At 71.4% G+C, this 40725-nt stretch carries 39 protein-coding genes; 22 read left to right on the forward strand and 17 right to left on the reverse strand.

Annotated elements, in window-relative coordinates:
* Nucleotides 1-242: 242 nt before the first annotated feature.
* Nucleotides 243-1454 (reverse strand): S8 family peptidase, encoded by a 1212-nt coding sequence (locus ACTWQC_RS33975; RefSeq protein WP_443319713.1) that lies wholly within the window; start codon nucleotides 1452-1454, stop codon nucleotides 243-245.
* A 288-nt stretch (nucleotides 1455-1742) separates the two neighbouring features.
* On the opposite strand from ACTWQC_RS33975, the gene ACTWQC_RS33980 reads away from it, so the two are divergent.
* Complete coding sequence (locus ACTWQC_RS33980) at nucleotides 1743-2549, forward strand: SGNH/GDSL hydrolase family protein (RefSeq protein WP_443319714.1); 807 nt, start codon at nucleotides 1743-1745, stop codon at nucleotides 2547-2549.
* A 14-nt stretch (nucleotides 2550-2563) separates the two neighbouring features.
* On the opposite strand, the gene ACTWQC_RS33985 is transcribed toward ACTWQC_RS33980, so the two are convergent.
* Nucleotides 2564-2752: a hypothetical protein gene (locus ACTWQC_RS33985; protein WP_443319715.1), complete on the reverse strand. Its 189-nt coding sequence runs from the start codon at nucleotides 2750-2752 to the stop codon at nucleotides 2564-2566.
* 341 nt (nucleotides 2753-3093) lie between these two features.
* On the opposite strand from ACTWQC_RS33985, the gene ACTWQC_RS33990 reads away from it, so the two are divergent.
* Entirely contained in the window at nucleotides 3094-3357 is a 264-nt protein-coding gene (locus ACTWQC_RS33990) for a hypothetical protein (RefSeq protein WP_443319716.1), read from the forward strand.
* 131 nt (nucleotides 3358-3488) lie between these two features.
* Here ACTWQC_RS33990 and ACTWQC_RS33995 read toward each other — a convergent pair whose 3' ends face one another.
* The 3 genes from ACTWQC_RS33995 to ACTWQC_RS34005 form a co-directional block, all read right to left on the reverse strand.
* On the reverse strand, nucleotides 3489-4673 hold the full coding sequence (locus ACTWQC_RS33995; protein WP_443319717.1) for a CaiB/BaiF CoA transferase family protein: 1185 nt from the start codon (nucleotides 4671-4673) through the stop codon (nucleotides 3489-3491).
* A 96-nt stretch (nucleotides 4674-4769) separates the two neighbouring features.
* Nucleotides 4770-5570 carry an ABC transporter permease gene (locus ACTWQC_RS34000; RefSeq protein WP_443319718.1) on the reverse strand — a complete coding sequence of 267 codons (801 nt, stop codon included), beginning with the start codon at nucleotides 5568-5570 and terminating at the stop codon, nucleotides 4770-4772.
* Nucleotides 5567-6577, reverse strand: coding sequence for an ATP-binding cassette domain-containing protein (locus tag ACTWQC_RS34005; RefSeq protein ID WP_443319719.1), 1011 nt, complete (start codon nucleotides 6575-6577; stop codon nucleotides 5567-5569). Before ACTWQC_RS34005 ends, ACTWQC_RS34000 begins: the two co-directional genes overlap by 4 nt.
* 103 nt (nucleotides 6578-6680) lie before the next feature.
* Here ACTWQC_RS34005 and ACTWQC_RS34010 point away from each other — a divergent pair, with 103 nt between their 5' ends.
* Nucleotides 6681-7412, forward strand: a complete 732-nt coding sequence (locus tag ACTWQC_RS34010; RefSeq protein WP_443319720.1) for a TetR/AcrR family transcriptional regulator — start codon at nucleotides 6681-6683, stop codon at nucleotides 7410-7412.
* Between the two features lie 216 nt (nucleotides 7413-7628).
* Here the strand turns inward: ACTWQC_RS34010 and ACTWQC_RS34015 are convergent, their stop codons facing one another.
* The 4 genes from ACTWQC_RS34015 to ACTWQC_RS34030 form a co-directional block, all read right to left on the reverse strand.
* Entirely contained in the window at nucleotides 7629-8447 is an 819-nt protein-coding gene (locus tag ACTWQC_RS34015) for an NAD(P)H-binding protein (protein WP_443319721.1), read from the reverse strand.
* Nucleotides 8448-8569: 122 nt separating this feature from the next.
* Nucleotides 8570-9850: a type ISP restriction/modification enzyme gene (locus ACTWQC_RS34020; protein ID WP_443319722.1), complete on the reverse strand. Its 1281-nt coding sequence runs from the start codon at nucleotides 9848-9850 to the stop codon at nucleotides 8570-8572.
* Between the two features lie 166 nt (nucleotides 9851-10016).
* Nucleotides 10017-12278: a molybdopterin oxidoreductase family protein gene (locus tag ACTWQC_RS34025; RefSeq protein ID WP_443319723.1), complete on the reverse strand. Its 2262-nt coding sequence runs from the start codon at nucleotides 12276-12278 to the stop codon at nucleotides 10017-10019.
* A gap of 134 nt (nucleotides 12279-12412) precedes the next feature.
* On the reverse strand, nucleotides 12413-12994 hold the full coding sequence (locus tag ACTWQC_RS34030; RefSeq protein WP_443319745.1) for a TetR/AcrR family transcriptional regulator: 582 nt from the start codon (nucleotides 12992-12994) through the stop codon (nucleotides 12413-12415).
* 147 nt (nucleotides 12995-13141) lie between these two features.
* Here ACTWQC_RS34030 and hmgA point away from each other — a divergent pair, with 147 nt between their 5' ends.
* From hmgA to ACTWQC_RS34050, 4 genes are all read left to right on the forward strand, one after another.
* The gene (gene hmgA, locus ACTWQC_RS34035) at nucleotides 13142-14527 is read left to right on the forward strand and encodes a homogentisate 1,2-dioxygenase (RefSeq protein WP_443319724.1); all 1386 of its coding nucleotides are present in this window, start codon (nucleotides 13142-13144) and stop codon (nucleotides 14525-14527) included.
* A gap of 23 nt (nucleotides 14528-14550) precedes the next feature.
* Nucleotides 14551-15297, forward strand: coding sequence for a GntR family transcriptional regulator (locus tag ACTWQC_RS34040; protein ID WP_443319725.1), 747 nt, complete (start codon nucleotides 14551-14553; stop codon nucleotides 15295-15297).
* A gap of 174 nt (nucleotides 15298-15471) precedes the next feature.
* Entirely contained in the window at nucleotides 15472-16929 is a 1458-nt protein-coding gene (locus tag ACTWQC_RS34045) for a CitMHS family transporter (protein ID WP_443319726.1), read from the forward strand.
* A 64-nt stretch (nucleotides 16930-16993) separates the two neighbouring features.
* Nucleotides 16994-18319 (forward strand): MFS transporter, encoded by a 1326-nt coding sequence (locus tag ACTWQC_RS34050; RefSeq protein WP_443319727.1) that lies wholly within the window; start codon nucleotides 16994-16996, stop codon nucleotides 18317-18319.
* A gap of 124 nt (nucleotides 18320-18443) precedes the next feature.
* On the opposite strand, the gene ACTWQC_RS34055 is transcribed toward ACTWQC_RS34050, so the two are convergent.
* Together ACTWQC_RS34055 and ACTWQC_RS34060 are read right to left on the reverse strand one after the other, a co-directional pair.
* Nucleotides 18444-18986, reverse strand: coding sequence for a GNAT family N-acetyltransferase (locus tag ACTWQC_RS34055; protein ID WP_443319728.1), 543 nt, complete (start codon nucleotides 18984-18986; stop codon nucleotides 18444-18446).
* A 16-nt stretch (nucleotides 18987-19002) separates the two neighbouring features.
* A complete protein-coding gene (locus ACTWQC_RS34060) occupies nucleotides 19003-19128 on the reverse strand; it encodes a hypothetical protein (RefSeq protein WP_443319729.1) in 126 nt (41 codons plus the stop codon).
* 155 nt (nucleotides 19129-19283) lie between these two features.
* Between ACTWQC_RS34060 and ACTWQC_RS34065 the strand changes: the two genes are divergently transcribed.
* The 5 genes from ACTWQC_RS34065 (at nucleotide 19284) to tgmC (ending at nucleotide 24254) form a co-directional block, all read left to right on the forward strand.
* On the forward strand, nucleotides 19284-20522 hold the full coding sequence (locus ACTWQC_RS34065) for a helix-turn-helix domain-containing protein (protein ID WP_443319730.1): 1239 nt from the start codon (nucleotides 19284-19286) through the stop codon (nucleotides 20520-20522).
* Nucleotides 20523-21019: 497 nt separating this feature from the next.
* A complete protein-coding gene (locus tag ACTWQC_RS34070) occupies nucleotides 21020-21196 on the forward strand; it encodes a hypothetical protein (RefSeq protein WP_443319731.1) in 177 nt (58 codons plus the stop codon).
* A 749-nt stretch (nucleotides 21197-21945) separates the two neighbouring features.
* Nucleotides 21946-22167 (forward strand): putative ATP-grasp-modified RiPP, encoded by a 222-nt coding sequence (locus ACTWQC_RS34075; protein ID WP_443319746.1) that lies wholly within the window; start codon nucleotides 21946-21948, stop codon nucleotides 22165-22167.
* A 220-nt stretch (nucleotides 22168-22387) separates the two neighbouring features.
* On the forward strand, nucleotides 22388-23137 hold the full coding sequence (locus ACTWQC_RS34080) for an ATP-grasp ribosomal peptide maturase (protein WP_443319732.1): 750 nt from the start codon (nucleotides 22388-22390) through the stop codon (nucleotides 23135-23137).
* On the forward strand, nucleotides 23130-24254 hold the full coding sequence (gene tgmC / locus ACTWQC_RS34085) for an ATP-grasp peptide maturase system methyltransferase (RefSeq protein ID WP_443319733.1): 1125 nt from the start codon (nucleotides 23130-23132) through the stop codon (nucleotides 24252-24254). Before ACTWQC_RS34080 ends, tgmC begins: the two co-directional genes overlap by 8 nt.
* Here tgmC and ACTWQC_RS34090 read toward each other — a convergent pair.
* Nucleotides 24233-24652, reverse strand: a complete 420-nt coding sequence (locus ACTWQC_RS34090; RefSeq protein ID WP_443319747.1) for a GntR family transcriptional regulator — start codon at nucleotides 24650-24652, stop codon at nucleotides 24233-24235. The genes tgmC and ACTWQC_RS34090 overlap by 22 nt on opposite strands.
* Before the next feature lie 235 nt (nucleotides 24653-24887).
* Between ACTWQC_RS34090 and ACTWQC_RS34095 the strand changes: the two genes are divergently transcribed.
* Together ACTWQC_RS34095 and ACTWQC_RS34100 are read left to right on the forward strand one after the other, a co-directional pair.
* Nucleotides 24888-25664, forward strand: a complete 777-nt coding sequence (locus ACTWQC_RS34095; RefSeq protein ID WP_443319734.1) for a protein kinase domain-containing protein — start codon at nucleotides 24888-24890, stop codon at nucleotides 25662-25664.
* A 56-nt stretch (nucleotides 25665-25720) separates the two neighbouring features.
* Entirely contained in the window at nucleotides 25721-26161 is a 441-nt protein-coding gene (locus ACTWQC_RS34100; RefSeq protein WP_443319748.1) for a GNAT family N-acetyltransferase, read from the forward strand.
* Here ACTWQC_RS34100 and ACTWQC_RS34105 read toward each other — a convergent pair.
* Nucleotides 26139-27101 carry a cyclase family protein gene (locus ACTWQC_RS34105; RefSeq protein ID WP_443319735.1) on the reverse strand — a complete coding sequence of 321 codons (963 nt, stop codon included), beginning with the start codon at nucleotides 27099-27101 and terminating at the stop codon, nucleotides 26139-26141. The genes ACTWQC_RS34100 and ACTWQC_RS34105 overlap by 23 nt on opposite strands.
* A 234-nt stretch (nucleotides 27102-27335) precedes the next feature.
* Here ACTWQC_RS34105 and ACTWQC_RS34110 point away from each other — a divergent pair, with 234 nt between their 5' ends.
* The 4 genes from ACTWQC_RS34110 (at nucleotide 27336) to ACTWQC_RS34125 (ending at nucleotide 31334) form a co-directional block, all read left to right on the forward strand.
* Nucleotides 27336-27557 (forward strand): hypothetical protein, encoded by a 222-nt coding sequence (locus ACTWQC_RS34110; protein WP_443319736.1) that lies wholly within the window; start codon nucleotides 27336-27338, stop codon nucleotides 27555-27557.
* Nucleotides 27558-27664: 107 nt separating this feature from the next.
* Nucleotides 27665-28627 (forward strand): prolyl aminopeptidase, encoded by a 963-nt coding sequence (gene pip, locus ACTWQC_RS34115; RefSeq protein WP_443319749.1) that lies wholly within the window; start codon nucleotides 27665-27667, stop codon nucleotides 28625-28627.
* A gap of 122 nt (nucleotides 28628-28749) precedes the next feature.
* On the forward strand, nucleotides 28750-30168 hold the full coding sequence (locus ACTWQC_RS34120; protein ID WP_443319737.1) for an aldehyde dehydrogenase family protein: 1419 nt from the start codon (nucleotides 28750-28752) through the stop codon (nucleotides 30166-30168).
* Nucleotides 30169-30254: 86 nt separating this feature from the next.
* Nucleotides 30255-31334, forward strand: coding sequence for a Zn-dependent alcohol dehydrogenase (locus ACTWQC_RS34125; RefSeq protein WP_443319750.1), 1080 nt, complete (start codon nucleotides 30255-30257; stop codon nucleotides 31332-31334).
* A 7-nt stretch (nucleotides 31335-31341) separates the two neighbouring features.
* Here the strand turns inward: ACTWQC_RS34125 and ACTWQC_RS34130 are convergent, their stop codons facing one another.
* The gene (locus tag ACTWQC_RS34130; RefSeq protein ID WP_443319738.1) at nucleotides 31342-32052 is read right to left on the reverse strand and encodes a TetR/AcrR family transcriptional regulator; all 711 of its coding nucleotides are present in this window, start codon (nucleotides 32050-32052) and stop codon (nucleotides 31342-31344) included.
* Between the two features lie 129 nt (nucleotides 32053-32181).
* Between ACTWQC_RS34130 and ACTWQC_RS34135 the strand changes: the two genes are divergently transcribed.
* Together ACTWQC_RS34135 and ACTWQC_RS34140 are read left to right on the forward strand one after the other, a co-directional pair.
* Nucleotides 32182-33333 (forward strand): acyl-CoA dehydrogenase family protein, encoded by a 1152-nt coding sequence (locus tag ACTWQC_RS34135; protein ID WP_443319739.1) that lies wholly within the window; start codon nucleotides 32182-32184, stop codon nucleotides 33331-33333.
* A 164-nt stretch (nucleotides 33334-33497) separates the two neighbouring features.
* The gene (locus ACTWQC_RS34140; RefSeq protein WP_443319751.1) at nucleotides 33498-34100 is read left to right on the forward strand and encodes a TetR/AcrR family transcriptional regulator; all 603 of its coding nucleotides are present in this window, start codon (nucleotides 33498-33500) and stop codon (nucleotides 34098-34100) included.
* Nucleotides 34101-34126: 26 nt separating this feature from the next.
* Here the strand turns inward: ACTWQC_RS34140 and ACTWQC_RS34145 are convergent, their stop codons facing one another.
* Nucleotides 34127-34588, reverse strand: a complete 462-nt coding sequence (locus ACTWQC_RS34145) for a MaoC family dehydratase (protein WP_443319740.1) — start codon at nucleotides 34586-34588, stop codon at nucleotides 34127-34129.
* A gap of 130 nt (nucleotides 34589-34718) precedes the next feature.
* Here ACTWQC_RS34145 and soxR point away from each other — a divergent pair, with 130 nt between their 5' ends.
* Complete coding sequence (soxR, locus tag ACTWQC_RS34150; RefSeq protein ID WP_443319741.1) at nucleotides 34719-35180, forward strand: redox-sensitive transcriptional activator SoxR; 462 nt, start codon at nucleotides 34719-34721, stop codon at nucleotides 35178-35180.
* Nucleotides 35181-35259: 79 nt separating this feature from the next.
* Here the strand turns inward: soxR and ACTWQC_RS34155 are convergent, their stop codons facing one another.
* Entirely contained in the window at nucleotides 35260-36705 is a 1446-nt protein-coding gene (locus ACTWQC_RS34155) for an amidase (RefSeq protein ID WP_443319742.1), read from the reverse strand.
* A 308-nt stretch (nucleotides 36706-37013) separates the two neighbouring features.
* Nucleotides 37014-37619: a hypothetical protein gene (locus ACTWQC_RS34160; RefSeq protein ID WP_443319743.1), complete on the reverse strand. Its 606-nt coding sequence runs from the start codon at nucleotides 37617-37619 to the stop codon at nucleotides 37014-37016.
* Between the two features lie 274 nt (nucleotides 37620-37893).
* Here ACTWQC_RS34160 and ACTWQC_RS34165 point away from each other — a divergent pair, with 274 nt between their 5' ends.
* Entirely contained in the window at nucleotides 37894-40704 is a 2811-nt protein-coding gene (locus tag ACTWQC_RS34165) for a penicillin acylase family protein (RefSeq protein WP_443319744.1), read from the forward strand.
* Nucleotides 40705-40725 lie beyond the last annotated feature (21 nt).

Raw genomic sequence — 40725 nt, forward strand, 5'->3', positions numbered from 1 at the left:
TCGCTACCGAACTCAACGGCCGCCCACGCAAGACGCTCGGCTGGGAAACCCCAGCCGAGCGCCTGTCTAAACTGCTCACCACCACACGTCAGTGATCACGTGTTGCGACGATCCCTTGAATCCAAGCCTCGGCTTCAGGTCCGCGGCGGGGCTTGACCGCCTTGGCGGGTGCGACGCCGACCGGTTCTACGGGGTCGCTACGGGGGTGCTACGGGATGTGGCCGCTGGTGCAGAAGAAGGTCTCACTCCACGATCTTCAGCAGCTTGTTCGGCGACCCGGTGCCGGGGCTGCCCACGGCCCCGGAGGTCGCGCCGTCCGTCAGCGCCTGCGCGGTCTGCGCCGGAGTGGCGTCGGCGTGCCCCGCGAGATACACCGCCGCCGCACCCGTGACGTGCGGAGTCGCCATCGACGTACCCGAGATGGTGTTGGTCGCGGTGTCCGAGGTGTTCCATGCCCCCGTGATGCCGGAGCCGGGCGCGAAGAGGTCCAGCCGCGAGCCGTAGTTGGAGAAGCTGGACCGGGCGTCGGTGTTCGTGGTCGAGCCGACCGTGATCGCCTCGGGCACCCGGGCCGGGGAGAAGCCCCCGGCGTCGGCGTTCGAATTGCCCGCCGCCACCGCGTAGGTGACACCGCCGGCAATGGAGCGCTGCACGGCCGCGTCCAGGACCGCGTCCGCGCCGCCGCCGAGCGACATGTTCGCCACCGAAGGGCCGCTGTGGTTCTGCGTCACCCAGTCGATGCCCGCGACGACGCCCGCGGTGGTGCCGGAGCCCTGGTCGTTCAGCACCCGGACCGCCACGATCTTCGCGTTCTTGGCCACGCCGTGGGCGGTGCCCGCCGCCGTGGAGGCGACGTGCGTCCCGTGCCCGTGGCCGTCCTGGGCGGTGTTGTCGCCGTCCACCGCGTCGTAGCCGTCGGCCGCCCGGCCCCCGAAGTCCGAGTGGCTGATGCGGACGCCGGTGTCGATGATGTAGACGGTCGTGCCGCTGCCCGCGCTGTCGGGGTACGTGTACTTCTGGTCGAGCGGCAGTTGCGCCTGGTCGATCCGGTCGAGGCCCCAGGACGGCGGGTTGGTCTGGGTCGCCTCGACGCTCACTCTCCTGTCCTGGTAGACCTCGTCGACCGCCGGGTCGGCGGCGAGCCGCCGCGCCTCGGCCGCGTCGAGCTTCGCCGCGTAGCCGTTGAGCGCGGCCCGGTAGGTGCGCTGCACGGTGCCGCCGTACCCGGCTATGAGCTCCTTGCCCTCCGTGGACGCGGACGTGAGGCCGCGGCCCTGCTCCAGGGTGACGATGTAGCTGCCCTTGACCGCGTCGGGAGCCCCGGCGCCGACGACCGTGCCTTCGGCGGGGGCGGCGTCGGCGGGGAGCGCGGTGACCGCGCCGAGCAGCGCGGCGGCGGTCGCAGCCGTGACCGCCGTGGTGATCCTGCTCCTGGTGGTACGCATCACTGCCATCGCGAGGGAGTCCTCCTCATCGGTGGCGCGCGGTGGTGCTGCGCGCATGTGGGGGGGCGCACAGGGTTCGTACGCGGGGCCGGAGCGGTGGTGTCCGCTCGCGCCCTGCGAACGAGAGTCCACCGGGTGACGTGCGGGGAACAAGAGTTCTGACGTGATGTCATATGCGCGTCATGGTGCGGCAATCACACTTATGGATGGAAGGGGCAATGTTTGGCATGAACACTTCCCGTGTCGTATGTGCGCTGCTACGACAGATATGGCAGAGATCCTGCTAAGGGAGGTTCCATGAAACTGTCCCGATTTGCGGCAGTGATGTCCGCAACCCTCCTCACCGCGGCGCTCGCCTTCACCGGGACGGGCGCCGCACACTCGGCAGAACTGGCCGCCGCACCCAACTACGTAGCCCTCGGCGACTCGTACTCCTCCGGCGTGGGAGCCGGGAGTTACGACAGCGGGAGCGGTGCCTGCAAGCGCAGCACCAAGTCCTACCCCGCACTCTGGGCAGCCGCCCACGCACCCGCGTCATTCAGCTTCACCGCCTGCTCGGGCGCCCGTACGGGTGACGTCGTCGCAGGCCAGCTCAGTCCCCTCAACTCCGCGACAAGCCTGGTCAGCATCAGCATCGGCGGCAACGACGCCGGCTTCGCCGACGTCATGACCACTTGCGTGTTCCACTCCGAGAGCACGTGCCTGCAGCGCGTCGAGCAGGCGCGCGCCTACGTCGCCACGACCCTGCCCGGCAAGCTCGACGAGGTCTACTCGGCCATCGCGAGCAAAGCCCCCGCCGCCCACGTCGTCGTCCTCGGCTACCCCCGCCTCTACAAGCTCAACGGCAGCTGCATCGCCGGGCTGAGCGAGAGAGAGCGGGCCGCCCTGAACGCCGCCTCCGACGACCTCAACACCACGATCGCCAAGCGCGCCGCCGACCACGGCTTCACCTTCGGCGACGTCACCACCACCTTCGCCGGCCACGAAATCTGCTCGAACGACTCGTGGATCCACAGCGTCACCTGGCCGGTCGAGAACTCCTACCACCCGAAGGCCGCCGGACAGTCCGGCGGTTACCTCCCCGTCTTCGCGTCAGCGGCCTGACTCAGCGTCCCGGCTCAGTCCTGGCTCAGCGTCCTGACTGCGGCGTCCTGACTGCGGCGTCCTGACTGCGGTGGCCCGACCTCGCGGTCCTGCCGCAGGGCCGCAGCGGCCGCTGCGTAGGAGGAGGCCCCGTCCCCCGGGGCCTCCTCGCATGTCACCGAGAACGACACCCGGCCCGACTCGGCGGGGTGCGGGCGGCGCATCTCGACCGCTGCTCCACCGTCTTCGAGGTGCCGGCGTCCACTGCATCAGGCGATTCGTAAGAAAAGTACCTCAACCGAGCGTCCCTGCCGCCCCCCTGGACACCAATCCACAGCCGGGTCGAGGGCACGAACCAGGCCTGCCCGCGAGTGGTCTTCATGGGAGTTCCGCCGGGGGTCAGGGCGTGCGGGCAACTCGTGTACGGCGCAACCCGGTTCGTTTCCCAGGCGTCAACCCCCTTGCCGGGAAGGTGAATCCGTGCGCCGTGGATGCGCGGGTGACTCGGCGGGGCGGTAGGGTTAACCTGCCCGGGCCGGGTGCCCTCGTATGGGTGGGGAGACTCATGGAACAGATAGCAACGCACAGCAGGGCTCGCGTGCCTGCCGTCAACTGCGGGAGCAGCGCGTCCAGTACGCGCCTCGACCGCCATCTCGCCGTGCTGGCAGGCCCTGCCGTGCCGCAGCGCGAGGCGGAGGAGGCCACGCTGCTGATGCGCGAGATCGCTTCGCACGATGCGCAGCGGTCCCGGTCGAGCAAGGGCGCGCGGGTCTCCCTCTTCGCGCCGCTGCGCCGGCTGCGCCGCTCGCTGTTCGGCAACCGCGGCTGACGCCTTCCGGTTCCGGCCGAGCGCCGAGCCCGTCCGCCCCGGCCGTCCGCCCGTCCGGCCGTCTGCCCGTCCGGTCCGGCCCGGGCTCGTCCGGCCCGCCCGGCTGGCGTCTTCCGGCCGACGCCTTCGGCTCAGGCGACCACACCGTCCCGGCGCAACGCGGTGATCTGCGCGTCCGTCATCCCCAGGGCGCGCAGCAGCGCGTCGGTGTGCTCGCCGAGCCCGGGCACCCCGCCCATCGACGCCTCGCTCCCGGGCAGGGTGATGGGCGGCAGCAGCGTACGCAGCGGTCCGGCCGGTGACGTGACCTCCCGCCACCGGTCCCGGGCCGAGAGCTGCGGGTGCGCGGCCAGCTCGGCGACCCCGTTGAGCCGCGCACACGCGATCCCCGCCCGCTCCAGCCGCCCGATCGCCTCGTCCGCCGTCAGCCCGGCCAGCGCCTCAGCGACGGCCGCGTCCGTCTTCGCGCGATTCCCGGTGCGCGCCACGTTGGTGGCGAAATCCGGGTCCCGGCCCAGCTCCGGCCGCTCCAGCACCTGCTCCGCGAGCCGCCGCCACTCCCGGTCGTTCTGCACCGACAGCAGCACCAGCGGCCCGTCGGCGGTCGGATAGGCGTCGTACGGTGCGATGACGGCGTGGGCGAGCGCCGTACGTGCCGGGGGCTCGCCCCCGTACATCCCGAAGTACAGCGGATGCCCCATCCACTCGGCGAGCGCGTCGAACATCGAGACCTCGACCGGGCCGCCGCGGCCCGTGATCCCGCGTCGCAGCAGCGCCGCGAGCACCCCGGAGAAGGCGTACATCGCGGCGGCGATGTCGGCGGCGGGGACGCCCGCCTTGACCGGCTGCTCCGGGGTGCCGGTCACCGAGACGAGCCCGGCCTCGCACTGCACCAGCATGTCGTACGCCCGCTTGTGCGCGTACGGGCCTTCGGGGCCGTAGCCGGAGACGTCGACGGCGACCAGCCGCGGGTGGCGGGCGCACAGCGCGGCTGCGTCCAGGCCGAGCCGGGCCGCCGCCCCCTGAGCGAGGTTCTGTACGAAGACATCGGCGCCGGCGACGAGCTGTTCGAGGATCTCCCGGCCGCGCTCGTCCTTGAGGTCGAGCGCGATCGACTCCTTGCCGCGATTCGCCCACACGAAGTGCGAGGCGAGACCGTGCACCGAGGTGTCGTAGGCCCGCGCGAAGTCACCGCCCTCCGGCCGCTCCACCTTGACCACCCGGGCTCCCAGGTCGGCGAGCTGCCGGGTGGCGAAGGGCGCGGAGACGGCCTGCTCGACGGCGACCACGGTGATCCCGTCGAGAGGCAGGGGCATGGGCGGAGGCAGGGGGCGGGGGAGGGGCTGCGGCGGCGGATCGGTGCTCATGGTCCACCGTCCTACCTCCTCGGCCCCCCGACCCGCCAGAGGAGATCAACTGCGCGCGTACCGCCGTACGGCGAGCGGTACGAAGACCGCGAGCAGCAGAAGCGACCAGCCGAGGGAGGCGGCCACCGGGTGCGTCACCGGCCAGGCCGCGCCCGGCGCGTCGTCCACACCCGCGACCGCGTTGCCGAACAACTCGCGGCAGGCGGCGACGACCGCGCTGAGCGGGTTCCACTCGGCGACCGTGCGCAGCCAGTCGGTCATCCCGGCGGTCGGGATGTACGCGCTGGAGATCAGTGACAGCATGAAGGTCGCGCTGCCGAGCTGGCCCGCCGCCTCCTCGTTCCGCAAGAGCAGTCCGAGGTAGATCCCGATCCAGGCGGTCGCGCAGCGGAAGAGGAGCAGGAGCCCGAACGCGCCGAGCGCCGGGCCGAGTCCGCCCTCGACGCGCCAGCCCACCGCGTAGCCGACGAGCGCCAGCGGCACCAGGCCGGTCGCGGCCAGCAGTACTTCCGACGCGGCCTGGCCCGCGGGCACGGCCGAGCGGCTCATGGGCAGCGTACGGAAGCGGTCCATCACGCCGCGCTGGGCGTCCTGCGCGGCCTGGATCATGCCGGTCATGATGCCGTTCGCCGCTGTGGCGACGAACAGGCCGGGGACGAGATACGCCCGGTAGTCGGCGCCGCCGGGCAGCGACACCGCGCTGCCGAAGACGTAGCCGAAGAAGAGCAGCATGGTGACCGGCATGGTCTGGGTCAGCACGAACAGGCCGGGCGCGCGCCGCAGCCGCTGCAGATGGCGGACGAGCATCGCCCACCCGTCGTACGTGACATGCGCGATCGTGGTCATGCGGCGATCTCCTCGGTTCCCTCGGTCCGCGGGGACTGCCGGGACTGCTGCGGCTGGGCGCCGGTCAGGCGCAGGAACACCTCGTCGAGGCTCGGCGGGCGCAGGCTCGCGTCCACGACCGGCACGCCCTCGGCGTCGAGTTCGCGCACGAGGCGGGGGAGCGTGAGCGCGGGGTCGGTGGTGACCGCGGCGACCGTCCGGCGCTCGTGGTCGAGGACGGGCACGGATCCGGTGAGCCGGTCCAGTACGGCGGCGGCCGCGAGGACACCCGCCTCCGCCGCTTCCCCGGCAGCCTCCCCGGCGACGACCACCTCCGCGTACGAGCCGATCCGCGCCTTCAGCTCGGCCGGGGTGCCGCGGACGCTGGTCGTGCCGTGGTCCACCAGCACGATCCGGTCGGCCAGTTGGTCGGCCTCCTCCAGGTACTGCGTGGTCAGGAGCACGGTCGTGCCCGCGCGGGCGAGCTCCCTGACCGTGTCCCAGATCCGGCCGCGGCTCTGCGGGTCGAGTCCGGTGGTGGGCTCGTCGAGGAAGAGCACGGCGGGGCGGGTGAGCAGGCTCGCGGCGAGGTCGAGGCGGCGGCGCATGCCCCCGGAGTAGGTGCGGACCGGGCGGTCCGCGGCCTCCTCGAGGCCGAACCGGCCGAGGAGCTCGGAGGTCCGCGAGCGTGCGGCCGCGCTCCGCATCCCGTTCAGCCGCGCGAACAGCCGGAGGTTCTCGGCCCCGGTCAAGTCGGCGTCCACGGACGCGTACTGACCGGTGACGCCGATGCTGCGGCGGACGGCAGCGGGGTTCCGTGCGACGTCATGGCCTGCGACGCGCGCCGTGCCGGAGTCGGGGGCGGTGAGGGTGGCCAGGATCCGTACGGCGGTGGTCTTGCCCGCACCGTTCGGCCCGAGCAGACCGCAGACCGTGCCCTCGGGCACGTCCAAGTCGAGGCCGCGCAGGGCGTGGACCGGGCCGAAGCGTTTGTGCAGCCCTTCCGTGAGGACGGCAGGCGTGGGCATCGGGCATCCCCCTTCACTAGGTACAGCGTACGTAGTTGCGAGTCCGAGGCTACCGCACTCCGTACGCTGTACGTAACTAGGATGGAAGGCGAGGTGATGATCAATGGCAGCCAGCGGCCGCTCGGCCGGACCCGAGGTGATCTGGGCGCGCCCGGAACGCACGGGCCGCGGCCCCCGCCCCGCGCACAGCCGCGCGGAAGTCGCCGCGGCCGCGGTGCGGATCGCCGACGCGGAGGGCATCGACGCGGTGTCCATGCGGCGCGTGGCGGCCGAGGTCGGCTGCGGGACGATGTCGCTCTACAACTACGTGCCGCGCAAGGAGGACCTCTACGAGCTGATGGTCGACGCGGTGAGCGGGGAGTACGAGCTGCCCGAGCGGCCGCCCGGCGACTGGCGCGCCGCAATGCTCGCACTCGCCCGCCAGACACGCGCGATCATGCACCGCCACCCGTGGCTGCCCCGGCTGATGTCACCGGTCTACGGGATCACGCCCAACGTGCTGCGGTACCTGGAGTACTGCCTGACCGCGCTGGAAGGCCTGGACACGGACGCGGGCACGAAGTTGGAGCTGGTGGCGATGATCAACGGCGTCACCACGCAGTACGTGGCCAGCGAGCTGTCGATGGCCGAGCGGGACCGGACGTCCCCCTATCGGCCCGGCGAGGAACAGGCCGCCCGACACGCCTACTTGGCGCGGGTGCTGAGCGGCGGCGAGTATCCGCGGGTGGCCGCGGCGTTCGCGCGGGACCCGGGACCCCTCGACATGGACGCGGCCTTCGAGCGCATGCTGGGGCGGGTGCTGGACGCCTTCGAGTACGAGAGCGAGCGGGACTAGGGTCCAGCGGTGGACGACCGAACCGTGCTCAACGGGCCCGCGTGGAAGGGGGCATGGGGAGAACGCGTCCCCCCGTGGTGGCCGGGTTGGCTTCCGGCCTGACCTCCGCTCAGCGGCCGTACGCATGCGAGAGGCCCCTGCCCGGGACCGGTCCGGGGCAGGGGCCCCTCGCGGCGTCGGCTTCGCCGGCTGTTCCGGCTGTTCGGCTGCGTCGGCTCAGCGGAAGTCCGCCGCGTGTTCGGCCGCCCACTCCGCGAACGTCCGGGCCGGCCGGCCCAGCACCTTCTCCACCGTCGGCACCACGGTGTAGCCCTCCTCAGGCGGGTCGCCGTGCACCCAGACGAAGAAGTCGATGGTCTCCGGCGCGTACCCTTCGGCGGCCCACCTCTCGCGCGCCTGCTGCTCGGTGAGTTCCACGTACCGCAAGTCGCGGCCGATCGCCTCACCGAGGATCCGCACCTTGTCCGGTTTGGTCAGCGCCTCGGGGCCGGTGAGCAGGTACGTCCGGCCGTGGTGACCGTCCTGAGTCAGCGCGGCCGCGATCACGGCGCCGATGTCGCCCTCGTGCACCATGGCGCTCAGCGCCTCCGGGAACGGCTCGCGCACCTCGCCTCCGCTGCGGATGGCCCCGGCCCAGTCCAGCGCATTGGACATGAACTCCACCGGTTGTACGAAGGTCCACTCCAGGTCGGTCGCCTGCAGGGCCTCCTCCACGGGCTCACCCTGGACGCCCTTGAGGACCGTGGCCCGCCGGACGCCCGCCCGCGCGACCCTCTCCACCACCTCGGCCGCGGTCTCCAGCGGAGCGTAGTCGTCACCGGAGAAGCCGATCAGGTGCACGCCGCTCACCCCGTCCAGGGCGTCGGTGAGGGTCTCCGGGCGGGTGAGGTCTCCCCGCACGACCTCCACGTCCTCCGGCAGCCGTGCCGAGGCCGGATCGCGCGTCAGGGCCCGCACCGAGTGGCCGTCCCGGCGCAGCTGTTCGACCACCTGCCGACCGACGTTTCCGGTCGCACCAGTCACGAGATACGTCATGGGGGCTCCTCCATCAAGTCATCAAGTCCGGTGAATGCCTGTTCACGACCGAAGCTAAGGAGGGTTGCGGTCACCTTCGGTCCTCAAGGGCAGGCGGTGGGCCCCGGATCGGACGGTGACTGTCAGAGCAGGGCGAACTGGCCGTTGGGGCCCTCTTCGTGGTGGTCCAGTACGGACGCGGGGCGGCGGGCCGCGGCCGGTGCGGGGAGTACGCCGGCGCGGCGCAGGTCGTACGCCGTCAGGCACGGTCCCTCCGCCGCGCGCGCAGACAACTCCTGCCGCTCCGGCCCCAGTTCGGCCAGCAGCGCGAGCACCGTGATCAGTTCCAGCAGCTCCGAGGTCCACTCCTGGGGCCAGGTGGCGGTTCGTACGGCGTCCAGCGTCCCGGGCGTGGCCGGGGCCGTACGCCGCTCGAACCAGCGGTCGACGACCCGCACCCCGCCGGTGTGGAAGTCCCAAGCCGCCGCGGGCACAGGGGAGATGCGGCCCGCGGCGAGGTGGAGGGTCTCCTCCTCCGGGTCGTAGTGCAGCTGTCCGGTGAGGGCGCGGAGGTCGGCCGGGATGGCCGCCCGGACGTACGGACGCCGGCCGCCGGGGAGTTTGGGACGGTCGTCCGGCGAGGCGGCGCAGCGCGCGCCGTGCGTGTGCAGCCACAGCATCCGGCGGCCGAGGGCGATGCCGGTCCGCCACGCGTCGGGGGAGGCGGTCAGCGGCACGGCGACGCCTTCAGGGCGGTGCCCGGCGGTGGCGGCCACCCAGGCGAGGACGTCCTCAGCGGCGACGGGGAGGCCGAGCCGGTCGGCGAGGTGGGGGAGCAGCCCCGGGGCCAGGTTGGGCTCGCGGCCGCCGGGTCGCCGGTACAACGGGCGGATCCGGCCGGGACGTCCGGCGGGTGACCGGCCGTCGGGCAGCAGCGCGGAGAACACCAGCGCGGGACCGGGACCAGGACCGGGACCAGGACCGGGAATCGTGTCCTGAGACACGTGTCCCTGCTCGACGGCGAAGATCTGGTACGGGTCCGCGACCCGCCACAGCTCCGGCCGCGCCGCGTCGATCAGCCGCTGATCGGGGATCAGCCACTGCCGGTCGAACGGGCCGTGCAGGACCCGCACCGGTTCCGGGCAGGGGCCGCCGCCGCTCTCCGCGGTGAGCGGGGCGGTGGGGGAGGCGTGGCCGGGAAGTTGGGGCACGGCGATGTGCGGCCTACGGGCGCGGGAGGGCTGGAACAGCGCCTCACGCGCGGCCGCGCCTTCCGCCCGCACCAGGGCGTCCCAACGGGCTCTGAGCGAGGCGGCGTCCGGCGCGAGCGGCCAGGTCCGCCCGATCCGCAGTGGCGCGACGGACCAGGGCATGAGATCCGCGAGCAGCGGTGCGCCGTGACGCCCACCGTCCCGTTCCGCCATCACGCGGCAGCCCTCCCCGCCGGCGGCCGGCAACCCCGCCACCGCCTCACCAGTCGCATCGCCCGGCATCGTACCTATGCCCTCCGACACGAGCCGCCCGCCGTCCGGACCCGGCGCTCCGCGCCGGGCCTGGGCCGCAGGCGCGGGGTAGCGCTCGGTGCGAGCGCTATCCCGCGGGGGCCACCTGCACCGGGAAGCCGTTGAGGACCGCCGTGCCGGACAGAGGGTCGAGACGGGTTCCGTCGAGCAACTGGTTCACGTTCGCCCCAGCGTCCTCCGACGCGACCGAAAGGCGGGTCCCCGGCCGGTCGTGGCCCCAGCCGTGCGGCAGGCTGACGACCCCGGCCCGTACGGCATCGGTCACCTCCACCGGCACCAGCAGCTCCCCGCCGTCCCCCTTCACCCGGGCCTTCCCGCCGTCCACGACCCCCAGCCGGGCCGCGTCCTCCGGGTGCACCTGGAGGGTGCAGCGGTTGCTGCCGCCCCTGAGGGCGGGCACGTTGTGCATCCAGCTGTTGTTGGACCGCAGATGGCGGCGGCCGACGAGCACGAGCTCCTCGGGACGCCCGTCCAGCGCGCCGCGCAGCCTGGGCATGTCGTCCGCGATGGGCGCGGGGCACAGTTCGACCTTGCCGCTGGGGGTCTTGAGGATCTGCGGGATCCGTGATGCCAGGGGGCCGAGGTCGATGCCGTGCGGGTGGGCGAGCAGCTTCTCCAGGCTCAGCCCTTCGCGGTCGGCGCCGAACCCGTCCCCGTACGGCCCGAGGCGCAGCATGAGGTCGAGCCGCCGCTCGGCGCCGGTGCGGCCGGTGAGCTGTCCGGCCAGCTCCTGCGCGCTGCGGCCGTGCACGGGCGAGTGCGGATCGGCCACCGCCTTCGCGAGTGTCATGTCGATCGCCATCGCATCGACGTCGGCCGGCCCCGCGACGCCGTGCATGCCGTTCACGCACAGCACGAGCCGGGCGAGGATCTCGCACTCGTCGGGCCGGTCCTCCGGCAGCGGCACGACCTCGCGCGTGAAGCGGGCCTGGTTACGGATGGCGAAACCGTTGAACGCGAAGTCGTGGTGCGGCACCTGCGAGGGTCGGGGCGGGGGCAGCACCACGTGCGCGTGGCGCGAGGTCTCGTTGAGGTACGGGTCGACGCTGACCATGAAGTCGACGCCCTCCAGGGCCCGGTCGAGCCGGTCGCCGTCGGGTGCGGAGAGGACCGGGTTGGCCGCGAGTGCGATCACGGCCCGCACCCGTCCATCGCCCGGCGTGTCGATCTCCTCGGCGAGCGCGGCCACCGGGAACTCGCCCTTGGCCTCCGGGTGGCCACTGACCCGGCTGCGCCAGCGGCCGAGCGCGAAACCCTTGCCGGGCGCGGCAGAGCGGGGCGCCCGGGCGGTGGCGGCGAGCGGGAACATCGCCCCACCGGGCCGGTCGAGGTTGCCGGTGAGCGTGTTGAGCACGTCGACCAGCCAGTTGGCGAGCGTGCCGAACTCGACGGTCGAGCTGCCGACCCGGCCGTAGACCGCGGCCGTCGGAGCGGCCGCCAGCTCGCGGGCGATCGTACGGATCTCCTCCGCCGGCACGTCGCACGCCTCGGCCACGGCCTCGGGCGTGAAGTCGGCGGTCTGGGCGCGCACGTCGGCCACCCCCTCCACATGGCCGTCGAGCCCGCCGAGGTCCACCAGGTCCTCGGCGAAGAGGACCTGCACGAGGGCGGCGAGCAGCAGGGCGTCCGTGCCGGGGCGTACGGCCACGTGCCGGTCGGCGAGCCTGGCCGTACGGGTGCGGCGCGGGTCGATGACGGTGAGCGTGCCGCCGCGGCGGCGCAGCGCCTTGAGCCGCCCGGGGAAGTCGGGAGCGGTGCACAGGCTGCCGTTGGACTCGAGTGGGTTGGCGCCGATGAGCAGCAGGTGGTCGGTGCGGTCGAGGTCCGGTACGGGGATGGCGAAGGCGTCTCCGAACAGCAGGCCGCTGGAGACGTGCTTGGGCATCTGGTCGACCGTGCTGGCTGAGTAGATGTTGCGGGTGCGCAGGGCGCCGAGCAGCAGCGGCGGGTAGAGCGCCCCGGCCATGGTGTGCACGTTCGGGTTGCCCAGGACGACGGCCACCGCGTCGGAACCGTGCTCCTCGATCAGCGGCCGCAGCCCGGCGGCCACCGCGTCGAACGCCTCCGCCCAGCTCGCCTCCTCGAGCTGCCCGCCGCGGCGTACGAGGGGCCGGGTGAGCCGGTCGGGGTCGCCGTCGAGCTCGCCGAACGCGGCGCCCTTGGGACAGATGAACCCCGCGCTGAAAACGTCGTCCCGGTCACCGCGGGCGCCGGTGACCCGGTCCGCACCGTCGATCGTCAGGGTGAGGCCGCAGGTGGCCTCGCAGAGCGGGCAGATACGCAGGGCGGTACGAGTCGTGCGGTCGGCGGCGGCAGCAGTGCGGGGCATGGTCCCTCCCGGTGGGACGGCGGCGGCGGTGGCGCGCGGCATTGCCCCCGACCATACCGACCGGTACGCATCCTGTCAGTGGGGATGCCGGTCGAGGCCCTTCCGGCCAGCCGGCCGAGCGCTCGTCCGACCCGTCAGTCGAGGATGCGCGCGAGGTAGGCGCGCAGCAGCTCCTTGGTCTCGGCGATGATCAGCGGATCGCCGGACGGCACGGTGCGGAACGCCAGTTGGAGCAGCGCGTCTGCCGCCTCGACCCCGACCAGGAACGTGCGCTGCAGATCCGCGTCGGCGGCGCGGCCGAGCGGCTCCGCGAGCAGCCCGCAGAGCCGCTCGGCGACCAGGTGGTTGGCGCCGCCGCCCCGCCGGCCGCCGGGTGCGGGCACGCTGAAGTCGAGCAGCGCGAAGCCCGGCATATCCCGTTTCATGTCGATATAGACGTCCAGCACGACATCCATCGCGCGCCGCCAGCCGACGGGCTGCGCGGCGTCCAGCCCGTCCGCCACGCGCGCGATGTAGACGTCGAGGTTGCGGTGCGCGAGTGCGTCGGCCATGTCGCGCTTGTTGCTGAAGAAGCGGTAGACGGAGCCGATCGGCACGCCCGCGCGGGCGGCGACGGCCCGGGTACTGAGGTCCTCGTAGCCGGTCTCGTCCAGAACTTCGGCACAGGCGTCGAGGATGCGGGCGAGGCGGTCGGCGCTGCGCCGCTGCACGGGCATGCGCCGCAGGGGCGGGCGTGGCTGCTGCTCTGTGGGCGTCTGCACGGCCCCATCATGCCGCGAGGCCTCGTTGACGCGCCCTCCCCGTGATTCCTATGGTCTGACATAGGAATCGTTGAGCGGCGGGTCGACCGGCGGGAGCGCGCGATGAGCGGTACGGGCGGTACAAGCGGCACGGGCAGTACGGGAAGTACGGACAGCGAGCAGGCGAGGAAGTCGGCCGAGGGGCTGGTCCACCTCTCGGGGTTCGGCAACGAGCACAGCTCCGAGGCGATCCCCGGGGCCTTGCCCACCGGCCGCAACTCGCCGCAGCGCGCGCCGCTCGGGCTGTACGCGGAGCAGCTCAGCGGCACCGCGTTCACCGAGCCGCGCCACCACAACCGCCGCTCCTGGCTCTACCGGATCCGCCCCTCGGCCGCCCACCCGGCGTTCCGGCGGACCGGCAACGGAGCCCTCCGCGCGGCGCCGTTCGACGAGGCGGTCCCCGACCCCAACCGGCTGCGCTGGAACCCGCTGCCGGAGCCGGACGGACCCGCCGACTTCGTCGAGGGACTGTGGACCCTCGGCGGCAACGGCGACGTCCGGCAGCGCACGGGCATGGCCATCCACCTCTACGCCGCCAACCGCTCCATGACCGACCGGGTGTTCTCCGACGCCGACGGCGAGCTGCTGATCGTCCCCGAGCGGGGCGGTCTGCTGCTGCGCACCGAGTTCGGCCTGCTGCGGGCGGAGCCGGGCCATGTCGCGCTGATCCCGCGCGGGGTCCGCTTCCGCGTCGAGCTGCTCGATGCCGCGCCGATCGGCGGGCAGAGCCCGACTGCGCGCGGTTACGTCTGCGAGAACTACGGGCAGCCCTTCGCGCTCCCCGACCTCGGCCCGATCGGCGCCAACGGACTCGCCAACGCCCGGGACTTCCTCGCGCCCAGCGCTGCGTACGAGGACCGCGAAGGGCCGGTCGAGGTGATCAACAAGTTCTGCGGCAACCTCTGGGCGGCCACCTACGACCACTCGCCGCTGGACGTCGTCGCCTGGCACGGCAACCACGTTCCTTACGTCTACGACCTGCGCCGCTTCAATGTGCTGGGCAGCATCAGCTACGACCACCCGGACCCGTCGATCTTCACCGTGCTGACCTCCCCGTCCGACACCCCGGGCCTCGCGGGCGTCGACTTCGTGGTCTTCGCGCCGCGCTGGCTGGTCGGCGAGGACACCTTCCGGCCGCCGTACTTCCACCGCAATGTGATGAGCGAGTACATGGGCCTGATCGAGGGCGCGTACGACGCGAAGGCGGAAGGTTTCGTGCCGGGCGGCGGCTCGCTGCACAACATGATGTCCGCGCACGGACCCGACCGTGAGACCTTCGACAGGGCGAGCGCGGCGGAGCTGAAGCCGCAGAAAATCGAGAGCGGACTGGCCATCATGTTCGAGACCCGCTGGCCGGTGACCGCCACCCAGCAGGCACTGTCCGCCGACCATCTGCAGCGAGGCTACGACGACGTGTGGCAGGGTCTGCAGCGGAATTTCCGCCCCTGACCGGAGCTTTCGGAGCTTTCGCCGTGACCGCCTTCGCCCCCGACTCGCTCGTCCTGAACCGCAAGCTGCCGCTGTGGTACCAGGTCTCGCAGTCGCTCCGCGCCTCGATACTGGGGCGCCGTCCCGACGCGCCGCTGCGGCTGCCGACCGAGGGCCAGCTCGCGGAGCACTACGGCGTCAGCGTGCTCACCATGCGCCAGGCGCTGAAGGAGCTGGAGACGGAAGGACTGATCAGCCGCCACCGGCGGCGCGGCACCTTCATCGAGGCGGCGGCTCAGCGCGGGGCGCCGGTACGGCTGCTGGGCTCGGTGGACGCCATCGTGGCCCAGCAGTCGGGTGAGGCCGCCACGGTGCTGGCCCACGGCCCCGCGCCCGTACCGGCGGAGCTGGCCGAGCACTTCCCGGACCTGGAGGAAGTGGTGCAGTACCGGCGGCTGCGCTGCGACGGCAGCAACGGCGAGCCGACCAACTGGGCCGAGAACGCGGTGCGTCCCGAACTCGCCGAGCGCATCGAGATCGAGGACCTGACGCGCTGGCCGATGACGAAGGTGCTGCGCGACGTGGTGGGGGTGCGGATCAGCCGGATCACGGACACGGTCGAGGCGCGGCTCGCGGACCCGGAGACGGCCCGTCTGCTGGACGTCCCGCTGCTGAGCCCGATCCTGCACTACACGGGCGTGACGTACGACGACACGGGCCGCGTCGTCGACGTCGCTCGCATCCACTACCGCGGCGACCGCTTCTCGTTCACGGTGACGCTGGAGGCGTAGCCGGGCAGCCGTAGCTGCGCGGCCGCCTCCGGCGCGGACCACACCGCGTTGACCTGGGCTTTTGCGCTTATTGCTCACACCTCAAGGCCTTGTTGACGCCGAGTTTCGCCACCTACGGTCGTCCGGACCGCCGAACCCCACGGTGGAGTTCAAGGGCGAACGATAGGTGTCCACATGCTGACAATCCTCGGATTCGTCATGATTGCCACCTTCCTGGTGCTGATCATGGCCAAGAAGATGTCCCCGATCGCGGCGCTGGTCCTGATCCCTGCGCTGTTCTGCGTCCTCGTCGGACAGGGCGCCGACCTCGGGGACTACGTGCTCAAGGGCATCGGCGATCTGGCGCCCACGGCCGCCATGCTGATGTTCGCCATCGTGTACTTCGGCGTGATGATCGACGTGGGTCTCTTCGACCCGATCGTCCGGGTCATCCTGCGGTTCTGCAAGGCGGATCCGCTGCGCGTCGTGATCGGCACCGCGGTGCTCGCCGCCATCGTCTCGCTCGACGGCGACGGCTCCACCACCTTCATGATCACCGTCTCGGCGCTGCTCCCGCTCTACAAGCGCCTGAAGATGAGCCTCGTCGTGATGACGGGTGTCGCCGCCACCGCGAACGGCGTCATGAACACCCTGCCCTGGGGCGGCCCGACCGCCCGCGCCGCCACCGCGCTCAAGCTGGACACGGGCGAGATCTTCGTCCCGATGATCCCGGCGCTCGCCGTCGGCCTGGTCTTCGTCTTCGCCCTCGCCTATTTCCTGGGACTCCGCGAGCGCAGGCGCCTCGGCTTGCTCACCCTCGACGAGGTCCTCGAGCCGGAGGCCGAGTCCGAGTCCGAGTCCGAGTCCGAGTCCGAGCAGGTCCTCGTGGGGGCCGGTGCCGGTGCCGGTGCCGGGACCGGTGCCGGTGCGGACGGCGGCTCCGCGGCCCGTACGAAGAAGAGCCTCGGCGGCTCCGGCACGGACGCGGACGGTGAGCCGGAGGACGAGCGCGCCGCCGTACTGGACCCGAATCGCCCCACGCTGCGGCCCAAGCTCTACTGGTTCAACGCCGCGCTGACGGTCGCCCTGCTCACCCTCCTGATCATGGAGGTCCTGCCGATCCCGGTGCTGTTCCTGCTGGGTGCCGCAATCGCGCTGACCGTCAACTTCCCGCACATGCCCGACCAGAAGGCCCGTATCGCCGCACACGCCGAGAACGTCCTCAACGTCTCCGGCATGGTCTTCGCGGCCGCCGTCTTCACCGGAGTCCTCACGGGCACCGGAATGGTCGAGCACATGGCCCGAGCCGTGGTCGATGCCATACCCGACGGCATGGGCCCGCACATGGGCCTGGTCACGGGCCTGCTGAGCATCCCGTTCACGTACTTCATGTCGAACGACGGCTTCTACTTCGGCATCGTGCCGATCCTCGCCGAGGCCGGAGCCGCGCACGGCGTGGCCCCTGTCGAGATCGCCCGCGCCTCGCTCATCGGCCAGGCGCTGCACATGTCCAGCCCGCTCGTGCCCGCCGTGTACGTGCTCGTGGGCATGGCGAAGGTGGAATTCGGGGACCACACCAGGTTTACGGTGAAGTGGGCGGCGCTCACCTCGCTGGTGGTGCTCGGAGCAGGACTGCTCTTCGGAATCATCTGACGGGCATCCGACCGGGGATGCGACTGAAGAATCCGACCGGAGATCTGACCGGAGTCATCCGACCGTGACGTATGCAGGGCCCGGCAGGGGCTGGCTGGTCCGCCTGGTCATCGCCTTCGCTTTCGCGCAGGGTGCGGTGTCCATGGCGCGGCCCGCCGTCTCCTACCGGGCCCTCGCTCTGGGCGCCGACGCCCGCGCCGTCGGCGTCATCGCCGCCGTCTACGCACTGCTGCCGCTGTTCGCGGCGGTGCCCCTGGGGCGGCGTACGGACCACGGGCGGTGCGCGCCCCTGCTGCCCGTCGGCGTGGCACTCATCGCGGTGGGCTGCGCGCTGAGCGGCACGGCCGGCTCGCTCCCCGCGATGGCCGCGTGGAGCGGTGTGATGGGCCTCGGCCATCTGGCGTTCGTCATCGGCGCGCAGAGCATCGTGGCCCGCCAGAGCGCCCCGGCCGAACAGGACCGCAACTTCGGCCACTTCACCATCGGCGCCTCGCTCGGCCAGCTGGTCGGTCCGATCGCCGCGGGCCTGCTGGTGTCCGGGCACGACGGGGCGCTGTCCCGCACCAGCGCAGCAGCCCTGCTGGTCTCGGCCGCCGTCGCCGCCTTCTCCTTCACCTCGCTGTGGCGGATCGAGCGCCGCGACACCCTGCCCGTACGCGAGGAGCCCGGGACCGGGACGAGGGCCGGGACGGGGTCCGGGACCGGGACCGGGACTGGGACGGGGCCCGGGACCGCCGCGAAGGTGCCGGTCCACCGCATCCTGCGCACCCGGGGCGTGCCCGCCGGGATGTTCACCAGCCTCGCCGTGCTCTCCGCCACCGACATCCTCACCGCCTACCTCCCGGTCGTCGGCGAGCACCGCGGCATCGCGCCCACCACGATCGGCCTGCTGCTGAGCCTGCGGGCCGCGGCCACCATCGCCTGCCGCCTCGTCATGACCCCGATGATCCGCCTCCTGGGGCGTACGGCCCTGCTGGGCCTCAGCTGCCTCGCCGCCGCACTGCTCTGCGCGGGCATCGCCGTACCGCTTCCGGCCTGGGCACTCGGCATCCTCCTCGCGGCCCTGGGCTTCTGCCTCGGGGTGGGACAGCCGCTGTCCATGACCACCGTGGTGCAGGCCGCCCCGGACGAGGCCCGCAGCACGGCCCTCGCCCTGCGCCTGACCGGCAACCGCCTCGGCCAGGTCGCCGCCCCGGCCACCGCCGGCCTCGCCGCGGGCCTCGCGGGCACGGCCGCCCCGTTCGCGATGCTGGGCGTCCTGCTCCTGATCGCATCGGCCGCGGCGGCCAGGCCGCTCCGCCCGGGACCGTCGGCGGTTCAGGGCGCTCAGGATGGGCACAGCGCACCAGGCGACCGGGACCGCACATCCGATGCCTCTGCCGGGATGTGACCACGGTGGACCGGGGCTCCGCACCCGGGAGGAAAACCACAGACAGGCGTCGCCGTGGTCCTTATGATGATCGTCGGGCGGCATCTGCACGCAGCGGCGAGTACACGAACGCACCCAGCCTGGATCAGCGCAGATGGCGCAGCATGGTCGCGTAGACCGGGGCATCGGGGAACGGCTGCTGGTCGCCAACGTGCTTGTAACCCCAGCGCTCGTAGAGCGCCTTTACCCTCGGATGCGTCGGCTCCACCAGGAGGGTCACCCGTTCTTCCGATCGACCGGAAAGCAGGTCCTCGTGGATCAGCTGCGCGTTGCCGGTTCCCCGCCAGGGCTTGCGAACCATGAGCTCGAAGAGGGCCAGCGTTCGCGCACCGTCCTCGGCAGTGTCCTCTTCGGGGAGTGGTTCCAGCATCCCTGCCCACCACCGCGATTCCGCGGGAAGCGGAGAAGCGTACGCGTAGCCGATCACCTGACCGTCGGCGTACCCGACAACGGCTTCCCAGCCAGGTCGAGATGCGTGGCCGTTCAAGCGCTCCTCGAATCGCTCAACCGAGAAGAACGGGTCTTCCAGCTGGTCGGCGTAGACCTCGGCGTACACGTCGACCAAGGCGCTGCGAATATCCGGCAGTTGGTCCAACGCGTAGTGGTTCAGCTCGATCGCGGCGGGCATGGTGTCGTCTCCCTCGTCAGGCGATGCGGGCGCGCTCATTCCATTCACGAGTGAGCCTCGCATCGTTTATCTCACGAGCTAAGTCTTCCTGGATCAGGCCGCATTCGGTCATTCGTTTCTTGAGAGCGTCATTGACTCCCATGGCACTGAACGTAGCTCTCCCATCGCAGCCCAGCCAGACCGCAGGTAATGGACGCGTAAAGTCTTCCGGTCGGGCGCGAGGGGAGCTGCACCTCTGCGCAGCCCTCCGCGCCTTGCCTCTTGCGGCGTACGCTGATCTGTGAGAGGCGGTGACCCATGTCGGAGGAACTGGCAGACAATCTGCGCAAATTCAGGCGTGGTGCAGGGCTGAGCCAAGAGCAGCTAGCCCACCGAGCAGGGCTGTCCGTCGGCCCCATCCGCACCATCGAACAGGGCGGCAATGTCCGTATGGAGACGCTGCACGCCATCGCTCGCGCCCTGGGCGTGAAGACATCGGCGCTCTTGGCTGCCGGCTCTCCGGAACCGGTGAAGCACGATGACCCCAACACCCTGAACCTCCGAGACCTGCGAATCGCGCTGTCTCCGGCCGTGAGCCTGATCTCCACCCCTGCCCCGTCGGGGGATGAGCCGGACCTGAAACGTCTCCGGCGGATGACCCATGACAACGCGGTCCTCTACTTCGAGGACAGTTACCGCAGCATCGCGGCGGACCTCCCGGCGCTCATCCGCGCCGCTGATGACGCCGTGGCGTACTACGACGACGGGGAGGAGCGCGTCCACGCGCTCATGGCCCGTTCTGAGGCCGTGCAGCTGGCCGGCCGTTATCTGACACAGATCCGGCAATACGACCTTGCGCACTCCGCGATCAAGTCAGCACTTGCCGACGCGCGAGCCGCTGGCAGCAACCTGACCGCCGCCTCCGCGGTCGGGGGCATGTGCTGGCTCCTGATGCGTACGGACCGTCTGGACGAGGCGGAGGACATCGCGGTCACCGCCATGGATCTTGTGGAACCAAAGATCAAGGGCGCGTCGCCCGACGAGTACGCGACCTGGGGCGGACTGGCCATGGAAGCGGCTGCCGCTGCCGCTCGGAACAACCGGCCTGACGAGGCCAGGGCGCTCAGGAAGATGGCGGGCACTGCGGCTAAGGCGGTCGGGACCGCTCATCGGAACCTCTTCCGTCACTGGTCACTTTTCGGCCCAGTCACAGCCGCCATGAAAGAGCTGGAAGACGCCATGGTGGTGGGTGATGCTCGAATGGTCGTCAGGAAGTCCGGCGAGGAAGAAGCCCTACAGCCCAAGGCATGGAAGCGACTTGGCCACCCCAGCACCAACGACGGGAATCGCTACCACCTGGACCTAGCCAGGGCGCGTGTCCGTACGGGGGATCCCTCGGCGGCCATGGAAGAGCTGACGCGGCTGGACAAGATCGCTCCAGAATGGTTCCGGCACCAGGCGTCAGCTGTCGTGACCTTCAATGAGGTCACGGAGAAGCGCCGGACACTGTCGACAGAGATGCGGGAGGTGGGCGCTCACCTGGGCGTCTTCGCATAACTACACAGCCACGATGCACTTTTGACGATCCGTCGTTGAAAGTGCATCGCTGCGTTTCTGGTCCCCTTTCGTCGCGCTCCCTACGGTCAATACCGTCCAGTCACGGAACGAAAGGCAGGCGTCACCGTGGGCGAGAGGCGATCGGACGCGGAGAAGGAGCGGCGCAGGAACCTTGCCGACGCTGCGGCGGGACTCTCGATCCTGCCCGCGCCGCCCATCGGCAGCGTGCGGATAGACGCCCGGACCGGTCGGGTCGGGGTGGTCATGGGGCACGTCGGCGGTCTTGTGCAACTTCGCCCACAGGGCGGGGGCCAGGAGTGGGACGCGCTTCACGAAAACCTCCGGCGGGTTCCGGAGGGCGCGTGATGACCGTGGACAGTGCGAACCCCCGACTCCTTCCGTGGTCCACGCCCGACGGCCGGCCGTGCTACCTCTGGCCTGACGGCGGGGGGTACCTCTCGTCTCTCGCAGACGGTCTAGAAGCGATCCAGCTCTCCATGGGAGCCGAACTCCTCGCGCATGCTGGCGAGATGCTGGCCGACCGCAGCGCTTCCAGGGAGGAACTGCGCTTCCTGGTGATGCGGATGGGCGAGGCGTTGTCGGACGCGCTGAGGGTTGCCGAGAGTCGGGGCGGTCGCCTTCGGCCGACGGACGGCGAGGGAGCGACCGCATGAATGCCCAGGGGCAGCAGGAGGAGGTATGGGAGCCCGGCGACATAGTGAAGGACACCCAGCGTGGACGTGCGGGCATCGTGCTAACTGCTTCGCGGCGGTACGTACATCTGCGGCCTGTCGGTAACGGTGAGCAGTGGGATGCCGATCCGAGCAAGGTCCGACGCCTCACAGCCCGGGAAGAGTTGAGCGTCAAGCTCGCGTGGCTGAACGCCGGACAGAGGCGGGGCAAGTAATGCGTGCCGTCGGCCGGTACGCCGGTCTCCTGTTCATCGTCGCCCTGAGCCTCGTTACCGGCCTCGTGATCGGTCTAGTGATCGTCGGTGATCCCGGCCCTTAAAGCCCCGTCCCTGGTGATGCTGGCTGGCGGACTACATCACCCGAGTTCGTCTGGCAAATGACCCCCGTCCGTCACCAGGGGCGGGCCCCAAAGAAGAGCAATCCAAGGAAGAGAGGCCCGTGGGCGGTAAGAAGGAAAAGAGCACCGGAGGCCCGACCGTTTTTCCGGGGCGTGTGCCTGCCAAGAGGCCGGTACCCAACCCGACGGGCAACCGTGCGGAGCGGCGCGCCGCCGAAAAGGAGGCTCGTAAGAAGTAGGGCCCCGCCGATCCCCGCTCCGGCTGGATCATCCGCCCGCAACCCTTGGACAGGTCGAGCGCCAGCCGGAGCGGGCATGCAAGTGCAGTGTCCACCCTGACCGAGGAGGCACCTTGCAAGGGACCACCACTCAGCCGGCGTTGGCGCCGTGGGGCATGCGCCGCATGGCTCCACTACGCAATGGCGAGCCCTCGCCGTGGCAGTACGCGGGCATTGACCCGCAGACCCAGACCGGCCGCTGGATCGGCAGTGACGGCCAGATAACCCCGGCCGAACTCGGCAAACACGGGACATCCGTCAACACGTACCCGCCCACGAAGGTCGGGAAGGACGGCAAGGTAGACCCCGACACCGGCCACGATGCACAACAGGACTAGGAGGTAGGGCCGTGGACGGACGCCCGGTGTTGGTCTCCACCGAGTACGAAGACGCGACCGCGGACCTGGTCATTACGGAGCTGAACCGGCGCCGGGTGCCCGTCCTCCGATTCGACCCCGGGCGGGACTTTCCCGCTCCGGCGGTCTTGGCGGCCCGCCTGGGTTCTGCCGGATGGGGCGGCACTCTGACGATCGGGGAACATACGCTGACCTCGGCAGCGTGCGCGCTCTCTATCACCGACGCCCCAACATCTACGCCGCGGACGACGACAGCCAGGGCGCCAAGTTCGCCGCGCAAGAGAATCGGCGGGGCCTGGGCGGAGTCCTGGCCTCTCTGCCCGGCTGCCTGTATCTCAGCCATCCCCAGGCCATCGCACGCACCGAGTACAAGCCTGCGCAGCTGGCGACCGCATGCCGGGCCGGGTTCATCCTGCCCGCAACCCTGATCACCAGCGATCCGGCCGAGGCGAAGACCTTCACCGCGGAACAGCCCACGATCTACAAGCCGTTACACGCCGCTGCCTACGAGGTCGACGGAGAGCCCGCAGGCATCTGGGCCGCCCCGGTCGCCCCGGGGGAGATCGACGAGACCGTGAGCCGCTGCGCCCACTTGTTCCAAGCGCAGGTGCCCAAGGTGGCGGATGTGCGCGCCGTCGTGGTGGGCACTGAGGTGTTCTGTGCACGGATCACAGCACCGCCGGGCGTGGTGGACTGGCGCGCGGAGTACCGGAACCTGAGCTACGAAGCCGTGGCGTGCCCCGAGGAGATCAAGAGTGCACTCTTGCAGTTTCTCGCGGCCTTCGGCCTCCGTTTCGGGGCCTTCGACTTCGCCGTGACCGCTGACGGCACATGGTGGTTCCTGGAGTGCAACCCCAACGGCCAGTGGGCATGGCTGGAAGCGGCGGCGGACCTACCCATCGCAGCGGCTATCGCTGACCTCCTGGAGAACGGAGAGTCCCCACGTGACTGACACCGCATCCGCCGAGCAGCTACGCGCCGAACTCGCTCAGCACCTCACTAAGGCCGGAGCCCTGCGCACCCCAGCGTCGGAAGAGGCTGTGACCTCCGTGCCCCGCGAGGCGTTCCTCTCGCGTGGCTGGTTCGAGCACGACGGAGGAGGTTGGTACCGGCCCGTTTTCCCGGCCGACTCCAGTGCCAGCCTCTCGCGGGTCTACGAGGACGACACCCTTGTGACCCAAGTAGCGGGAGCGGTCTTCCCCGATCAGGTGGAGGGCCGCATCGCCGCCGCCCCGTCCTCCTCCTCCACCCTTCCGAGCCTCGTCGTGCGGATGTTGGAAGAGCTGCACGCCACGGAGGGCTCCCGCGTCCTGGAGATCGGCACCGGGACCGGCTACTCCACCGCCCTACTCGCCCACGTCGTCAGCGAGGACAACGTGACCACGGTGGAGGTGGACCCGGAGCTCTCTGCACGCGCCGGGATGGCGCTCGCGGGCATCGGGTGCTACCCCCTGCGCGTCGTTGGGGACGGCCTGGCGGGGCATCCGGACGAGGGCCCGTATGACCGCGTGATCGTCACCTGTGGCGTACACACGGTCCCGTCCGCCTGGATCGAGCAGACTCGGCCCGGCGGGAAGATCCTGGTCACGGTCGGCGGCTGGATGCACGCCTCCGAACTGGTCTGCCTCACGGTGGCCGACGACGGCACGGCCAGGGGGCCCGTACTCGGAGGACAAGTCTCCTTCATGCTGGCCCGGCCCCACATGCCGCCCCCGCTCGGCATCCTGCCCAACTTCGACGAGGCGGAGGCGGAGCCCGCGTCCCTGGGCGCGGATGCGTTGGAGAACTGGACACCCCGGTTCATCGCGCAGTTCGCCGCGCCACGGGCCCAGCGCCTCACGCTTCCCCGGAACGACCGGACAGACCACATCATCATTGACGTGGAGGCCGGAACGTGGGCCTGCGTCTTCCAGGACGACGGGCGATGGATGGTGCGGCAGGGCGGGCGCGAACACCTCTGGGACAAGATCACGCGCGAGATCACCGCATGGCGTTCGGCAGGCGAACCCCCTGTCGAACGCCTACAGCTGCACGTCGGCCCAGACGATCAGCGCCTCTCGTGGAACTGAGCCTTCGGTGCTGACCCCAAGCAGCCCCATCCGTCTGCCGTTCCCCCGTGACAGACGGACGGGGTTCTTCTATGCCTCGGCGCCGCGGTGCGTTCCGCCACGTATGTGCCCCGCTGAGGCACGACGCACAGATACCCGGCATCCACGAGTGCGGAGATCGACCGGCGCACAGTCGGCCGGGACAGTCCGTATTCCTCCACAAGACGGGCTTCGGATGGGATCGGATACCGCGGCTTCCAGTCACCCCGCTCAATGCGCGCCCGGAGGATGCCCGCGAGCGGCTGAAACTGAGGCTTTGGAGCGTCCGGCCGGATCTTCGCATCGGGGCGCTCCGCCGTCCCTTCCATCGACCCGACCTGTTGCCATCCACGCCGGGTGTCGCTCGCACCATCGCCCATGCCGTCGAAGACGGGCACGACGTGCTCGCCACAGTGCCACGCCTGCGGAACGTTGCCCAGATCACTGCCGATGCCTGGCCGATCGTCCGGGCCTGGGCCGACGAGAAACGAGACGCGTCATGACGAACGAAACTCCGGTCGCCGCGCTCGCCGCCGGAATTGACCGGCCCCAGTCCGCCGAACTCATCTCCGACCGCCGTGGATCACGCGCCTGGAAAGTCACCGCCGAAGGGGGGTGCACCTGGCGCTCAAGGCCAACGCTCCCGGCGACGCCGCGGACGGTCGGGACAAGGCGGCCGAACTGGCGCAGGAAACACAGACTTTGGTCGAGCTGGCGAGGCTGGGAGCCATCGACCCGGACTATTTGCAGGCGTCCGGCACATGGGCGGAAGGCCGGTGGATTGCGGTCCGTTGGATCGATGGGCACCCCTTGTGGCGTTCCTGGGCGCCGGCGCGCGATCCCGAAGGAGATCGCGACCTCGTACGGGAAAGGCTGCTCACCACGACGCGTACATTGGCGGCCCGGCTTGCTGCGCTGCACACGGCGGGATGGACCCATGCCGACGTACAGCCCACGAACACCTTCGTTGATCACCATGGGGTCGCTCACGTGATCGACTATGCCCTTGCCTGCGGTCCTGAAGGCGCACGCGAGCGGCGCCCGTACCGGGGAGCGCTGACTCACACCACCGCTCCGGAAATCGCCAGTGCCATCCTCGCCACGAGCGCAGGCACCCATATCCCGGCGGCCCCAGCCGCCGATATCTGGGGTCTTGGTGCGTCTCTCTACTGGTGCTGGACCGGATATCGCCCCGTGCGATACCTCGACGAAGTCGACCGTGCCGAGAAGTTGCAGGCCATCGCAGCTGGGCACACGGTCGCACTGGACACAGTCCGGCCCTGGTCCTTCCCGGTTTTCGAAGATCTCATCACGGCGTGCCTTGCCCCCGACCCGACCGACAGGCCCACCGCGAGCGATCTGGTCGCCCAGCTCGAGAAGGCCCCGGCGTGAATCTCCGACGCGCCACAGCCGACGACGCTCCCGAACTCGTGCGGCTACGCCGGGTTATGTTCGCTGCCCTGGGGCCCGTCTCCGAAGGTCCGTGGGTTGAGCATTGCACAGACATCTTCGCGCACTGCCTGACCGACGACCCCACTATGGCCGCCTATGTCATCGACGACGGAACCGGGCGCCTGCTGTCCTGCGCCGTGGGGGAGTACGAACCCCGCCTGCCCGGTCCCCGGAGCAGCGCTGCGCACGTCGGACACGTCCGCTCCGTGGTCACCGACCCTGCCCACCGCCGCAAGGGCTGCGCGCGAGCATGTGTGGCTGCGCTCCTGCACTGGCTCGCGGGCCAGGACTGCTCGCAGGTTCAGTTGCGGGCGTCGGCCGAGGGGCAGCGCGTGTATGCAGGTCTCGGCTTCGAAGTCATGACGGATGTCTTCATGTCCTGGCGGCCTGCAGCATGTCCCGTTGGTGAGGCGGTCAAAGAATCGCGATCGGATTGACCGGAGAGCCGGTGGCCCGCGGCAGCCGGAGCGGTGCGATCACGCACAGGAACGACCAGCGGCCCTCCCGTTCGCAGACCGGCAAAAGGTCCTCGAACTGCAGGTAGTCCAGCAGATGCACGCCCAGGGCGTGCACGGCGAGCACATGGACGGGGTAGGCCACGCCCTCCGCGAGGCTCGGGGCGACATCGCTGTTGCCGTCGCTGCCCAGGACCGCGACCCGGCGTTCGGCCACGAACTCCGCCGCGTCCGGGTGCAGTCCGGCGCGGGCCTCCGATGCGGCCCACGGCCCGAGTTCGTCTCTGCGCCTGCGGTGGCCGACCCGTACGAGCAGGATGTCGCCCTCCCGGACGCGTACGCCCTGGGCCTCCTCCGCCGCGGCGAGTTCAGCGGCCGTCACATGGTCGCCGGGCTCCAGCCACGGGACGCCCCGCAGCCCGGGGATGTCCAGCAGGACCCCACGGCCCGCGATACCGTCCCGCGCCGCCTCGACGGTGAGCTCCTCGGCGCCGCCCTCCGTCACGGTGGAGGCGGGGACGCCGCCGTGGAGTGAGGCGTCGTAGGTGACGTGGCAGAGGGCGTCGAGGTGGCTGTCCGCGTCGCCGTGCACGTTCATGGCGAAGCGGTCCCGCGCGAAGTGGAGCCCGGGGCCGGAGTCCTGCTCGGCCCACGCAGTCATCTCGTGGCGGCACGGATCGGGGTTGTCGGGGCCGGGGCGGGTCTCCACCGGGGCGGCGAGGGTCACGGTGCGCCCGGTCCGTACCTCGGCGGCCGCGGCCAGCACCTGGGCGGACGCGCTGTACGCCAGCGCGCCGCGCCGCCCTTCCGCGTCCCGCCGGGCCCGCTCCTGAAGGTCCGCGAACAGCGCGCCGAACCCGGCCGCGCTCAGGGCGGCGGGCCCGCCGGGCCGGGTGCGCCGATTCGTCCCGCGAGCAGTCATGGCCATCTCAGCGTCGCACGCCGCCGCGGCGCGTGCCCGCTGCGCGCTACGGGGTCCGGCGGGGGCCTGACCGGGCAGACGGCGCCGCGCGGGCCCCGTACGGCGTGCGAATCCGAAGCTGTGCCCGGCGCTGGGTCCTGGGTCTGCGCTCGGCTGCTGGATCCGTTCCCGGCCGCTGGATCCGTGTCCGGGTGGGTGAGGGGGTGACCCGCTTGCCTGGCGGAAGGTGAGGGGGTGACCCGCATGCCTGGCGGAATCCGCCTGCCGCGCGCCCGCGCCCCGGTCCTGCCGGCGTTCAGGCGCTCGGCCCGGATCACGATCGCCGCCAGTGCCGCCTTCTCCCTCTGCCGCGATGCCATCGGCCTGGCCGGGCTCACCCTCGGCTGTCTCATCCGAACCGCCGCCACCACCGCCGCCACCACCACCGCTACCGCACCGCCGCACGGGGCCGGTTGACCGCCCCTGACGTCGGAGCTGACGTCGGAGAGCGATCCGGTCGTGGCGGCCGCGCCCCGCGTGAGACGGTGGCCGTCCGTACCGAGCTGCGCGGGGAGGGGCGTCAGATGGCCGGTCCGTACCCGGAGGCCGAACCGTACGAGAGCGGGATGCTCGAGGTGGGCGACGGCAACAGCCTCTACTGGGAGACCTGCGGCAATCCCGCGGGCAAGCCGGCGGTCGTGCTGCACGGCGGACCGGGGTCGGGGTGTACGCCCGGGTGGCGGCGGTTCTTCGACCCCGACGCGTACCGGATCGTGCTGTTCGACCAGCGCGGCTGCGGCAGGAGCACCCCGCACGCGAGCGACCCGGCGGTCGGCCTGGCCGCCAACACGACCCGCCACCTGCTCGCCGACATCGAGAGCCTGCGGCGGCATCTGGGCATCGACCGCTGGCTGGTACTCGGCGCGTCATGGGGCTCCACGCTCGGGCTCGCGTACGCCCAGAGGCATCCCGAGCGCGTCTGCGAGACCGTGCTGTTCAGCGTCGCCACCACCACGCGGCGCGAGGTGGAGTGGGTCACGCGCGGCGTCGGCCGGTTCTTCCCCGGAGAATGGGCGCGCTTCCGTGACGGCGTGCCGGCCGCCGACCGGAGCGGCAGCCTCGCGGCGGCGTACGGCAGGCTGCTGCACGACCCCGATCCGGCCGTTCGGGAGAAGGCCGCCCGGGACTGGTGCGCCTGGGAGGACTCCCACGTCGCCGTGCGGGCGGACCACGAGCCTGATCCGCGCTACGACGACCCGGCGTTCCGGATGGCCTTCGCCCGGCTGGTCACGCACTACTGGCGGCACGCCGCATGGCTCGACGACGGCGCGCTCCTGCGGGGCGTGGAAGCCCTCGCCGGGACCCCGGGCGTCCTCATCCACGGCCGCCTCGACCTGAGCAGCCCGCCGGACGTCGCGTGGGAGCTCTCTCAGGCGTGGCGCGGCAGCGAGCTCGTGCTGGTGGACGACGCGGGACACGGCTCCGGATACCCGGACATGACCGAAGCCGTCCGCGTGGCCACCGACCGCTTCGCCGTGCGTTCATGACACGGCCACCACATCCGCGCCCAGGTGATGGGCGTGACATGACCCACCCTGGCGGTACCAAAACTACCGCCGCTAGTTTGGGTTCCGTACGGAGAACGCCCGACGGTCCGGGAGGACGCACGATGAAGGCCCATGACGGGATGTACATCGACGGGGACTGGCGGCCGCCCGTCGGCGCCGGCACGATCGAGGTCGTGAACCCGGCAGACGAGCAGGTCATCGGGCTCGTACCGGCCGGCGTCGCGGAGGACGTCGACGCCGCCGTGGCCGCCGCCCGCGCCGCGTTCCCCGGCTGGGCCGCCACCCCGCCCGCCGGGCGCGCGGCCCGTATCGCCGCGCTGCGCGACGCGCTCGCCGCGCGCCGCGACGAGATCGCCGAGACCGTCACCGCGGAACTCGGCTCACCGCTCGGCTTCGCGCAGAAGGTGCACGCCGACCTGCCGATCGCGGTCGCGGGCGGCTACGCCGAGCTGGCCGCCACCTACGCGTTCGAGGAGAAGGTCGGCAACTCCACCGTCCTGCACGAGCCGGTCGGCGTCGTCGGTGCGATCACGCCCTGGAACTACCCGCTGCACCAGATCGTCGCCAAGGTCGCGGCCGCGCTCGCCGCGGGCTGCACGGTCGTGCTGAAGCCCGCCGAGGACACCCCGCTGGTCGCCCAGCTCTTCGCGGAGGCGGTGCACGAGGCGGGCGTGCCGGCCGGCGTGTTCAACCTCGTCACCGGGCTCGGCCCGGTCGCCGGGCAGGCGCTCGCCGAGCACGACGGCGTGGATCTGGTGTCCTTCACCGGCTCCACCGCCGTCGGCAGGCGGATCGGGGCGGTGGCCGGCGGCGCGGTCAAGCGGGTCGCCCTCGAACTCGGCGGCAAGTCCGCCAACGTCATCCTCCCGAGCGCCGACCTGGCCCGGGCGGTCGGCGTCGGCGTCGCCAACGTCTTCGCCAACTCCGGCCAGACGTGCAGCGCCTGGACCCGGATCCTGGTGGACGCCGCGCGGTACGACGAGGCGGTCGAGCTCGCGCGCCAGGCCGCGGCCAAGTACGTCCCCGGCGACCCGCGCGACGCGGCCAGCCGCCTCGGCCCGGTCGTCAGCGCCAGGCAGCGCGACCGCGTCCGCGGCTACATCGAGCAGGGAGCGGCCGAGGGCGCTCGTATCGTCGCGGGCGGCCCGGACGCCCCCGAGGGCCGCGAGACCGGCTACTACGTCAGCCCGACGGTCTTCGCCGACGTGACCCCGGAGATGACGATCGCCCAGGAGGAGATCTTCGGCCCGGTCGTCACGATCCTGAAGTACGAGGACGAGGACGACGCCGTACGCATCGCCAACGGCACGGTGTACGGGCTCGCGGGCGCGGTCTGGGCGGCTGACGAGGACGAGGCGGTGGCCTTCGCCCGCCGCCTGGAGACCGGCCAGGTCGACATCAACGGCGGCCGGTTCAACCCCCTGGCCCCCTTCGGGGGCTACAAGCAGTCGGGCGTGGGCCGCGAACTGGGCGCCCATGGCCTGACCGAGTACCTCCAGACGAAGTCGCTGCAGTTCTGAGTTCCTGAGGACGCCCGAGCCCGGCGGCCGCCATGACTGCGGCTGCCGGACTCGACCCCGAATCCGCCCGTACCGAGGAGAATCCCGTGGTCCGCGCCGCCGTTCTGCCCGCCGTCAACGCACCTCTCGAGCTCATCGAGATCGACCTGCCGCAGCCCGGCCCGGGCCAGGTGCGGGTGCGGCTCGCCGCCGCCGGGGTGTGCCACTCCGACCTGTCCCTGTCCAACGGCACGCTGCGCCAGCCCGTACCCGCAGTCCTCGGCCACGAGGGCGCGGGCACGGTCACCGCGGTCTGCGACGGCGTCACCTCCCTCGCCCCGGGCGATCCGGTCGTCCTCAACTGGGCACCGTCCTGCGGCAGCTGCCACTTCTGTGGCCTCGGCGAGCCCTGGCTGTGCGCCAACGCCATGGCGGGCGCCGGCGCGCCGTACGCCCGTACCGCCGACGGGCGGGAGCTCTACCCCGGCCTGGGCAGCGCGGTCTTCGCCGAGGAGACCGTCGTCTCGGCGCACGCCGCGCTGCCGCTGCCGGACGGGGTGCCGCTCACGGACGCGGCCCTGCTCGGCTGCGCGGTCCTCACCGGATACGGCGCGATCCACCACGCCGCGAAGGTACGGGAGGGCGAGTCCGTCGCGGTGTTCGGCGTGGGCGGGGTCGGGCTCGCGGTGATCCAGGCGGCCCGGATCGCGGGAGCGGGGCCGATCGTGGCCGTCGACGTCTCCGCGGGCAAGGAGGAGCTGGCGCGCAAAGCCGGCGCGACGGACTTCCTGATCTCCGCCCCGGACACCGCGAAGCAGATCCGCACACTCACGGGCGGACACGGCGCGGACGTCGCCGTCGAGTGCGTGGGCCGCGCCGAGACCATCCGCACCGCCTGGGACTCCACCCGCCGCGGCGGCCGCACCACGGTCGTTGGCATCGGCGGCAAGGAACAGCAGGTCTCCTTCTCCGCCCTGGAGCTCTTCCACTTCGGCCGCACGCTCTCCGGCTGCGTCTACGGCAACTGCGACCCGGCGAAGGACCTCCCGCTGCTCGCCGACCACATCCGCGCGGGCCGCCTGGACCTGGCGGGCATGGTCACCGAGCGAATCGCCCTCGACGGCATCCCGGCCGCCTTCGAGGCGATGCTCGCGGGCCGCGGCGGGCGGACCCTCGTCGTCTTCTAGCGCCTGCTCAGCGCGCTCGCTTGACCCGTCCCTCGTCCCCGGCGCGCGCCGGACTCCTGTCATCGGGGAGTTGCCGCAGGGCTGCCTCGTACTGCATCGCCAGCCCGTCCACCAGAGCCGTGAGACCCGTCTCGAAGGCGCCCTCGTCGACCTGCTGCTGACGGTCGGCCAGCAGGTGGGCCTGGCCCAGGTGGGGGTAGGCAGCCGGGTCGTACGCGGTCGCGTCGTCGACGAAGCCGCGCGCGAAGGAGCCGAGCGCCGAGCCCGCGACGAAGTAGCGCATCAGGGCGCCGATCCTGGTCGCCTGGGCCGGCGGCCAGCCCGCGTCGACCATGGCGCCGAAGACGGCGTCCGCCATCCGCAGACCTGCCGGGCGGCGGCCGGGGCCGCGGGCGAGGAACGGCACGATGTTGGGGTGGGCGGCGAGCGCGGCGCGGTACGAGCGCGCCCACTCCAGCAGTGCCGTACGCCAGTCCGTACGGCCCCCGGGCGCGGCCTCGAACATCGACAGGTCGACCTGGCCCACGACCGTGTCCGCCGCCGCGTCCAGGATCTCGTCCTTGACCTTGAAGTGGTTGTAGAGCGACGGGCCGCTCACCCCGAGCTCCGCCGCCAGCCGCCGTGTCGAGACGGCCTCGAGACCCTCCTCGTCGATCAGCGCCAGGGCTGTCTCGACGATTCGGTCGCGGCTGAGCAGGGGCTTGCGTGGGCGGGCCATGCCGCACATAGTAGAGGCCGCCCCGCATAAACTAGCACCGCTAATTTATGCGGGGCTCCGGCGGAAGCCATGAAAGCCGCGAGATCCACGCCATCCACGCCATCCGCGACAGCCCACGAAAGGTGCGCCGTGAACCTGGAGCTCTCCGAGGAGCAGGAGGCCGTCCGCCGACTCGCCAAGGACTTCACCGACCGCGAGATCGTCCCGAACGCCGTCGCGTGGGACCGGGCGGAAAGCGTCGACCGCGGCATCGTGAAGACCCTCGGCGACCTCGGCTTCCTGGGCCTCACCATCCCCGAGGAGTACGGCGGATCCGGCGGCGACCACCTCGCGTACGTCCTGGTCACCGAGGAGCTGGGGCGTGGCGACTCCGCGGTGCGCGGGATCCTGTCCGTGTCGCTCGGCCTGGTCGCCAAGACGATCGCCGCGTGGGGGAGCGAGGAGCAGAAGCGGGCGTGGCTGCCCCGGCTCTGCTCGGGCGAGGCGGTCGGCTGCTTCGGCCTCACCGAGCCCGGCACCGGCTCCGACGCTGCGAACCTCACCACGCGCGCGGTGCGCGACGGTGACCACTACGTCATCGACGGCACCAAGATGTTCATCACCAACGGCACCTGGGCGGACGTCGTCCTGCTCTTCGCCCGCACCGGCCAGGAGCCCGGCCACAAGGGCATCAGCGCCTTCCTCGTCCCCACCGGCACACCGGGCCTCACGCGCCGCGAGATCCACGGAAAGCTCGGCCTGCGCGGCCAGGCCACCGCCGAGCTGATCCTCGAGGGCGTCCGCGTCCCGGCCTCCGCCATGGTCGCCCCGGAGGGCAAGGGCTTCTCGGTCGCCATGTCGGCGCTGGCCAAGGGCCGGATGTCGGTCGCGGCGGGCTGCGTCGGCATCGCGCAGGCCTGCCTGGATGCGGCAGTGCGGTACGCGGGCGAGCGCGAGCAGTTCGGCCGGCCGATCGCCCGGCACCAGCTCGTCCAGGAGCTGATATCCGACATCGCGGTGGACGTCGAGGCGGCCCGGCTGCTGACGTGGCGGGTGGCCGACCACATCGAGCGCGGGCTGCCGTTCGCGACCGAGTCCTCCGTCGCCAAGCTGTACGCGAGCGAGGCCGCGGTGCGCTGCGCCAACAACGCCCTGCAGGTGTTCGGCGGGTATGGCTATATCGATGAATACCCCGCGGGCAAGCTGCTTCGCGACGCCCGCGTGATGACGCTCTACGAGGGCACCAGCCAGATCCACAAGCTTCTGATCGGCCGTGCGCTGACGGGCGAATCGGCGTTCTGACGCGGCCCGCGCGGACAGGCCCCCTAAGCGCTTGCTCAGCTTCAGAGGTATGGTGTTCGTCCGGCCGGCGGAGGGTCCGCGGGGCCGGAGGACGGGACGTGCGTGCAATGGGCACCGAGGCGGAGCGGACGGCTGACCGTACGGGCGGGAAGGCACCCGAGCGTATGGCCGAGCAGTGGGACGACGTCGCACCCGACGCGGCCAGGCGACTGGTGATCGCCGCGGTCCAGGCCTTCGCCGAGCGCGGCTACCACGCGACCACCACCCGCGATATCGCCGGCCGCGCCGGCATGAGCCCGGCCGCCCTCTACATCCACTACAAGACGAAGGAAGAGCTGCTCTTCCAGATCAGCAGCGTCGGCCACCGCCTCTCGGTGGGGATCCTCCAGGATGCGGCAGCCGGCGACGGCACCCCCGCCGACCGCCTCGGTGCCGCCGTACGCTCCTTCGTCCGCTGGCACGCCGAGCGCCACACCACCGCCCGCGTGGTCCAGTACGAGCTGGGGGCGCTGGGCGAGGAGCACTACGCGGAGATCGTCGGGCTGCGCCGCGAGGTCGACGCCACGATGCGGTCGATCATCCAGGAGGGGGTCGACGCGGGCGACTTCGACGTACCCGACGTCGCCGGCACGACGCTCGCCGTGCTGTCCCTCTGCATCGACGTGGCCCGCTGGTTCAACCCGGAGGGCCGGCGCACCCCCGACGACGTCGGGCGGCTGTATGCCGACCTCGTCCTGCGGATGGTGGGCGCCGCCCCCCGGGGCTGACGACAGAACCGGCTGGAGCGAACCGGCTAGAGATAGAAGCGGCTCACCGTCTCCGCCACGCACGCCGGCTTCGCGCCGCCCTCCCGCTCGACCGTCACGCTCGTGGTCAGCTGCACGCCGCCCTCGACCTCGGTCACCTCGGCGATCTTTCCGGTCGCCCGCAGGCGCGAGCCGACCGGCACCGGCGAAGGAAAGCGCACCTTGTTCGAGCCGTAGTTGATCCCCATCCGCACGCCCTCGACCCGGAGCAGCTGCGGCACGAGCGCGGGCAGCAGCGACAGCGTGAGATAACCGTGGGCGATGGTCGTGCCGAACGGCCCGGCCGCGGCCTTCTCCGGGTCCACGTGGATCCACTGGTGGTCGCCGGTCGCGTCCGCGAACAGGTCGATCCGCTTCTGGTCGACCTCCAGCCAGTCACTGAAGCCCAGCTGGTCGCCGACCGCGGACCGCAGCTCGTCGAGCGATGAGAAGACCCGGGGTTCCGCCATCTCCGATACCTCCACCGGCTTTGCGCACGCACCGTGCGCAACGTTACGTACTAAGCAGTTGCTCAGCACCTGCCAGCATGGTTCGAAGGCGGTCTTCTGTCAACGCGTCGCCGACGTAGGGTTGGGACCTGTGCCGCAGATACCCACAACTGTTCACGAGCTCACCGTCGGCCAGCTGTCCGCGCGCAGCGGCGCAGCCGTGTCGGCATTGCACTTCTACGAGTCCAAGGGCCTGATCAGCAGCCGCCGGACGTCGGGCAACCAGCGCCGCTACAACCGTGACACGCTGCGCCGCGTCGCGTTCGTACGCGCCGCGCAGCGCGTCGGCATCCCGCTCGCCACCATCCGGGACGCGCTCGCCGAGCTGCCCGACGAGCGCACCCCGACCCGCGAGGACTGGGCCAGGCTCTCCGAGACCTGGCGCTCCGAACTCGATCAGCGCATCCAGCAGCTCAACCGGCTGCGCGACCACCTCACCGACTGCATCGGCTGCGGGTGCCTCTCGCTCGACACGTGCGTGCTCTCCAACCCGGACGACCGCTTCGGCGAGCACGGGGACGGCTCGCGGCTGCTGGTGCAGCGCAAACGCTGAACCGCCCAGCCACGCGAGCCACCCGAGCTGTCCCGGCTGCGCAAGCCGCCCGAGCCACCCCCGGGCGGACCCGGCCCGGTCACCAGACGGCCGGCCGCCGCCCCGCCCACGGCCGGGCCTCCTCCAGTTCGGCGGAGAGCGAGATCAGGGTCGTCTCCTCGCCGTAGCGGCCGCCGAACATGACGCCGATCGGCAGGTCCTCGTCCGTCCAGTGCAGTGGCACGCTGACGGCGGGCTGGCCGGTGGCGTTGTAGATCGGGGTGAACGGAGTGAAGGCGGCCATCGCCGCGAACTCGGCGTCCGGGTCCGCATCGTTGCGCAACCCGCCCACCAGGGCCGGGGGCTGGGCCAGGGTCGGGGTGAGGATCGCGTCGTAGCCCGTCCCCGGGGTCAGCAGCGCGTCCGCGATCATCTGCCCCAGGGCCCGGAACGCGTACATCGAGTCCGCGAACTCCTGGCCCGTCACCTTGCCGCCGCGCTCGCGCAGATGGCGGCTGAGGGGCTGCAGCAGCCCTTCGGCGCCGGGCGGCACCGGGCGCGCCAGGGCCATCACGTCCCAGACCGCCGTGAAGGCGCGCCGCACCGTGTCGTCCACCGGCAGCTCCAGCTCGTCCACGTGGTGGCCGAGTTCGCGCAGCAGCGCGGTCGCGCCGTCGGCGGCGGCGCGGCAGTCGGGGTGCAGCTCCACGCCGGGAACGGGCGGCGTGAGCAGCGAGACGATCCGCAGCCGGCCGGCCGGGCGCCGCCGGGCGGCCGCGAGGAAGGTCTCGCACGGCGGCAGGGACGGAGCGCCGTACGGGTCGCCTGGCATCGGCCCGGCGAGCACGTCGAGCAGCACCGCCGCGTCAGCGACCGTACGGCCGATGGGCCCGGACGTGCTGAGCCCGCTGATGTCGTAGAGGACCGGGCCGCCGCTGACCCGGCCGCGGCTTGGCTTGATGCCGAACAGACCGCAGACCGAGGACGGGATGCGGATCGATCCGCCGCCGTCGCTGCCGTGGGCGACGGGCGCGAGGCCGCCCGCGACGGCGGCCGCCGCCCCGCCGCTCGACCCGCCCGCGGACCGGTCGAGGTCCCAGGGCGTACGGGCCGGGGGCGCGACCTTGTTCTCCGTGTAGCAGGGCAGGCCGAACTCGGGGGTGTTGGTCTTGCCGAGCATCACCGTGCCCGCGGCGCGCAGCTTGGTGACCACATGGTCGTCGACGTCGGGGATGTGGTCGCTGAAGGCCTCGGAGCCGAAGGTGCAGCGCACGCCCGCCACGAGGTTGAGATCCTTGACCGGCACCGGCACGCCGTGCAGCGGTGGCAGTTCCCTGCCCTCGCGGCGCGCGGCCGTCGCCTCGTCCTCCGCTGCGGTGGCCTCCTTCCGGGCGATCTCGGGCGTAAGGGTGATGAACGCGCCCAGAGTCTGGTCCAGTTGGTCGATCCGTCGCAGGTAGTGCTCGGTCAGCTCGAGCGGCGAGAGCGTCCCCTCCCGGATTCCCTCCGCCTGCTCCAGCGCTGTCAGATCGTGCAGCTCGGCCATGCCCGTCCGTTCTCTCGGCGACTGGGGCAGAATCGTCGCACTACCGTCTGGTAACGGGCCAGACCTCGCCGTGTCCGAGGTGGGTCGCCGTCCCATGTCTCGTCGCGGCCTCCGGCGTCGCGGCGCCCGGCGGAAGCCTCGCTGCGCGGGACTCCGACGCCGCCAAGGCGGCGCTGCGTGGCCCGGTCGGCGGTGGCCCGCCCCGTTTCCGGGACTGCAGGGTGCGATGGAGCCGGCGACCGGGTGTCGCCGAGTGGCATCCGGCGGGGGGAAGGGCTGCCGGACACGGCGCGGGGTGACGTGGTGCGCTACGAGGCCAGCGCCGCTCTTCGGCATCTCTTGGCCGTCATCAGCGCCTCGTCCGTCAGCACGGCTTCGGGCACGACGATGCCGCAGCCCGTGCAGACCGGTCCCGAACCCGGATGGCGCTCCAGGCCGTGGCGCCAGACGATCCGGTCGTCCGCGCACACCGGGCACACCTCGCGCGGCTCCGACTCCAGCGCCGAGATGAGACGTCGGAGGACGTGGGGGAGGGGCGCCGTCGGGTGGTGCTGCGGATCGTCGCACCAAGCCACGCCGCACCCGCCCCACGTGCGGCGATGCCAGTCGTCCAGAGCGCCGGGCTGCCGGATGCCCGCGTGCTTCTCGCGCTTGCGCCGGGCCGCGAACTCCACGTCGTACGCGAGCCAGACGGTCCGCGCCTCCTCCAGCTCCGCGAGTGCCGCGACGAGCCGCGCGGGCTCCGGCTGGCGGTCTCCCGTTCCGATGCCGACCCGGGTGCACAGGTGGTGCCAGGTCGCCCGGTGTCCGTAAGGGGCGAATTTCTCCAGGCACTTGCGCAGGGCGGTGCGCCGCTGCCGGGTCGGGATCCGTGGGTCGCGTACGTGCTCGGCGAGGGCTCTGAATCCGGCCATCTTCCTTGCCACCTCCGTGGCTCGAACTTCGGCTGGTACTCCGGCGATGAGGAATGGACGGATCCCGAAGCGATTCGGATCCATCGAACGGCCTGGCGATTCGCGGCCGGAGCCGTGGACGGGACGGGCGTTGGTGCTCTCGCCGGGGCGCTCAACTCCCCGCGTGATTCCTGCAGATCCGGAAGAAGCTGACGTCTGTTCATCTTCCGGTGGCGCAGTACCGGCGGTAACCTCCCGGCCACCGTTTTGGGTCCCGTACTCGGGAGGAGCAGGAATGCGACCGCGCACCCCACGCCTCACCGCCGCCCTGCTCGCGCTGATCGCCGGACTGGTCTCGCCGTTGCCGCAGGCCGCCGCCGCAGAGCCGAGCAGCCCACCCGTCGCCGACTACTGCCAGGGCCAGTGCGCAGACATCCTGCCGCCGGGCGAGAACGGCAACGCCACGCTCGCCGAGATCCTGGCCCACCGCCTCTTCGGCACCCGCCCAGCCCACAGCTCCGACCAACTGGGCCCGTACAACGACCTCGTGGCAGGCCATACCTCCCTCACCGACGACACGTTGACCGAGTTCTTCAACGACTCCTCCTTCGGTGTGCCCGAGGACCAGGTCGCCTCCGTCACCAGGCCGCGCCCCGACGTGACGATCACCCGCGACAAGAAGACCGGCGTGCCGCACATCCAGGGCACCACGCGCGAAGGAACCGAATTCGGCGCCGGATACGCGGCCGGCCAGGACCGGCTCTGGCTCATCGACCTCTTCCGGCATATCGGCCGCGGGCAGCTCACTCCCTTCGCGGGCGGCGCACCCGCCAACCAGGGCCTGGAGCAGCAGTTCTGGCCGCTGGCGCCGTACACCGAGAAGGACCTCCAAGCCCAGATCGACCGGATCACCGAGACGGGCGGCGAGCGCGGGAAGCAGGCCATGGCGGACGCGCAGGCGTACATCGACGGCCTCAACGCATACCGGGAGCAGTCGAAGAACGGGCGCTACTTCCCCGGCGAATACGTCCTCACCGGCCATATCGACGCCATCACCAACGCCGGTGAGATCGAGCCGTTCAAGCTCACCGACCTGATCGCGCTCGCCTCCGTCGTCGGCGGGCTCTTCGGCAACGGCGGTGGCGGAGAAGTGCAGTCGGCGCTCTCGCTGCTCGCCGCGCAGCAGAAGTACGGCGTCGCCGAAGGCACGAAGGTGTGGGAGTCCTTCCGGATGCGCAACGACCCTGAGTCCGTGCTCACCGTGCACGACGGGCAGCGCTTCCCGTACGCGGGCAAGCCGGACAGGGCGCGCGGCTCCGCCCTTCCGGACCGCGGCTCGGTCACCCCTGAGCCGCTGGTGTTCGACCGCACGGGCGCGGCGGCCGATTCCGGCAAGCCCCGGGCAAAGGATCCGGTCAAGGCCCCGAAGAAGCTGAAGCCGTTGCAGGGCATCTTCGACGACGGGGTGCTGCCCGCCGATCTGTTCAGCAGGCCGCGGGGTATGTCCAACGCCCTGCTCGTCTCGGGCGAGCACACCGCGAGCGGCAACCCGGTCGCCGTCTTCGGTCCGCAGACCGGCTACATCGCCCCCCAGCTGCTGATGCTCCAGGAGCTCCAGGGCCCCGGCATCAGCGCACGCGGCGCGTCCTTCGCGGGCATCGGGATGTACGTCCAACTGGGCCGCGGCCAGGACTACTCCTGGAGCGCGACCTCGGCGTCCCAGGACATCACCGACACCTACGCCCTCGAACTGTGCGAACCGGACGGCTCCCCGCCCGCCAAGGACTCCACGCACTACCGCTACCGCGGCAGCTGCAAGCCGATGGAGAAGCTCGAGCAGCGCAACGCGTGGAAGCCGTCGCTGGCCGACTCCACCCCGGCCGGCTCGTACCGGATGCAGGTGTACCGCACCGAGTACGGCACCGTGACGCACCGCGCCACCGTCGGCGGCAAGCCCGTCGCGTACGCGCTGCTGCGCGCCACCTACCGCCACGAGGCCGACTCGATCATCGGCTTCCAGATGCTCAACGACCCGGGCCATGTGCGCGGCGCGCGATCCTTCCAGCGCGCGGCGCAGCACATCGACTACGCCTTCAACTGGTTCTACGCCGACTCGCGGGAAGCCGCTTACTACAACAGCGGCCTGAACCCCGTACGCGCTCCCGGCGTCGACGCGTCCCTCCCGGTGAAGGCCGGAAAGGCTTACGAGTGGCGGGACTTCGACCCGGTCGCCAACACCGCCGCCTACACCCCGCCCGCCCAGCACCCGCAGTCCATCGGCCAGGACTACTTCGTCTCCTGGAACAACAAGCAGGCGCTCGACTACTCCTCGTCCGGCTTCGGCAACGGCTCGGTGCACCGCGGGGACCTGCTGGACGACCGGGTGGCGGCGCTCGTGGGCCGTGGCGGGGTGACCCGGGCCTCGCTCACCCGGGCCATGGCCGACGCCGGGCTCGCCGACCTGCGCGGTGAGGCGGTGCTGCCCGAGCTGCTGAAGGTGCTCCGCAGCAAGCCCATGACCGATCCGCGACTCGCAGCGGCCGCCGGGAAGTTGGAGTCCTGGCTCGACGCGGGCGCGGAGCGCCGCGAAACCGCCCCCGGGTCGCACACCTACACCCACCCCGATGCCGTACGCATCATGGACGCCTGGTGGCCGCTGCTCGTCGAGGCCGCGTTCAAGCCGGGTCTCGGCACGGAGCTCTACGACGCGCTGCGCGCCAACATCCCGGTCGACGAATCCCCGTCGGCGGGCCACGGGCCCACCGGGTCGCACGCCGGCTCGTCCTTCCTGTCCGGGTGGTGGAGCTATGTCGACAAGGACCTCCGCCGGCTGCTCGGAGAGCCGGTGAAGGGGCGGCTCGCGAAGGCGTACTGCGGCAACGGAGACCTGTCCGCCTGCCGCGAAGCCCTTCTCGCGAGCCTCGGGCAGGCCGCCGCCAAGCCCGCCACGGAGGTCTATCCGGGCGACGCCTCCTGCACGGCGGGCGACCAGTGGTGCGCCGACGCGATCATCCACCGGCCGGTCGGCGGGCTCACCCACGACACCATCCACTGGCAGAACCGTCCGACCTTCCAGCAGGTCGTGGAGTTCCCACGGCATCGGTGACATGGGGCGCGCGGGGCCTGC

It is taken from the genome of Streptomyces sp. 8N616, assembly GCF_052246385.1.
Lineage (GTDB): Bacteria > Actinomycetota > Actinomycetes > Streptomycetales > Streptomycetaceae > Streptomyces.

Bases quoted from the DNA above. Each gene is read 5' to 3' on its own strand.
- ACTWQC_RS33985 (WP_443319715.1), bottom strand. From the start codon at position 2,752: ATGCGCCGCCCGCACCCCGCCGAGTCGGGCCGGGTGTCGTTCTCGGTG.
- ACTWQC_RS34130 (WP_443319738.1), bottom strand. From the start codon at position 32,052: ATGGCCCGCCCACGCAAGCCCCTGCTCAGCCGCGACCGAATCGTCGAG.
- ACTWQC_RS33980 (WP_443319714.1), top strand. From the start codon at position 1,743: ATGAAACTGTCCCGATTTGCGGCAGTGATGTCCGCAACCCTCCTCACC.
- ACTWQC_RS34055 (WP_443319728.1), bottom strand. From the start codon at position 18,986: ATGCCCGCCGCGATCGAGCTGAACCACTACGCGTTGGACCAACTGCCG.
- ACTWQC_RS34045 (WP_443319726.1), top strand. From the start codon at position 15,472: ATGCTGACAATCCTCGGATTCGTCATGATTGCCACCTTCCTGGTGCTG.
- hmgA (WP_443319724.1), top strand. From the start codon at position 13,142: ATGAGCGGTACGGGCGGTACAAGCGGCACGGGCAGTACGGGAAGTACG.
- ACTWQC_RS34090 (WP_443319747.1), bottom strand. From the start codon at position 24,652: ATGGGCGATGGTGCGAGCGACACCCGGCGTGGATGGCAACAGGTCGGG.
- ACTWQC_RS34075 (WP_443319746.1), top strand. From the start codon at position 21,946: ATGCGCCGCATGGCTCCACTACGCAATGGCGAGCCCTCGCCGTGGCAG.
- ACTWQC_RS34065 (WP_443319730.1), top strand. From the start codon at position 19,284: ATGTCGGAGGAACTGGCAGACAATCTGCGCAAATTCAGGCGTGGTGCA.
- ACTWQC_RS34140 (WP_443319751.1), top strand. From the start codon at position 33,498: ATGGCCGAGCAGTGGGACGACGTCGCACCCGACGCGGCCAGGCGACTG.
- ACTWQC_RS34025 (WP_443319723.1), bottom strand. From the start codon at position 12,278: ATGCCCCGCACTGCTGCCGCCGCCGACCGCACGACTCGTACCGCCCTG.
- ACTWQC_RS34020 (WP_443319722.1), bottom strand. From the start codon at position 9,850: ATGGCGGAACGGGACGGTGGGCGTCACGGCGCACCGCTGCTCGCGGAT.
- ACTWQC_RS34060 (WP_443319729.1), bottom strand. From the start codon at position 19,128: ATGGGAGTCAATGACGCTCTCAAGAAACGAATGACCGAATGCGGCCTG.
- ACTWQC_RS34165 (WP_443319744.1), top strand. From the start codon at position 37,894: ATGCGACCGCGCACCCCACGCCTCACCGCCGCCCTGCTCGCGCTGATC.
- ACTWQC_RS33990 (WP_443319716.1), top strand. From the start codon at position 3,094: ATGGAACAGATAGCAACGCACAGCAGGGCTCGCGTGCCTGCCGTCAAC.
- ACTWQC_RS34105 (WP_443319735.1), bottom strand. From the start codon at position 27,101: ATGACTGCTCGCGGGACGAATCGGCGCACCCGGCCCGGCGGGCCCGCC.
- ACTWQC_RS34145 (WP_443319740.1), bottom strand. From the start codon at position 34,588: ATGGCGGAACCCCGGGTCTTCTCATCGCTCGACGAGCTGCGGTCCGCG.
- ACTWQC_RS34120 (WP_443319737.1), top strand. From the start codon at position 28,750: ATGAAGGCCCATGACGGGATGTACATCGACGGGGACTGGCGGCCGCCC.
- ACTWQC_RS34015 (WP_443319721.1), bottom strand. From the start codon at position 8,447: ATGACGTATCTCGTGACTGGTGCGACCGGAAACGTCGGTCGGCAGGTG.
- ACTWQC_RS34000 (WP_443319718.1), bottom strand. From the start codon at position 5,570: ATGACCACGATCGCGCATGTCACGTACGACGGGTGGGCGATGCTCGTC.
- ACTWQC_RS33975 (WP_443319713.1), bottom strand. From the start codon at position 1,454: ATGGCAGTGATGCGTACCACCAGGAGCAGGATCACCACGGCGGTCACG.
- ACTWQC_RS34155 (WP_443319742.1), bottom strand. From the start codon at position 36,705: ATGGCCGAGCTGCACGATCTGACAGCGCTGGAGCAGGCGGAGGGAATC.
- ACTWQC_RS34100 (WP_443319748.1), top strand. From the start codon at position 25,721: ATGTTCGCTGCCCTGGGGCCCGTCTCCGAAGGTCCGTGGGTTGAGCAT.
- ACTWQC_RS34030 (WP_443319745.1), bottom strand. From the start codon at position 12,994: ATGCCCGTGCAGCGGCGCAGCGCCGACCGCCTCGCCCGCATCCTCGAC.
- ACTWQC_RS34160 (WP_443319743.1), bottom strand. From the start codon at position 37,619: ATGGCCGGATTCAGAGCCCTCGCCGAGCACGTACGCGACCCACGGATC.
- ACTWQC_RS34010 (WP_443319720.1), top strand. From the start codon at position 6,681: ATGGCAGCCAGCGGCCGCTCGGCCGGACCCGAGGTGATCTGGGCGCGC.
- pip (WP_443319749.1), top strand. From the start codon at position 27,665: ATGGCCGGTCCGTACCCGGAGGCCGAACCGTACGAGAGCGGGATGCTC.
- ACTWQC_RS33995 (WP_443319717.1), bottom strand. From the start codon at position 4,673: ATGCCCCTGCCTCTCGACGGGATCACCGTGGTCGCCGTCGAGCAGGCC.
- ACTWQC_RS34070 (WP_443319731.1), top strand. From the start codon at position 21,020: ATGGGAGCCGAACTCCTCGCGCATGCTGGCGAGATGCTGGCCGACCGC.
- ACTWQC_RS34005 (WP_443319719.1), bottom strand. From the start codon at position 6,577: ATGCCCACGCCTGCCGTCCTCACGGAAGGGCTGCACAAACGCTTCGGC.